56 protein-coding genes and 1 tRNA gene (2 of these 57 cut by a window edge) are annotated in these 57,671 nt (G+C 44.4%); 10 read left to right on the top strand and 47 right to left on the bottom strand.

Annotated elements, in window-relative coordinates; translation table 11 throughout:
• Positions 1–676, bottom strand: the 5' portion of a protein-coding gene (locus NFR28_RS06380; RefSeq protein WP_251178998.1) for a nuclear transport factor 2 family protein. The gene continues 104 nt to the left of window position 1, outside the view; only the first 676 of its 780 coding nucleotides appear in the window; the start codon lies at positions 674–676; its stop codon lies beyond the left edge, outside the window.
• 158 nt (positions 677–834) lie between these two features.
• Between NFR28_RS06380 and NFR28_RS06375 the strand changes: the two genes are divergently transcribed.
• Complete coding sequence (locus tag NFR28_RS06375) at positions 835–1,188, top strand: winged helix-turn-helix transcriptional regulator (RefSeq protein WP_420840405.1); 354 nt, start codon at positions 835–837, stop codon at positions 1,186–1,188.
• A gap of 410 nt (positions 1,189–1,598) precedes the next feature.
• On the opposite strand, the gene guaA is transcribed toward NFR28_RS06375, so the two are convergent.
• The 4 genes from guaA to NFR28_RS06355 all read right to left on the bottom strand — a co-directional run bounded on the left by guaA (position 1,599) and on the right by NFR28_RS06355 (position 5,325).
• Positions 1,599–2,579 (bottom strand): glutamine-hydrolyzing GMP synthase, encoded by a 981-nt coding sequence (gene guaA, locus NFR28_RS06370; protein WP_251178997.1) that lies wholly within the window; start codon positions 2,577–2,579, stop codon positions 1,599–1,601.
• Between the two features lie 89 nt (positions 2,580–2,668).
• The gene (locus tag NFR28_RS06365; protein ID WP_251178996.1) at positions 2,669–4,624 is read right to left on the bottom strand and encodes a heavy metal translocating P-type ATPase; all 1,956 of its coding nucleotides are present in this window, start codon (positions 4,622–4,624) and stop codon (positions 2,669–2,671) included.
• 53 nt (positions 4,625–4,677) lie between these two features.
• Entirely contained in the window at positions 4,678–4,899 is a 222-nt protein-coding gene (locus NFR28_RS06360) for a heavy-metal-associated domain-containing protein (RefSeq protein ID WP_251178995.1), read from the bottom strand.
• 75 nt (positions 4,900–4,974) lie between these two features.
• Entirely contained in the window at positions 4,975–5,325 is a 351-nt protein-coding gene (locus NFR28_RS06355) for an ArsR/SmtB family transcription factor (RefSeq protein ID WP_420840404.1), read from the bottom strand.
• A 188-nt stretch (positions 5,326–5,513) separates the two neighbouring features.
• Between NFR28_RS06355 and NFR28_RS06350 the strand changes: the two genes are divergently transcribed.
• The 6 genes from NFR28_RS06350 (at position 5,514) to gluQRS (ending at position 11,286) form a co-directional block, all read left to right on the top strand.
• Positions 5,514–6,299, top strand: a complete 786-nt coding sequence (locus tag NFR28_RS06350) for an ATP-binding protein (protein ID WP_251178994.1) — start codon at positions 5,514–5,516, stop codon at positions 6,297–6,299.
• Positions 6,300–6,453: 154 nt separating this feature from the next.
• Positions 6,454–6,840: a MerR family transcriptional regulator gene (locus NFR28_RS06345; RefSeq protein ID WP_251178993.1), complete on the top strand. Its 387-nt coding sequence runs from the start codon at positions 6,454–6,456 to the stop codon at positions 6,838–6,840.
• A 189-nt stretch (positions 6,841–7,029) separates the two neighbouring features.
• Positions 7,030–7,710 (top strand): DUF4013 domain-containing protein, encoded by a 681-nt coding sequence (locus NFR28_RS06340; protein WP_251178992.1) that lies wholly within the window; start codon positions 7,030–7,032, stop codon positions 7,708–7,710.
• A gap of 797 nt (positions 7,711–8,507) precedes the next feature.
• On the top strand, positions 8,508–9,086 hold the full coding sequence (locus NFR28_RS06335; protein WP_251178991.1) for a hypothetical protein: 579 nt from the start codon (positions 8,508–8,510) through the stop codon (positions 9,084–9,086).
• 296 nt (positions 9,087–9,382) lie between these two features.
• Positions 9,383–10,318 (top strand): prenyltransferase, encoded by a 936-nt coding sequence (locus tag NFR28_RS06330; protein WP_251178990.1) that lies wholly within the window; start codon positions 9,383–9,385, stop codon positions 10,316–10,318.
• 8 nt (positions 10,319–10,326) lie between these two features.
• A complete protein-coding gene (gene gluQRS, locus NFR28_RS06325; protein ID WP_251178989.1) occupies positions 10,327–11,286 on the top strand; it encodes a tRNA glutamyl-Q(34) synthetase GluQRS in 960 nt (319 codons plus the stop codon).
• 28 nt (positions 11,287–11,314) lie between these two features.
• Here the strand turns inward: gluQRS and NFR28_RS06320 are convergent, their stop codons facing one another.
• The 19 genes from NFR28_RS06320 to NFR28_RS06230 form a co-directional block, all read right to left on the bottom strand.
• The gene (locus NFR28_RS06320) at positions 11,315–12,682 is read right to left on the bottom strand and encodes a phenylacetate--CoA ligase family protein (RefSeq protein ID WP_251178988.1); all 1,368 of its coding nucleotides are present in this window, start codon (positions 12,680–12,682) and stop codon (positions 11,315–11,317) included.
• On the bottom strand, positions 12,682–13,119 hold the full coding sequence (locus NFR28_RS06315; protein ID WP_251178987.1) for an ACT domain-containing protein: 438 nt from the start codon (positions 13,117–13,119) through the stop codon (positions 12,682–12,684). Before NFR28_RS06315 ends, NFR28_RS06320 begins: the two co-directional genes overlap by 1 nt.
• Positions 13,120–13,164: 45 nt before the next feature.
• Positions 13,165–13,746 (bottom strand): indolepyruvate oxidoreductase subunit beta, encoded by a 582-nt coding sequence (locus NFR28_RS06310; protein WP_251178986.1) that lies wholly within the window; start codon positions 13,744–13,746, stop codon positions 13,165–13,167.
• Positions 13,739–15,487, bottom strand: a complete 1,749-nt coding sequence (locus NFR28_RS06305; protein WP_251178985.1) for a thiamine pyrophosphate-dependent enzyme — start codon at positions 15,485–15,487, stop codon at positions 13,739–13,741. Before NFR28_RS06305 ends, NFR28_RS06310 begins: the two co-directional genes overlap by 8 nt.
• A 35-nt stretch (positions 15,488–15,522) precedes the next feature.
• On the bottom strand, positions 15,523–15,960 hold the full coding sequence (locus NFR28_RS06300; protein ID WP_251178984.1) for an FHA domain-containing protein: 438 nt from the start codon (positions 15,958–15,960) through the stop codon (positions 15,523–15,525).
• Positions 15,961–16,021: 61 nt separating this feature from the next.
• Entirely contained in the window at positions 16,022–17,443 is a 1,422-nt protein-coding gene (locus NFR28_RS06295) for a D-alanyl-D-alanine carboxypeptidase family protein (RefSeq protein WP_251178983.1), read from the bottom strand.
• Complete coding sequence (locus NFR28_RS06290; protein WP_251178982.1) at positions 17,436–17,864, bottom strand: amino acid-binding protein; 429 nt, start codon at positions 17,862–17,864, stop codon at positions 17,436–17,438. Before NFR28_RS06290 ends, NFR28_RS06295 begins: the two co-directional genes overlap by 8 nt.
• 1 nt (position 17,865) lies before the next feature.
• Complete coding sequence (locus tag NFR28_RS06285) at positions 17,866–19,170, bottom strand: phenylacetate--CoA ligase family protein (RefSeq protein ID WP_251179091.1); 1,305 nt, start codon at positions 19,168–19,170, stop codon at positions 17,866–17,868.
• Positions 19,171–19,187: 17 nt separating this feature from the next.
• Positions 19,188–21,278: a VanW family protein gene (locus NFR28_RS06280; protein WP_251178981.1), complete on the bottom strand. Its 2,091-nt coding sequence runs from the start codon at positions 21,276–21,278 to the stop codon at positions 19,188–19,190.
• Positions 21,279–21,283: 5 nt separating this feature from the next.
• Positions 21,284–21,958, bottom strand: a complete 675-nt coding sequence (locus NFR28_RS06275) for a CDP-alcohol phosphatidyltransferase family protein (protein WP_251178980.1) — start codon at positions 21,956–21,958, stop codon at positions 21,284–21,286.
• Between the two features lie 134 nt (positions 21,959–22,092).
• Positions 22,093–22,470 (bottom strand): 4Fe-4S dicluster domain-containing protein, encoded by a 378-nt coding sequence (locus tag NFR28_RS06270; protein WP_251178979.1) that lies wholly within the window; start codon positions 22,468–22,470, stop codon positions 22,093–22,095.
• Between the two features lie 5 nt (positions 22,471–22,475).
• Positions 22,476–23,564 carry a hydrogenase large subunit gene (locus tag NFR28_RS06265; protein ID WP_251178978.1) on the bottom strand — a complete coding sequence of 363 codons (1,089 nt, stop codon included), beginning with the start codon at positions 23,562–23,564 and terminating at the stop codon, positions 22,476–22,478.
• A 1-nt stretch (position 23,565) separates the two neighbouring features.
• Positions 23,566–24,162 (bottom strand): NADH-quinone oxidoreductase subunit C, encoded by a 597-nt coding sequence (locus tag NFR28_RS06260; RefSeq protein ID WP_251178977.1) that lies wholly within the window; start codon positions 24,160–24,162, stop codon positions 23,566–23,568.
• Positions 24,163–24,166: 4 nt separating this feature from the next.
• Positions 24,167–24,610, bottom strand: coding sequence for an NADH-quinone oxidoreductase subunit B family protein (locus NFR28_RS06255; protein WP_120360444.1), 444 nt, complete (start codon positions 24,608–24,610; stop codon positions 24,167–24,169).
• Between the two features lie 12 nt (positions 24,611–24,622).
• Complete coding sequence (locus NFR28_RS06250; RefSeq protein WP_251178976.1) at positions 24,623–25,510, bottom strand: respiratory chain complex I subunit 1 family protein; 888 nt, start codon at positions 25,508–25,510, stop codon at positions 24,623–24,625.
• A gap of 16 nt (positions 25,511–25,526) precedes the next feature.
• Positions 25,527–27,464: an NADH-quinone oxidoreductase subunit 5 family protein gene (locus NFR28_RS06245; RefSeq protein WP_251178975.1), complete on the bottom strand. Its 1,938-nt coding sequence runs from the start codon at positions 27,462–27,464 to the stop codon at positions 25,527–25,529.
• Positions 27,465–27,598: 134 nt separating this feature from the next.
• A complete protein-coding gene (locus tag NFR28_RS06240; protein WP_251178974.1) occupies positions 27,599–29,092 on the bottom strand; it encodes an MATE family efflux transporter in 1,494 nt (497 codons plus the stop codon).
• 132 nt (positions 29,093–29,224) lie between these two features.
• Positions 29,225–30,460, bottom strand: a complete 1,236-nt coding sequence (locus NFR28_RS06235; RefSeq protein ID WP_251178973.1) for a baeRF8 domain-containing protein — start codon at positions 30,458–30,460, stop codon at positions 29,225–29,227.
• Between the two features lie 144 nt (positions 30,461–30,604).
• Complete coding sequence (locus NFR28_RS06230) at positions 30,605–31,114, bottom strand: low molecular weight protein-tyrosine-phosphatase (RefSeq protein ID WP_251178972.1); 510 nt, start codon at positions 31,112–31,114, stop codon at positions 30,605–30,607.
• Positions 31,115–31,381: 267 nt separating this feature from the next.
• On the opposite strand from NFR28_RS06230, the gene NFR28_RS06225 reads away from it, so the two are divergent.
• On the top strand, positions 31,382–31,798 hold the full coding sequence (locus NFR28_RS06225) for a YbaN family protein (RefSeq protein ID WP_251178971.1): 417 nt from the start codon (positions 31,382–31,384) through the stop codon (positions 31,796–31,798).
• 73 nt (positions 31,799–31,871) lie between these two features.
• Here the strand turns inward: NFR28_RS06225 and NFR28_RS06220 are convergent.
• From NFR28_RS06220 to ileS, 6 genes are all read right to left on the bottom strand, one after another.
• Positions 31,872–31,948, bottom strand: a tRNA-Pro gene (locus NFR28_RS06220).
• 70 nt (positions 31,949–32,018) lie between these two features.
• Positions 32,019–33,251 carry a bifunctional phosphopantothenoylcysteine decarboxylase/phosphopantothenate--cysteine ligase CoaBC gene (gene coaBC / locus NFR28_RS06215; RefSeq protein WP_251178970.1) on the bottom strand — a complete coding sequence of 411 codons (1,233 nt, stop codon included), beginning with the start codon at positions 33,249–33,251 and terminating at the stop codon, positions 32,019–32,021.
• A complete protein-coding gene (hemH, locus tag NFR28_RS06210; RefSeq protein ID WP_251178969.1) occupies positions 33,251–34,264 on the bottom strand; it encodes a ferrochelatase in 1,014 nt (337 codons plus the stop codon). The genes coaBC and hemH overlap by 1 nt, the downstream gene beginning before the upstream one ends.
• Positions 34,265–34,346: 82 nt before the next feature.
• A complete protein-coding gene (locus tag NFR28_RS06205) occupies positions 34,347–35,369 on the bottom strand; it encodes an RluA family pseudouridine synthase (protein ID WP_251178968.1) in 1,023 nt (340 codons plus the stop codon).
• Positions 35,369–35,926: a signal peptidase II gene (lspA, locus tag NFR28_RS06200; RefSeq protein ID WP_251178967.1), complete on the bottom strand. Its 558-nt coding sequence runs from the start codon at positions 35,924–35,926 to the stop codon at positions 35,369–35,371. Before lspA ends, NFR28_RS06205 begins: the two co-directional genes overlap by 1 nt.
• A 9-nt stretch (positions 35,927–35,935) precedes the next feature.
• Complete coding sequence (gene ileS, locus NFR28_RS06195) at positions 35,936–38,776, bottom strand: isoleucine--tRNA ligase (RefSeq protein WP_251178966.1); 2,841 nt, start codon at positions 38,774–38,776, stop codon at positions 35,936–35,938.
• Positions 38,777–39,013: 237 nt separating this feature from the next.
• Here ileS and NFR28_RS06190 point away from each other — a divergent pair, with 237 nt between their 5' ends.
• Positions 39,014–39,898 (top strand): DegV family protein, encoded by an 885-nt coding sequence (locus NFR28_RS06190; protein WP_251178965.1) that lies wholly within the window; start codon positions 39,014–39,016, stop codon positions 39,896–39,898.
• Between the two features lie 74 nt (positions 39,899–39,972).
• Here NFR28_RS06190 and dinB read toward each other — a convergent pair whose 3' ends face one another.
• The 4 genes from dinB to NFR28_RS06170 form a co-directional block, all read right to left on the bottom strand.
• Positions 39,973–41,277, bottom strand: a complete 1,305-nt coding sequence (gene dinB, locus NFR28_RS06185; RefSeq protein ID WP_251178964.1) for a DNA polymerase IV — start codon at positions 41,275–41,277, stop codon at positions 39,973–39,975.
• Positions 41,278–41,283: 6 nt separating this feature from the next.
• Positions 41,284–41,760: a dUTP diphosphatase gene (gene dut, locus NFR28_RS06180; RefSeq protein ID WP_338025908.1), complete on the bottom strand. Its 477-nt coding sequence runs from the start codon at positions 41,758–41,760 to the stop codon at positions 41,284–41,286.
• Between the two features lie 23 nt (positions 41,761–41,783).
• The gene (gene nrdR / locus NFR28_RS06175; protein ID WP_251178963.1) at positions 41,784–42,236 is read right to left on the bottom strand and encodes a transcriptional regulator NrdR; all 453 of its coding nucleotides are present in this window, start codon (positions 42,234–42,236) and stop codon (positions 41,784–41,786) included.
• Positions 42,237–42,375: 139 nt separating this feature from the next.
• On the bottom strand, positions 42,376–42,597 hold the full coding sequence (locus tag NFR28_RS06170) for a hypothetical protein (protein WP_251178962.1): 222 nt from the start codon (positions 42,595–42,597) through the stop codon (positions 42,376–42,378).
• Positions 42,598–42,710: 113 nt separating this feature from the next.
• On the opposite strand from NFR28_RS06170, the gene lexA reads away from it, so the two are divergent.
• A complete protein-coding gene (lexA, locus tag NFR28_RS06165; RefSeq protein WP_251178961.1) occupies positions 42,711–43,349 on the top strand; it encodes a transcriptional repressor LexA in 639 nt (212 codons plus the stop codon).
• A gap of 6 nt (positions 43,350–43,355) precedes the next feature.
• Here lexA and hflX read toward each other — a convergent pair whose 3' ends face one another.
• The 13 genes from hflX to NFR28_RS06100 form a co-directional block, all read right to left on the bottom strand.
• Positions 43,356–44,678 (bottom strand): GTPase HflX, encoded by a 1,323-nt coding sequence (hflX, locus tag NFR28_RS06160; RefSeq protein ID WP_251178960.1) that lies wholly within the window; start codon positions 44,676–44,678, stop codon positions 43,356–43,358.
• On the bottom strand, positions 44,669–45,679 hold the full coding sequence (gene miaA, locus NFR28_RS06155) for a tRNA (adenosine(37)-N6)-dimethylallyltransferase MiaA (protein ID WP_251178959.1): 1,011 nt from the start codon (positions 45,677–45,679) through the stop codon (positions 44,669–44,671). Before miaA ends, hflX begins: the two co-directional genes overlap by 10 nt.
• Positions 45,646–47,004, bottom strand: a complete 1,359-nt coding sequence (gene miaB / locus NFR28_RS06150) for a tRNA (N6-isopentenyl adenosine(37)-C2)-methylthiotransferase MiaB (protein WP_275556971.1) — start codon at positions 47,002–47,004, stop codon at positions 45,646–45,648. Before miaB ends, miaA begins: the two co-directional genes overlap by 34 nt.
• A 24-nt stretch (positions 47,005–47,028) precedes the next feature.
• Positions 47,029–47,367 carry a stage V sporulation protein S gene (locus NFR28_RS06145; protein WP_251178957.1) on the bottom strand — a complete coding sequence of 113 codons (339 nt, stop codon included), beginning with the start codon at positions 47,365–47,367 and terminating at the stop codon, positions 47,029–47,031.
• Positions 47,368–47,559: 192 nt separating this feature from the next.
• On the bottom strand, positions 47,560–48,690 hold the full coding sequence (locus NFR28_RS06140; protein ID WP_251178956.1) for an ATP-binding protein: 1,131 nt from the start codon (positions 48,688–48,690) through the stop codon (positions 47,560–47,562).
• A gap of 12 nt (positions 48,691–48,702) precedes the next feature.
• Entirely contained in the window at positions 48,703–50,235 is a 1,533-nt protein-coding gene (gene rny / locus NFR28_RS06135) for a ribonuclease Y (protein WP_251178955.1), read from the bottom strand.
• Positions 50,236–50,518: 283 nt separating this feature from the next.
• A complete protein-coding gene (locus NFR28_RS06130) occupies positions 50,519–51,187 on the bottom strand; it encodes a regulatory protein RecX (protein ID WP_251178954.1) in 669 nt (222 codons plus the stop codon).
• Positions 51,187–52,248 carry a recombinase RecA gene (gene recA / locus NFR28_RS06125; protein WP_251178953.1) on the bottom strand — a complete coding sequence of 354 codons (1,062 nt, stop codon included), beginning with the start codon at positions 52,246–52,248 and terminating at the stop codon, positions 51,187–51,189. The genes NFR28_RS06130 and recA overlap by 1 nt, the downstream gene beginning before the upstream one ends.
• Before the next feature lie 234 nt (positions 52,249–52,482).
• Positions 52,483–53,628 carry a CDP-diacylglycerol--glycerol-3-phosphate 3-phosphatidyltransferase gene (pgsA, locus tag NFR28_RS06120; RefSeq protein WP_251178952.1) on the bottom strand — a complete coding sequence of 382 codons (1,146 nt, stop codon included), beginning with the start codon at positions 53,626–53,628 and terminating at the stop codon, positions 52,483–52,485.
• 4 nt (positions 53,629–53,632) lie between these two features.
• Complete coding sequence (gene rimO / locus NFR28_RS06115) at positions 53,633–54,940, bottom strand: 30S ribosomal protein S12 methylthiotransferase RimO (RefSeq protein ID WP_275556969.1); 1,308 nt, start codon at positions 54,938–54,940, stop codon at positions 53,633–53,635.
• Positions 54,941–54,966: 26 nt separating this feature from the next.
• The gene (locus NFR28_RS06110) at positions 54,967–55,464 is read right to left on the bottom strand and encodes a YajQ family cyclic di-GMP-binding protein (protein ID WP_251178950.1); all 498 of its coding nucleotides are present in this window, start codon (positions 55,462–55,464) and stop codon (positions 54,967–54,969) included.
• A 26-nt stretch (positions 55,465–55,490) separates the two neighbouring features.
• Entirely contained in the window at positions 55,491–56,825 is a 1,335-nt protein-coding gene (locus NFR28_RS06105) for a helix-turn-helix domain-containing protein (RefSeq protein WP_251178949.1), read from the bottom strand.
• Positions 56,826–56,843: 18 nt separating this feature from the next.
• A protein-coding gene (locus NFR28_RS06100) for an FtsK/SpoIIIE family DNA translocase (protein ID WP_251178948.1) crosses the window boundary here: on the bottom strand, positions 56,844–57,671 show its 3' end. The gene runs 1,743 nt beyond the window's last position; 828 of the gene's 2,571 nt are visible here — the last part of the coding sequence; its start codon lies off the right edge, out of view; it ends in the stop codon at positions 56,844–56,846.

Genomic DNA, 57,671 nt, shown 5'->3' with positions numbered 1-57,671 from the left:
AGTAGCTCGTCGGCTCGCCAGCGAAGGTTCCCTCGCTCACGGCGAGTACCATGTTGCCGTCCGCGAGCACCATGTGCGTGGTGTCGTAGACCATGGCTATGCTCTGCTTGCCCAGGGCCTCCAAGGCAGCACCGAGACCGGAGAGGCCGTCTGCGATGCCGGTGTTGTGCTGCAGGTACGTGTCCCCGTCGAAATACTTCGCTGTCTTCTCGGGATGCTTGCCCTGCATGACGTCCACGAGGAAGTCCTCGACGACCGCGCGGTTGGCCTCCGTCTTATCCTTCTCGCTCGCCTCGGTCACGCCGTCGATCTGCGTGCGGCCAGCCGGGTTGGGCTCGGAAGCGAGATCCGCGAGGTTGTCCCAGTGCTCGGCGATCTTGCCGTCTTCATTGAAGCGGAAGATGTCGAAGGCGACCTGATCGCCCGCTCCAGCGAAGTTGTAGATGCTCTGCAGGAAGACCTTGTCGCCGTCATCGAAGACGCGGACGTTCTTCACCGTCGTCTTCACGGGAGCGCTCGCAAGGTACTCCACGCTTCCTACGAACGCGTCGCGCCCGGTGCCGTAGGCGAGGTTGTGCTGGATGTAGTTCTCGTCAAGAAGGCTCGCTGCGGTCTCGGTATCGCCGTTTGCGAATGTGTTGATGAGCTTCAATGCTTTCTCTGTCTGCTCTGACATATCTGTTCCTTTCGGTTCAAGCTTGCATGAGGTCCTCGACCTGAGTATCATTCTTTCCTAAAAGGTCTCTTTTTGTAAGTAGGCACTTTCTTGTACCGTAGTTACCGAAAAGTAACCATCAAGGTCAGAGGATTGCCACAAGGAAGGCGGTTACCGAAATGTCAATGAATAACACCGACGAGCTCCCGCTTTGCCCCGTCGAGACCACGCTCCATTTCATCGGGAGCAAGTGGAAAGTGCTCATCCTGCGCGATCTTCTCGCAAACGAGCCGCTAAGGTTCAAGGAGCTTCAGAAGTCCATCGGCAGCATCTCCCAGAAGATGCTCACCGAAAAGCTGCGCGAGATGGAAGCCGCAGGGCTTGTGAATCGCAAGGTATACGCCGAGGTTCCGCCTCGGGTCGAATATTCTCTGACGTCCCTTGGCAGAACGCTCGAACCGGTTCTCGAAGCGATGTGGACATGGGGCGAAAGCTATAAAGTGTCAGTCGAGGCAGATTGCGCTCAGTTCTAACTATTCCCGGCACATACACATTATTCCCGGAATGCATGGCGGTATCTATCAGGTGCCGCCATTTTTTTTGTGCGCTCAGGGCGTTCGGATAAAAGAACCATTTGGCTGATTCCCTGATATGGTCCCTGAGCTGGTAGCATCAGTGGGATTATCTTCACCAACATCGTATTAGAGCGATTTGGCCAAGAGTGATGCTGTGTTTTTGTAGTCCTGATGCTACGAGCCTGGGCATATAGCAACATCAGCATACAAAAATGACCTAGCAGTGCATCGCTAGGTCATCGACTCTCTTCAAACCAAAGTGAGAGAAATCCCGTGCGGTTTACAAAATACGTGTCACAAAAGGACACTGATTTACACAAAAGTCCAAAGGAGTAGACAAAAGAAAATAGTGCCTCTGAACTGGCGTTTTATTCCCACTCAACCGTTCCAACAGGTTTTGGTGTGAGGTCGTAGCAAACACGGCAAATACCAGGTACTTCGCTGGTAATGCGATCGGTCATGCGTTTAAGTAAATCCCAATCAAGCTCAGGCACTTCTGCGGTCATAACATCAACCGTATTAATTGCTCGGATAATTGCCGGCCACTCATAGGCGCGAACGCCATCGCGAACTCCAGTTGCGCGCATATCGGGAACTACGGCAAAATATTGCCATGCGCCAACATTTGCAGCTTCCATCTCTTCGCGAACAATTGCATCAGCTTCACGCAAAGCATTGAGACGATCGCGCGTAATGGCACCTAAGCAACGAACACCAAGACCAGGACCGGGAAAGGGTTGACGTTCGACCATGTTTTCTGGAAGACCTAACTCGCGACCAACAACACGGACTTCATCCTTGTAAAGGAGTTTTACAGGTTCCACGAGGCCGAACTGCAGATCCTCCGGCAAACCACCTACATTGTGATGCGCTTTTACTCCATCTTTTGACTCCAAGATATCCGGATAAATAGTACCTTGTGCCAAGAAATCAACTTCGTCGCCAACTTTGCGTGCTTCTTCTTCAAAAACACGAATGAATTCGCCACCAATTATCTTGCGCTTGGTTTCAGGTTCATCAACACCGTCAAGGAGATTTAAGAATCGGTCTGTTGCGTCAACATAAACAAGGTTTGCATCCATTTGGTTTTGAAATACATCAATGACCTGCTCAGATTCGCCTTTACGCATTAGACCATGATTAACATGTACGCAGACAAGATTTTTACCAATTGCCTTAATGAGAAGCGCAGCAACAACCGACGAATCTACGCCACCAGAAAGTGCGAGAAGTACCTTTTTATCACCCACTTGCTCTTTAATTGCTGATATTTGTTCTTCAATGAAAGCTTGAGCTAATTCTGGCGTGGTGATGCGTTGCATGGAATCGGGGCGTACATTTTCGTCCATTGAGGACCTCCTTGAAATGGATCGAGTCAGCTAAGTAAACAAATTATATCGTTCTGTTTGCAGAGTATTACGAAAAACAATGAATCGCATCACTCTTCTACGTCAATTATGTTCACATGATCGCGAGGAGGTACTTTCATGGCGCGCATAGCATTCAAAATTGCAAGGATTGCAACACCAACATCTGCAAAGACGGCTAACCACATATTTGCAATACCAAGAGCAGCAAGGATCAGGACAGCAAATTTAACTCCTAAGGCAAATACAATGTTTTGCCAAACAATTCTCATTGTTTTACGCGCAATGCGAATAGCACGCGCAACTCCCGTTGGGTCATCATCCATAAGGACAACATCTGCAGCTTCAATTGCAGCATCTGATCCCATGGCACCCATAGCTATACCAATATCAGAGCGTGCAAGCACTGGTGCATCGTTAATTCCATCACCAACAAAAGCCAGCTTTCCTTTACCGTGGGTATGCTCATTTGTTTCTATGAGCAATTGTTCAACACAAGCAACCTTATCCTGCGGAAGAAGCTGTGCTTTATATTCGTCTACGCCAACTTCTAATGCCACCGCTTGAGCAACGTCTTCACGGTCACCCGTAAGCATAATGGTTTTGCGAATGCCTAGCTCATGCAGCTCAGCTATAGCAATTGGTGCAATTGGCTTGACTACGTCAGCAATAATAATATGGCCGAGGTATTTCCCGTCGCATGAAACATGCAAGATGGTGCCCGCATAATCACAAGACTCGTAATCAATTGCACATTCGTTCATGAGTTTATCGTTGCCAACTAAGATTTCAGAATCATCAAGTGTTGTTTTAACACCACGTCCACTGAGTTCTTGAGGGTTCACGATACGCGAAGGATTAAGTTCGCCAGTATATGCACGTTTAATTGATAAGGCAATCGGATGATCAGAGAATGATTCTGCATGTGCTGCAATGTCAAGGATCTCGGAAGGGGAGTGCCCATCTTGGGCATGAACGTCCACAACTTCAAAAGATCCGTCTGTTAACGTGCCCGTTTTGTCAAAGGCAACTGCTTCAGTCTGGGCAAGGACTTCAAGATAGTTTGACCCCTTAATGAGTATGCCATCACGCGAGGCGCCTCCAATTCCTCCGAAGAAAGAAAGCGGAACAGAAATGACCAAAGCGCAGGGACAAGAAACCACCAGGAACACCAGTCCACGTTGAATCCAATCCGACCAACTCTGAGCATAGAGGAGGGGAGGAAGAATTGCGAGCAAGAGCGCAACGCCAACAACAAGGGGAGTGTAATACTTTGCGAAACGAGTGATGAAGTTCTCAGTTTTCGCCTTTTTATCGGCTGCGTTTTCAACAAGTTCAAGAATGCGAGAAACAGTTGATTCGCCATAAGGTTTGCTGACTTTAACAACTAATTTACCCGACAGGTTGATGCAACCAGAAATTATTTCTTGACCAGGAGCTATTGATCGAGGAACCGATTCGCCCGTTAAAGCTTTCGTATCCAGTTCAGAGGTTCCCGAAACAACAATACCATCAAGTGGTACGCGCTCTCCGGCTTTGACAATAATGGTGTCTCCGACGTGCACTTCATAAGGATCCACTTCAATCAGTTGTCCGTTGCGTTCAATATTGGCGTGATCAGGGGCAATATCCATCATGTCAGCTATAGATTTACGGCTTTTACCTACGGCGTAACTTTGGAAAAGTTCGCCGACTTGGTAGAACAGCATAACTGCCGCACCTTCTGCCATATGAGGATCAGTGTCAGGAAATAGCACCAAAGCAAATGCACCAATTGTTGCTACTGTCATCAGAAAATTCTCGTCAAAGAGTTGCCCATGCCCAATATTCTTTATGGCTTTTAGGACAACATCGTAACCACCAATAAGGTAAGGAATGAGAAAGAGAACAAATTCTAGCCAGAGAGCAGCCGTTTTGCTGCCAACCCATGATTCAAGTGGTAATAGTTCTGTAATAACAAACGCAGCTGCAAAGCAGATAAGCGCAACAATAATTCGGTTTCGCATTCGTAATTGCTTTTTGTTCATGATAAACCTCTAAGTAAAAGCCTGGTAAAGTGCTCAATTTTCAACAAACGTTGTTACGGGCGAACAATGACGCAGTCAGGTTCAATTTTGCTGATACGCGCTTGTGCTTCGTTGAGTATCATGTCGAAATCTTCATCTGCGGCATCAATTACGAGTTTTGAAGTCATGAAGCTTATGCTTGCATGCTCAATACCGTCAATTTCATTGAGAGCATTTTCCATTTTCGCAGCGCAATTGGCACAATCGAGATCTTTAAGCTTAAATGTCTTACGCATAATGTTGTTCTCCTTACAAAGGTAATTTATGTTTTGCACGCTATGAAACGTGGCAAGTATTCTTACATCATTAATTTATTCGCAAATGTGTGTCATTCCTTGTGCAAGCATGGTGTAAACATGATCATCGGAAAGAGAGTAAATGACATTTTTTCCTTCGCGTTGAAACTTCACCAATCGAGCTTGCTTTAATGTTCTGAGCTGGTGAGAAACGGCGCTTTGTGTTGCACCAATAAGATCAGCAATATCTTGAACGCGAAGATCTTTATCCATAAGTGCATAGAGAATTTTGATACGTGTGGTATCTCCGAAGACTTTAAAAAGATCTGCAAGCTCGTAAAGCAATTCCTCATCGGGCATTTGATCAATGCTTTGAGCATCGTTCTCTTCAGGAGCTACATCTATGAGTTCATATTCTGCAACCATTATATTTTCCTAACACGACTAATATATAAACATATGAACAACTGTTCATAAGTATAAAGAGTTTTGTATTGGAGTCAAGAGAGATGCGATTGGAATAATTATGAAAGGAGTAAAAACTCTGCAACAAATCAATTAAGCATAGACTGGAGCCATTACACTAATTCATATGCTGTTGAAAGCGAGGAAACATGATTCGTCGTGTGATTGAAATTGATCAAGAAACTTGTATTGGTTGCGAATTGTGCGTTACCGCATGTCATGAAGGCGCAATTGGCTTAGTCAACGGTAAAGCTCAATTGCTGCGTGATGATTATTGTGATGGTCTTGGAGACTGCTTACCAGCCTGTCCGGTAGACGCTATCACGTTTGTAGAGCGTGAGGCCGCTGCTTATGATGAATTAGCGGTTAAAAAGCACCTCGAGCAAAGTGGTGTCTTGCCTCTACAGGCTACTATTAATGCGCTAACGGGAGAAATGGCTGCTGAAATAACCAAATTTGATACTTCTTCAGATCAATTATCGCGGTTTTTCCCTGATAAATCGATGAAAAAGGAGTCCTCAAACCCTACAGCAAAATTGCCAATTATAGGTGATACAGGAACTCTAAAGCCTGCATCACAACTCAAACAATGGCCAGTTCAAATCAAACTTGCTCCGACTAAAGCAGCCTATTTCGATGGAGCGCATCTCTTAATTGCAGCTGATTGTACGGCGTTCGCGTATGCAAGCTTTCATGCTGATTTTATGCAAGATGCAATAACGCTTATTGGCTGTCCGAAGCTTGATGGTGTGAACTATGCGGAAAAGCTCTCTGAAATACTTGCAAATAATGACATAGCTTCGATAACTGTTGTACGCATGGAGGTTCCGTGTTGTAGAGGTATAGAAATAGCTACGAAAGAGGCCATAAAGCTTGCTGGTAAATCAATTGATTGCAAGGAATTCATTGTAAGCATTCAAGGTCAATTGCTTTAAAGTCTACCTTGTTGCTTTGTTACACAAACGTTCATGGACTTATTAGTATTAGCGTTAGAGTTACTCTAACGCTGTTGAAAGAATGGTTTTCTGAGTGTAATCGAATATGTTAGAGTTACTCTAATGCAAAACGAATACCACAAAGGACATGAACATGAGTGATCCATCTGATTTTGCTCCAAACAATGAAACCAATGAATTTGGAACAAAAGAGGTTTCGGAACTGAGCGGTATATCCGCATTCACTATTCGCTATTACGATAAATGCGGATTCTTTCCAAACCTCAAACGCGACAAAAATGGCATCCGTTCATTTTCTCAAGCCGACATCCAACAGTTGTATTTGGTTGACGCGCTACGCAAAAGCGGTCTCTCAATTGAAGGTATTCAATATTTTGTAAAGTTGCAGCGACGTGGAAAATCCACACGAGCTGAACGTGAAGAAATTTTACGACAACAAGAAACTGGCTTGGAATATCAGCTTGAAGAAATGAAAGAGTGTCTTAAGCGATTGCGAAATGCGCATGGTGATCTCAAATAAGAGACTATGAGCCCTTGAGGCATGATATAGTTTGATGAAACTTATAAAAAGTGACTATTTCCTTGAGTAAGTAGTCGTCGGAAACCAAAATGGGGCCTTAGAACGCATCTGAGAGCCTCGTTTGTATAATCCCAGGTCAGAGGCGGTATATTTTGCCTCAAACCTAAATATATTGCGAAAGCGGGCACTATGAGTGATTTTAACGATAATAAGAGCGGCCAAAGGCAGCAATCTGATCCCCAAAAACCGTTGGATCACACACAGCAGGAACAAGACTCTTCAGTACCAGTGTCAGGAGAACAGCCTGTAGTTCCTGTGCCTCCTACGGATGCTGAAAATAATGAGCCCAATCCACCTTCGCAGTGGCAAAATCAGATTCCGCCGCAATGGCCAACCGGACCCCAGAATCAAAATGGTCCTCAAGCACCTCATGTTTACTATGCTCCAACAAATGACCCGCATGGACAATATTCACCAAATAAGCGAGCGCCGCAAAAGATTCTTGATCCTGAACAATATGAACTTCGCCGTGCAAGAAACTATATTTTGATTGCTAATATTTGCGGTCCAGTTTCACTGTTTGTAGGCGGCATGCTGTTAGCTATCATTGGCCTCGTATTTGCTATTCTTGGTTTTAGAAAACTCTCGAGTTTGATTAAATCAAATTCCTCGGTATCTCAGATTGCGAAAATCATTATACGAACAGCGCAAATTTCCATCGTCATCTGTGCCGTTGCATTTATTCTGAATGCTGTAACAGCTTATATCATGTTTCCTCAAATACTTAATATGGTTCAATCGGGTGATTATGCAAGCTTAAACGCGCCATCAGGCAATATGCCGTCCGGCACGTCGTCAACATGGGGCTAGTCTGCAAACTTTAACAGTAACTGATTACCAGTATTGATGCATATCTGAAAGCAAATTAAAGATTTTCCGAAGGTAGATTAAGCATGCAATCGATAAAACCAAGATTGCAATTGGAATCAGATATGACACAAGCAAGCTTATCAGTATAGGAAGAACCATATCAGGGCCTGATGGCGGAGTAGTCGTATAGAGTTGTGTGAGCAATTCTTGCATAAGCAAACTCCTCATAAGTATTCCAAGACTGAAACAATAATAGTTTAATTCAATTGAACACCGAAACCTTACTCCCCTTAAACAAATACCTTTTATTGATAATATATGTTATGTAAAGTTAGGAATTGAAACTAAAAGTGCTTTTAGGCTGCACAACCATTTCTACTCTCTCCTTTTTGCAGCTGTCAAATTTATAAATAAACTCTTGGTTTGTTATACGAGATTACTTGATTTACCAGATCTGGAGGATCATGCTGCGATTAGCTGTTCTTCGTGCCACAAATTCCACAGTCAAAGCGAAGTGAACGAAACCGCTCCAAAGGTATGCAGAAACTGTCATCATGCGGATATTTATGAATGCAATACCTGCCATCAAGTGTAAGAAATCATAGAGCGTGTGAGCATATCGGTTGAAGTGTTCCCTCCCTTGCAATCGATGGATCAAATGGGTACCGTTAGAGTAACTCTAACGGTACCCATTCAGGTGTTTTTAAGTTCGCTGAGCGTACAGAAACTTTGAATATTTCCATCTCGGAGTATAATTTCACTGTTTGTTTTACTTGGACCCTAAAGGAGGGACGAACATGCAGAGGATCTCACAGGGATCAAAGAAGTTGCTGGCTCTTGTGCTTGCAGCTACCATGCTTTGCTTTGGCGCGCTTGTTTTGAGCAGCTGCGGCAAAAGCGACGAAGAAGTAGTTCGCGAAGGCGTTGCACGCGAACTCGACTTAGTTAAAAACAAAGACCCGGAGTTCATGGAGTCAATTACTGATGCTGCACTCGCAAGCGAGATGGACGCTTATGGAATTGATGCAAATGAATTCATGGTGAGCTATCTTGAGGGCTTCGATTACACCATCAATGACGTAACAGTTGACGGCGACACCGCTACGGCAAATGTTACGATCACCTGCAAAACGCTGACCGACATCTACAATGAGGTCATGACGAATGCAGAGGAAACTGCCAACAATACCGACACCTCTTCTATGTCTGAAGATGAAGCTAATCAGCTTGTTGGCCAGATCATGATGGAAGCTGTTGGTCAAGTTCAGGCAACCACTCAAGAGCCCATTGATCTTACCTTTACGCTGAACGGCAACACTTGGGAGCCCACTGCTGCTGCTGAGACCGCACTGCAGAACGCTCTCTTTGGTGCCTAAGCCGTTACTTGAGTAACAAAAGGCTCACTTCTCGTACACTCATTATCCACTATTGAGCTGAACGAAACATGTGAGCCTTTTTGCTTGCTATGATGTTATTACATTGTTCCATGTTATAAGGAGGGAAGCATGGGCTATGTAATCTCCCTGGCATGCTTTGCTGGAGTGTTAATGTGTGTTTCGCTCATAACGCAACTAGCATAAACAGGGTTTTATCACGGGAGTTGGTATACTTTACCAGCTCCCTTTTTTGCGAATTCAACGTGAGCGCTGCGAAAGGAATATCAACACGCACCATGAGTAACAAGAATTCAAATTATGCAAAAATGACACCCAAATTTGCGCTCCAGCTTGCTGCGCCACATACATGGCCAGCGGCTATTATGCCCTGCTTGATTGCCTGCGCCTGCGCAAGTGTTTCGACAGGAGTGCTCTCGGCATCACTCAGCTTGGCACTTTTAGCAATTTGTATTCTTATGCAATCATCAGTTAATACTTTTAATGACTACTATGACTATGTTAAGGGAGCCGATTCTACTGACGATAATGTCGAAGAAAGCGATGCCACCCTCATATACGCCAATATCAACCCAAAAGCTGCACGAAACCTGGCTTGGTGTTTTCTTGTCTGTGCATTTTTGCTTGGCATTTATGTCATTGTGAAAGCCGGCTGGATTCCTTTATTGCTTGGTCTGATAGGAGCAATTATTGTTGTTTTGTACTCAGCTGGTAAAACACCTATCTCCTACTTGCCAATCGGGGAACTCATCAGCGGTTTTGTCATGGGTGGTCTTATACCTTTGGCGTCCTATCAGGCTCTTACAGGCTCATTAAACTTTTGGATGCTGGTGATAGCCCTTCCAACTATTATTGGCGTTGCGCTCATAATGTTTACCAACAATACGTGTGATATTGAAAAAGATGAAACTGTTTCGCGCAAAACTCTTCCTGTAGTTTTAGGCCGCGAACGCACAGTTCTCCTCTATCGTTTCCTTATTGCGCTTTGGATTGTTGCAATTATCGGTGTTGTTGCGGTGTGGTTTACTTCAGGTATTGTTGTTTGCGTCTTTATGCTTCTTGCCTCAATTGCTCCACTTAAAGCCATTTTTAATAATCCACTCTTACCCCAGACAAGAATTGTTGCAATGTCTCAAATTGGGAGTCTCAATGTCATACTTGGTACGTTTTATGCTGCAGCAATATTTGCTGGAGTTCCCTATCTGATCTGGTAGTACCCTCTATGACAACCACGACACAACCGCTTACGGGACGCTTTGCCCCCTCTCCCACTGGAAGAATGCACGCTGGCAATATCTATGCTTCGCTCATAACTTGGCTCTTAGCGAAATCGTCAGGCGGTCAAATAGTACTCAGAATTGAAGATTTAGATAAACAACGCTCTAAACCTTATTTTGCTGAACAGATTATGCGCGATTATGAACAGCTTGGTCTAACCTGGGATAAAGGGCCGTTTTATCAGCATGAGCGTGATGAGACATATGCCAAGGCATATGACCTTCTTGCCCAACAGGGCCTCGTTTACCCTTGCTTCTGTTCGCGGGCTGATCTTCATGCGCAAAGCGCTCCACATACGGGTGAAGCATATGTTTATGCCAAAACGTGCAGAAATTTCACAAAGGATGAGGTAATCAATCACACAAAACGACTTGCTGCCCAAGGACGTCAACCCTCCTATCGGTTGATTGTTCCTTCTCAAGTTGTAGAAATTCCCGATCTTGTTCAAGGTCGTTATTGCGAAAACCTTGCCTTAGATTGCGGTGACTTCGTCATTAAGCGCTCAGATTGCTCCTATGCATATCATCTAGCCGTAGTTGTGGATGATGCTGCGCAAGGAATAACCCTGGTAAGTCGAGGTGTCGATCTTTTGTCTTCTACGCCGCAGCAAATCTATCTTCAAGGGCTCCTAGGGCTTAATACGCCCGAATATGCTCATCTGCCCCTATTAGTGGACAAAACAGGAAGACGCCTCTCTAAACGCAATCAGGACGCTTCTATGGAGTATCTCATGGAAAGATATCACTCTCCTGCTGGCATTATCGGCGCTTTAGCAGTTGCAGGCGGGTTACTTGAATCATTTGAGCCTATCACACCCCAAGAGTTGCTTGCGTGCCATAGCTTCAACAGCATTCTTGAAGCATGCAAAGGCTCCCAAGCAATCACTTGGGAGCCTGACAAGTAAACGTTAGAGTTACTCTAACGTAGAAGTTTTACTTACGACGATTATCTTCGACGTGCTTCGCTTTACCAAGGGCACGCTCAATTCCGCCTGGTTCGACAAGCTTCACCTCTACCCCAACAAGCAAGACGCTCTTCAACTTATCAGCAATCATCCGCTTAAATGCATTCATTTCCTCAAAGGAGTCACTGAATGCCTCGGGTTTAAGCTCAACATGGACTACCATACGGTCAAGCCCTGTCTCGTTATCAATAACCAGACGATAATGCGGAGAAACGCCTTCGATGCCGCCTAAGACATCTTCCACTTGTGATGGGAAGACATTTGTTCCTCGAATGATAAGCATGTCGTCACTGCGAGAACGTACCTTCTGCATGCGTGCTGTGGTGCGTCCACAAGCACATGGACTAACTGTAACGCGTGTAAGGTCATGCGTGCGATAACGAAGTACCGGAAAAGCTTGCTTGCCAAGAGGTGTTAAAACAAGCTCCCCTTCTTCTCCCTCTTCAACAGGTTCACCTGTTTGCGGATTGATAACCTCCCAGAAAAAGTGATCTTCTGCAATGTGCTGCATATCGCGTGAAGCTAAACACTCACCAGAAACTCCTGGCCCCATAACCTCGGTCAGTCCGTAGTTATCTGTGCAAATGATATGCATACGAGACTCAATCTCTTGTTTAAGATGAGGCGGACATGGCTCGCCACCAAATAGTCCAACACGAAGCGAGGAGTGCTCCCAATCAAAACCAAGCTGCTCTCCAACTTCGCACATATGCATAGCATAAGAAGGTGTAGCAATCAGTACAGTTGTGCCGTAGTCCTCAATCATTTGAAGATGACGCTCAGTGTTTCCCGCACCTGCTGGAATCATCATGCAACCAAGACGTTGCAGGCCATAATGTAGACCAAAACCTCCCGTGAACATGCCATACCCAAAGCCCATTTGTGCTCGGTCCGATGAAACAACGCCAGCCATTTGAACGAGACGCATAATGCAATCAGCCCACATGTCCATATCGCTTTTGTTGTAACCAACCACAATTGGTTTGCCTGTTGTGCCAGATGAAGCATGAAGCTCCACTACTTCATCAAGAGGTACAGCAAATAAGCCATAGGGAAACGTATCTCGAAGCACCGATTTGTCAGTAAAAGGAAGTTTCCGAATATCGTCAAGCGTTTTAATGTCGGAAGGGCTTACGCCCATTTCATCCATCTTTTTTTGATACCACGGAACACGCTCGTAGGTGTATTTGACTTGCTCTATTAGTTTCGCCAGCTGAATAGCGCGTATCTGCTCACGAGAAGCGCATTCAATTCGCGGGTTATGAATTGGAAATTTATCGAACTCACCAAGATCTAGTGCCCTCAGGGCTTCTTGTTTCGTCAAAACCTCAGCCATTATTTATCCTCTTCAACCAAAATAGGAAAAACAAGTTCTTCTTGATTCACCATGACGATAGGCTCGTTTGCCAACAACGCTTCTGCATGCGCAATGTCGTCAACATTGAGTGCAATATATGTTGAAATGAGCGAATAGCTGTAGATGACGTTTATCTGGCACGCGGCAAACACGCTCATGACACGTGCAAGTTCACCAGGTTTATCATCAAGACGAACGCACAAGATATCAGTCATCTTTGCAGCTGCTCCGCGTTCCTGGAGTACTTCAAGTGCAGCTTCGGGCTTATCAACAATAAAACGAACGATGCCGTAATCGCCAGTATCAGAAGCGCTGAAACCACGAACGTTAATATGTGCCTGCTCAAAAGCAGTGAGCACCCGGCCCATATGACCCGGCCTACTTTCCATAAAAACACTAATTTGCTTTACACTCATAGTAGTTCCTCTCAGCGTCTTGATAGCATTAGGTGCGTTTATACCCTATTGAGCTGCGTGCGTATAACCTTCGCGAAATGCTGCCAGGTTCTTTTCTACAGTTTTGGGTGGAACGCGTTTCGAGATAATCTTTTCCCATGCGTCCACCCCAAAATCTAATTGAGTTGCCAGCGCACCAAGCAAAACTACGTTGACTGACTTAGGACTGCCCAAATCTGCAGCAATCTGTGCCGCAGGGATAACCATAGCGTGTGCTTTTTGGAGTTGCTCATAAGGGTTTTCAGGCATAGTTGCTTTGCCGATTAGTACAGGAAGTGGCTGGATTGTCTCATCGGCAACTAACAAAAAACCATCTTCACGCACGAAGGGCAGGTTGCGAAGCGCTTCGGTAGTCTCAAATGAAACAACGCAGTCAGCGCATCCCTTGTCACAAACCATGGAATCAACGCCATCAGTACCAAAACGAACCACGGTAGTGACTGATCCGCCGCGCTGTGACATACCATGTATTTCAGAAACTTTTACGTCGTAACCTGATTCTAGGGCTGTATGCGCAAGAAGATCGGCTGCCAAAATAGTGCCTTGTCCACCAACTCCGCACAGCAACACCGTCGTTACATTACTCATTCAAACCACCTTCTTCGCAGGTTACGATGGCACCAAAAGCACAATACTGCGCACATTGGCCACACCCGATACATTGATAGGGATCTATGAGCGCTTGATCGGTATCTGGTCTTTTTGAAATTGCCGGACATCCGAGCGTTGAACAAACACCGCAGCTGGTGCAAGACTCGCTCACCACATATGCTGGTTTACGAATACGATCAATCAAAACGCATGGGCTCTTGAAAACAATTACGGAAAGCTCAGTATTTGACGTTGCTTCCTTGAGGGCCTTGCGAACTGCTTTTGCATCATTTGGATCAACAAGGCGTACATCTTTTACACCGAGTGCTCGTACGACCGCCTCTATGTCTAGCTCACGTGAAGGACGATTTTGTAGCGTTTGACCATTAAAGGGGTTGCCTTGACGCCCCGTCATTGCGGTCGTTCGATTGTCAAGGATACAAATAGTGCCGCCGCCATTGTTGTATACGGTCGAAATAAGCGAAGAGAGACCCGAATGAGCAAAAGTAGAGTCTCCAATAACCCCAACAACCGGACGGTGGTCTGTATGCGAAAGTGCCAACTCAAAACCATGTGACATAGAAACTGATGCGCCCATATCAACACAAGTATCCATAGCCTGCAGTGGTGGAAGTGCACCAAGGGTGTAACATCCAATATCGCCAGTAATTATTGCCTTCAGGCGTGAGAGTTCCTTAAAAAAAAGACGATGGGGGCAGCCTGCACAAAGAGCAGGCGGACGTGGCGGAATATTTTGTGGCGCTTCGGCATGTGTAGGCTCGCCTAATCCAAAAGCTTTCCGAATAAGACCAGGGGAAAGCTCGCCATCACGCGGAAGTGGATATTCAAAAGCGCTCACTTCTACGCCGCATGCACGAACGCTCTCAGTTAAATATTCAGATCCTTCTTCAATGACATAGAGAGATTCTACGCCCTCGGCAAAGGTTTTTAGAGCATTTTGCGGAAGCGGCCATGTTACCCCAAGTTTGAAGACAGAGGCTTCTGGTAGAGCTTCAATAACATGCTCAAATACAGCACCTGCACATACAACACCGACCTGTTTGGAGCGCCATATTATCTTGTTATACGAGCATGTTTCAACCCAGCTTCTCAATGTGTCAATGCGTTCAAGCTGCACTTTACGACGCGGTTTAGCGAATGCGGGCATCATGACCCATTTAGCTGCATTGCTTTCATAAGGTTTTATTTCATGCTCTTGGCGAACACCAGTTTCAACAGGAGTTTTTGTATGAGAAATTCGTACGGTTGAGTGGATAAAGACCGGAACATCAAATTCTTCTGAGAGGTCAAAAGCATCTCGCGTATAGTCAAGTGCTTCCTGCGAATTCGCGGGATCCAACATAGGAATACAAGCAGCTCGAGCATACCAATGAGAATCTTGCTCATTTTGAGATGAATACATTCCAGGATCATCGGCAGCAAGAACAACCAAACCGCCACCAACACCAGTATATGCCGCAGTAAAAAGTGGGTCTGCTGCCACATTTACGCCAACATGTTTCATGGTAGTTAGCACTCGCGCACCAGCGGCTGAAGCACCAACCCCTACTTCTACAGCAACCTTCTCGTTGACAGCCCACTCGGCATAAACGCCTTCTTTTTTTGAAAAGACCTCAAGTGTTTCTGTTGAGGGTGTACCAGGATAAGCAACGCCAATGTGAGCTCCTGCTTCCCATGCCCCTTGCGCTATAGCTTCATTTCCAGAAAGTAGTTCCATATGTCACAATCCTTAAAGAAGTACGTGCTTACTGCCTAGTCCTCTTGATAAATCAAGCAAAACGAACCGATTTGAATAATGTCGCCTGGTGCAAGTAAATGAGAAACAACACTTTTGTTGTTGACCCATACACCGTTAAACGAATTGTCATCGGTAATAATATAGCCACCATGACCAGGAGATACGCTGGCATGCTCACGCGATACAGTCATATCATTGAGAAAGAGTGAGCACTGTGGACTTCTACCAATCGTAATAGTTTCTTGCGTAAGTGGAATGGTAATCCCCGTCTGAGGTCCGCGAACTACCTGCAGTGTTGCGCTTGCATGCGAATTTGCGGGAATCTCGAAAGATTCGTCTAAAGAGATAGGCTTGAATTGCTGCGTTGCGCCCAAGAATTTAAAACCACAGCAAGAACAACTGCTAGCTTGATCGTCAACAGGGCTGTTGCAAACTGGACAAAGCTTCGACATATCTATTCCCTCCATGCTTGGTCTTGATTCAGTGCTTACAAAGTAATCAGTATGAAGCGCTCTACTCAGTGGTTTGCGTTTGCGAGCGATCTACTAAAAAAGGTGTTTCATTAATCACAACCGATTGAGCTACTTGCGGTTGACCAGAAAAGCCTCTAAAGAGCCTATCCCACCAAATGCCAATACCTTCAAAGAAGCTTGGTGCAGGCTGATCTTGGCAAGCAACAAGGTCCATTTGAGCAATAGTTTGATTCCGTTGCTTAAAAGTAATGGTACCAACCACATCGCCAACATGAATGTCACCAGTCAACTCATTAAACTCTACAACTTGACTGACGTTGCCGTTGAGGTCAAACACTTCTACCGCAGCAGCTGGATCAGCAAGTGTAGCAGGAACAGTTTTGTCAATCCAACTCTCACAAGCAACTTCTGCAACAAGGGGAACTGACTGCCCGTTCATGGTCACATTTTGATCGCTATGCGCCAAAGGATAATCTACCAAATGATCGTACACCCAATCAGTCAAGGTTGTAGCGTCAACAAAACGCTGCTCTTCAGATGATGAGTCTAAAACTATTGCATACAGCTCAAAACCGTCCTTGTTGGTAGCGCCTGCAAACGAGGCACCCGCAAGTTCGGTAAATCCAGTTTTAACACCAATGGCATAGTCACTATAGTTAATAAATTGATCAGTAGCCTGCAAGAAAACGTCGGTTGGCTGACCATCACGCGACACAGTAATAGTAGTGTCACCAAGCGCTACATCCTCACGAAACAGATCATTTTTCATGGCATATTGAATAAGTTTGGCAATATCTGAAGCAGTTGAATGAAGGTTTCCAGCATGCTCATCAAAATCTAGACCATGGGGATTCTCATAAACCGAATCGGTGCATCCAATCTCTTGTGCCTTAGAATTCATGGCTTCAACAAATGCGCTTTCAGGGTCAGCGTTAGTGCTTTGACCAGCATTTATTAATGCTTGCCCAACTGTCTCTGCAATGGCCACAGCAGCATCATTTCCCGAAGGAACCAGTAAAGCTTTAAGTGCGGTAGCCATATCCATAGTATCGCCCTCTTGCAGGCCAGCACTTGATTCGCCAACATATGCCGCAGCCGAAGATACGCTTACGGGTGTGTCAAGGCTTACAAGACCTTCGTTGATAGCATCAAGTGCAACTACAGCAGTCATCACTTTAGTAATTGATGCAATTTGCGCCGCCGTAAAAGCATTACGCTCAAAATAGATAGTTCCTTGCGCGTCCATAACCATGGCAAAATTTGCATCGATGCTGGGACATTGTGCTACAGCAAGACCACGTGCATCAACTGTTTCACCATAGATAACGTCAGCTTTGCGAACATCAGCAAAAGCATCAGTTGTAGAAACAAATGAAGTTGCGCAAAGCAAAACGAGCGCAAGCGCGCACGCCAAAACGCGTACGCGCAAGCTCGGTAAGTATTGTGATGTTACTTTAGTCAATGGTATAGATATCCTCCGGAGCTACGATCTCAAATCCCGCTTGTTCAAGGCGGGCTTCAACCGTGCCATCGTCGCTTACTTTAAAGATGTCAACAGCCGATTCGTTGCTTAAGGTAATACAGTAACCATACTCAACATTGACATCAATCTCATCTAAGAATTCTAGCATTTGCGCAAGTCCACCCGGAACATTTGGTACGCGAACACCTAGGACAGGAGACACTGCTGCACGCCAGCCTTGCTCACGCAAAACTTCTGCACACTTCTCAGGATTGTCACAGAGCATACGAGCTACACCAAAATCTGCAGTATCCGCGACAACGAGCGTGTGCATATTTGAACCTGCATCAGAAATTGCACGACATGCCGCAGCAAGACGACCTTTTTCATTCTCTAAAAAGACGGTTAGTTGCGCTAGCATATTATTTCCCTTCTCGCAGATCAATAATGCGTTTTGCTTTGCCTTCACTACGTTCGATAGTCTTTGGTTCTACCAGCTTAATGTCAACAGAAACTTGTAGATTACTCTTCAATTCTGCACCAAGACGCGCCTTAAGCTCCTCAAGTTTGCGAATCTCGTCAATGGGGAATTCCGGCACCGTTTCAACTTGAAGCTCTACATGATCAAGCGGACCTTTAGTGGTTAGAACGATTTGGTACTGCGTTGCAATCTCAGGGAACTCAGTAATGACTTGCTCAATTTGAGATGGGAATACATTAACACCTCGAATAATAAGCATGTCGTCGGTGCGACCGCGCAAATAATCAATCTTGCGATGCGTGCGACCACAAGCACAAGGCTCCTCGATAATACGAGTAACATCTCGTGTGCGATAGCGAACTAGTGGCGTTGCTTGACGCGTAAGAGTGGTAATGACGAGCTCTCCCCACTCTCCTACCTCTACAGGCTCAAGTGTTTCAGGATTGATGATCTCGCAATAGAATTGGTCTTCAGCAATATGAATGCCGCCCTTTTCCGCACACTCCATTGCAACACCCGGACCCATAACTTCTGAGAGTCCATACACATCACAATATTGCACACCTAGTTTTTCAGCAATCTCATCTTTCATGTTCTGCGAAGCGGGTTCAGCGCCGCAGATAACTGCTGAGATTTGAAATTCTGTTGCAGGGTCATAACCCATCTCAATTGCAGTATCTGCAATAAGAAGTGCATATGAGGGTGTACATGCCAAAATGTCAGTTTTAAGATCTTTCATCATCTGGATTTGACGTTTGGTGTTTCCTGATGAAGTTGGAATAACGGTACAGCCGATAGATTCACCACCAGCATGAGCACCTAAACCACCGGTAAACAAACCATAGCCATATGATACTTGCAGGGTTGAATCAGCAGAACCACCTACCATACCGATGCCACGCGCAAAACAATCGCCCCAATTCTTAAGGTCTTCTGCGGTATGGCCGACAACGGTTGCTTGTCCAGTTGTGCCAGATGATGCATGGATTCGAGCAACATCCTTATTAGGAACGGCAAATAGGTTTGTTGGGTACGCATCACGCATATCCTGTTTTGTTAGAAAGGGAAACTTTGATAAGTCATCAAGCGATTCAAGGTCATCTGGAGTTACACCTGCTTCAGCAAATGTTTGCTGATAGTGTTCAACATTTTCAAATGCATGACGAAAGCTGTTCTTCATACGCTCAAGTTGTAAATCGCGCAACTCATCACGTGGCATAGTTTCAATTTCTGGTTGGAAATACACAATTGCCTCTCTCTCCATCAGCTTTTCTTATCAATTTCCTCAGAGTCTTCGTCCTGATCTTTTGGCCCCTCAACAATTACCTCGGTTACTGGCTCATATATAGAAACAAATAAATCTTTGCGAATGAGCGATCCTTTTTCATCCATCACTGAACGGGTCACAGAAATTTTACTACCGTCAACACCACGCGTTTTTGTATAACTGGTATTCGGTGCAAGAGTCTCGTCCAGTTCAGTTCGCGTTGAATATTCTTTGCCTTCTTCCCATTCACTCGTCTCAGAAGTGACGCTATAGCCTGGGTCAACTCCATATAACGTAGCGGTAAGAGCACCACTGTCACAGGTTACCGTCAAAAGAACTTCACTTTGCGAATCGTTAGTCCATATCAAATCTAGGTCAGGCCAACTAACTGCAGCATCTCGACCGGCTGGATAACTGGCCATGTAAAGGCTATGGTTATAACGACGATCAACTGGAAAACCTGACTCAAATACCGCATTAAAGATCGTAGTTGCAACTTGGCAAATGCCGCCTCCAAATTCTGATGCATATTCTCCATCTACAATGGCTCCAGCATCCAGAAATCCAGCCGCCTCATTACACTCGCCTGCCGTACCATTAAAGGACCAGCTTGCTTGAGAAGGAATGACAGAGTTATTTAAAAGCGACGAAACCAGTTCGATATTATGATTACGATTTTCTGTACCAACTCCTGTTGTATAGGCAGTAGTAAACCGCGAAATGACACATATGAGTCCATGATCTATTGCCTCATCAAGCGTGAGAGTTGTAAGAGAATCTTCAAACGGAAGCTCTACAACCACTGCTGAGTCTTCATAATCAGATAAGCCGAAGGCTTTACCTTGAGTACCGAATAACGCATCATCTAAAGATGATACCGCTTCTGAGGTAAGCGGAAGCGAAGCAGCGTTATCAGTTTCAACGCTTACTGTATGAGTGTTGGTGTTGATGAAGTGAACGGCCGAAGGCTTTTCATAACCAAATTGATGAGCTTGAGCGATAATTGCATCATGTGCTTTATCAACATTGATATTTGGTTGAAGCACCCATCCATTTTCGGCCTCATCAGCATGTGTGCTAATCCATGAACCAACCTCGTCTGCACTGAAAGAAACATCTACACCATTACTGGTAAACACCACTCCGTTACGGAGTGCATGTGTAACCTCATCTGCCACAGTTGATGCCTGCTCATAGGTAATATGAAAAGGTGCATCTTCAAGTTGAGCAACAAGGTCAATTGAGTCAATTTGTGTGCCCTGTAGGCTTGTATTGATCTCGCGCTTAAGACTATCTTTTTTGACAAGATAACCATCTTGCCCTTCATACGGATATGCCACACCACCTTCAACAGTAATATCGCTTTCAACAGTTTGTGTTCCCAGTGCTGCATTAATTGAAATGAGGAATTCATCGAAAGCACTTTCATCATAGTTAAAACGCGGTTCTATAACATAGCCATTTTGAGCGGCATCAATTCTTGTAGCTATTCCACCACAAGAGCGTCCAATAGAAAGAGCTTCTTGCGCAAGCGATGCGGTATCTAAAGATATTCCCAAATCCTGAGTGGTGGTTTGCCAAAATTGACGAGAATTCTGATCTTCTTCAACACTTATTTGCTCAGCCAAAAGAGCTTCTTGGTAGGCATCCTCAGGGCTTGCTTGCATACGAGCCTCTTCGCTTGCAAAGACAACTATAGGCACTTCATTAGTATTGCTTGAATATCTTTCAGCAAGCAACTCTTCAATTTCAGCTTCTGTTTTGCCTCCAACCGAAACATCACCAATATAAACACCGGGATAAGCACGGTTTGCATTTTGTGAATAATCTACACCGAAAGCTATCCCTACACCTAAAAGCACCAAAGCAGCTGCAACAAGAGCAACTTTGACACGCTTGCGAGAGGTTTGTGCAAGATTGTGAGCAGCGCTTTTGTTTTTGGGTGAACATGTTTTGCGTGATTTTATAGAAGGTTTCTGCGCGGTGTTCTTTTGAGAAACGACCTTCTTTTGCGCAGGTTTTTTTGAAACTGACTTAACAGCCTTTTTCTTTACTGATGGTTTTGGTTGCGTTCGCTTAGTAGGCATAGATGTCATTCGCCCTTATCTGATGAGGTGCTTGAGCGTCCTTTTGCCTTTAACACTTTGAGCTGTTTATAAGCTGAAACGCAGTAATATATAGTAGTAATAATAGCTAAAACTAAGCCAACATAAACAAACCAAATTCCCCACGAGCAGCTTTGCGCATTAAACCCTGGAAGCCACGATACATCAGTTAGACCCAGTCCTGGCAGCAGAGGCATATTGAGTAAAAGTCCAGCGAAACCAATAAACAAGAATGTCGTTGCAAATTTACCTGGATAAATTACAGGAACGCGAATATGGTAGCGTTTAATAAGAATTGCGCCGCCAATTAATAAGAAAGCGTCGCGAGCTACCACCAAAATAATAATCCACAACGGGATTCGCTCCATAAGAAAGACGCCAAGCACTCCAGAAACCATCAAAATGCGGTCAATAGCGGGATCAAGCAATTGACCAAGTCTTGAGACGGTATGCGTGCGTCGCGCAATCTGTCCATCCAAAAAATCCGTTGCAGCTGCAAATGCAAACACTAAGGTAGCAGCAATGTTTTGATCGTTGAAAAGGAGTACAAAAAAGACCGGAACCAAACAAAGACGCAAAAACGAAATAACATTGGCCACTGTAAAGACCCTATTAGTTACGTTTTCAGTACGAGATTGCGTTGTCTGATGGTGTGAGGCCATATTCGTTCCTTGGTACTTAAGCGAGAGAAATAAGAGAGCCGCTTGCATAAATGCTCGCGGCTCTTATGTAGTTTCAAATGCACAAGACGCTTGCGTGCCTTGCCATTCTATCAGTTTTATTTGCTTAAAATTCCTTATGCGTCAGTCTTAATTACTTCTTCAGATTTTTGCTGCTCGGGAATCTCAAACACCTCTTCATGCTTTTTCGTTGAACACGATGCATAAGCAGGATCCATTGAAAGACAGCTCTTTGGACACTCGCGAACACAACTTCCGCATTGTACACAGCGAAATCTATCAATAGACCAAGTGCGCTCTTGCTTGCTTACATTGATTGCACTACAAGGGCATCGTTTCTGGCAAATGCCGCACAAAATGCACTTGGTTACATCAATGCAAACATGACCTTTAAGACCGGCTGGAGGTGTTTTAGTTTGAACAGGATATTGCACGGTCTCAGGCTCTTTAAAGAGGCCAGAAATCGTCATTTTTCCTAGTTTGAATGCTCCCATACCCCCTACCTTTCCGTACAGCTAATACACGGGTCAATAGTCAAAATAATCATATTGACATCAGCAAGATCGCAACCTTCAAGCGCTTTAACCATGCCTGCAAGGTTTTGTGAAGTTGGTGTGCGCATGCGCATACGTTCAAGGTTCTTTGAACCATTTCCACGTGCATAGTAATAGCATTCGCCACGAGGCTGCTCTACAACACACGCTGCCTCTGCACCTTCGGCAGGGTTGCCTTTTACTGGTACAGAGATATCACCAGCTGGGATACGAGCAATCATCTCTTCGATAATATCAATTGATTGCAAAACCTCTAATGCGCGAACTTTCATACGAGCATAGCAATCGCCTTGCGTATCAACAATTGGCTGGAAATCTGAGAGCGTACCATATGCTCCAATTCCTAAGCTCCGTACGTCATAGGCAACGTTTGAAGCGCGTGCAAAAGGGCCAACCATGCTTAAATTGGTTGCATCTTCAAAGCTTAAATAACCGACACCAACAGTACGGTTCATAACCGAGCTATCCTTGAGAAATGCATCCATGAGCTGTCGATAATCTGACTTGATACCTTCTAAAACACGGATGATTTCTGCTAATTGTGCTGCATCAATATCGCGAACAACACCGCCGACTTTCACAACAGAAAAGATGACGCGACCGCCCGTAGTCTTTTCGAAAATATCAAGCACACGTTCACGCAGACGCCAACAATGCATGAACAAGCTCTCATATCCAAAGGCATCTGCTGCGAGGCCGAGCCATAAAATATGCGAGTGGATACGCGACAGTTCGTGCCAAATTACACGAAGATACTGACCACGCTCCGGCACCTCAACGCCCATTAAGCGCTCAACAGTCTCAGCATAGCCATAAGAATGACCAAAGGCACAAATGCCGCAAATACGCTCAGCTACATAAATAAATTGATTGTAGTCGCGTGTTTCAACGAGCTTCTCTAAGCCACGATGAACAAATCCAATTTGCGGAATGGCCTCAATAACCTTCTCGTCTTCAACAACAAGATCAAGATGAAGCGGTTCGGGTAATACTGGATGCTGCGGACCGAAAGGAATGATTGTTGCTTTTCCCATACTAGGCTCCTTCCCCATCACGTGCAGCTTCTTTTTTTGCTTTTGTTGCCATTGCAGCGCGAACCTTAGCAGCTTTTTCAGGATCCATACCTGCAAGCTTTGCCTCAAGATCGTCGTCTGCAGTATGCGCGCTTGTTACAGCTTGAGGTTTGCCCTGCTCAGGTGTAGCCCCCTCTTTTGATGCTTTTTCTTTTGCTGCTTTCGCTTCAGCAATTTTGCGTGCTTTTTCACGAGCAGCTTTTTGTTCAGGCGAAATGACGGTCATTGGCTCTTTTTGAGCTAGTGCGTAGAAATTACCACCGAAATCAATAGCAATTCCTTCAATATTGACGCCAAAAAGATCATGCACTTCGTTTTCAAACACAAAAGCGGCTAAGAAATTATTGGTAATGCTCGGAACTACTTGATCTTTGGTAACACCTTTTATTTCAGAATTTACCAGTAGGCCATCTTTCATAAAAGAATAAATAAGATCAATGCCCATATCAGTATTAACGGCTAGCAACTGCACAAAACGCCAACCATCAGCTTTTCGCTGATTGCTTAGCTCTGGTAATTCCTGAAGCGCAAGAGTGGTGAACTCAGTGGCGAACCCCATAGCGTTACGCTCCTTTCTTCTGCGCTTTGAGCGCTTTTGATTTTTCATCCAAGATAGCTAAGCCTTGCACAACTGCATCAATAATGGCTTCAGGACGAACAGCACAACCTGGAGCATAGACATCTACAGGAATAGCTTTATCTACACCACCAATAACGTTATAGCAATCATGGAAAATACCAGCTGAACAAGCACAAATACCGCAGGCAATAACAACTTTAGGTTCAACCATCTGATTGTAAATCTCTTGCACAACAGAAATGTTTTGCTCGTTAATTGAGCCGGTTACCAAAAAGATATCAGCATGTTTGGGGTTTCCGGTATTAATGATACCGAAACGCTCAACATCATATCCAGGACAAAGTGCAGCCAATACTTCAATATCGCATCCGTTGCAACTTGATCCATCGTAATGAATCACCCAGGGAGATTTTGTCGCATAACTCATTGTGCACCTCCTTTACAGGTATGCCAAAAAGGCAATATTAATGCCACCAGCAACAAGAGCCACAACCCACGCAGAGGTAAGCATGGTTTGCCACTTTACGCGAGCGAAGTTGTTATCAATCCAGATTTCGAAGAAATAGACTACGGCAACAACAACTAACGCCAAAATAATGGATGCCGGATTTCCCCAAATAAAGAAGAGCGCCACCCATAGCATAAACAGAATGTTCTCACACCAATGCATAACTTCAACAAGAGCAAGTGTCTTGCCACTCATTTCAGTGGTAACACCCTTCACGATTTCTTGATGCGCATGATGCGAATACGACAAGTCAAAGGGAGACTTGCGCAGTTTGATAGTCAAAACGAACAAGAAACCTAAAAAGACAAGCCAAATATTGGTAATGACGGGCATTTCAAGATGGGTTACGACGCGTACATCAAAACTACCAAGTCCCAAAATAGCCTGCACTGACATGAAAAAAGCAACTGCCATAAAGAGCACCATGGGTTCATATGACATAACCTGCATCGTTTCACGCGAAGCACCAATCTGCGCATAAGGAGAGGCCGTGCAATATGCAGCAAGAATGAAGAATAAGGCACCAAGCGTCAGTACAAAAATGCACATAAGCAAATTGCCACCCGAAACAAAGATACCACCCGCGATAAGCGTAAAGACAAGAGCGCAGATGACATACACTCGTTCCGAACCGTTAATGGCCACATCATCTTTTTCAATAAGCTTTCGCACATCATAGTAAGGCTGAAGGATTGGTGGTCCAACACGACCTTGCATGCGTGCTGAAATCTTGCGGTCAAGACCCGCTAATAAGCAACCCAAAACCGGTGCTAAAAGAGCAAAGATGAGGGTGCCAATAAGAACTGCAAGAATCGACATAGTTCATACACCCTTTCTAAAAGACTACTGCCGAGCCAAAGGCGCTAATAATGATGGCCGCAACAATAATGATGCCGCAAACCCATTCACCGACAGGGCGAATACGCGCCTCGCCAAAAATGCCTTCAAGATACCAGTTGCGAAGCGTAGCTTCAGTAGTACCAGAAAGCGAGTTCTTGAATACACGTTGCTCATTGTCGGCACTATAGCCAGCAAGATACACTTGAGCTTTTTTAGACTTACTGGCTTTACCGACACCGGCGAACAAGACCACAATCACCACGATTGCAAGCAAAGCTGCAAGGATCTGGTTTTCAAACTGGATATCTACTCCACCCATGCCATATACGCTATAAACATAAGGGCTTACAACTGCTTGAGAGATAAGCGGTAAGCAGGCACAAGACAGAATTGCCAATACAACCATGAGCAAAAGCGAACCCCACTCAGATTTGTGAACAGAAAGCTCAACGTTGTCAGGCTCTGCAGCAATGGCGGAGAGTTTGCCCAGCCATTTTCCCCAGAAAAAGAAGGTTGCAGCAGATCCAAAGGCAAGCATCATAATGAGTGCAACTTGACGCATCTCAACAAATGATACGAGTGTTGCCCACTTCGCAATAAGCATTCCAAATGGCGCAATAAACATCACCATAATGCCAAGCATCATAAAGCGAGCTAGCTTGGGCATACGTTGGAAGAGCTGATCCATGTCTTCAATATTGCGAGAACCAATGTGATGTTCTGCTGTGCCCACACACAAGAAGAGCAGAGACTTTGCAATAGCATGGAACAAAATGAGGAAGCAAGCTGCCCATACAGCCTCTGGAGTACCAACACCCGCACAAGCAACAATCAAACCAAGGTTTGCAATTGTTGAGTAAGCCAGCACGCGTTTCGCATTGCTTTGCGAAATTGCCATGAAAGAGCACAAAACGAAAGTAATACCGCCAACCAAAACAACCATTACCGAAGGAATAGTTGACAAGAAGAAGATAGGCGCAAGTTTGATAAGCAAAAAGACGCCCGCTTTAACCATGGTTGATGAATGAAGCAATGCACTGGTAGGTGTAGGAGCAACCATTGCACCCAAAAGCCATGTATGAAATGGCATTTGAGCAGCTTTAGTAATACCAGCAAGAGCAAGTGCGCATGCTGGTAATGCAACCATCTCAGGATACAAAATGCCAATCTGGAGAAACTCCAACAATGACAAGGTACCCATCTGAATTGCCATAACATAAAGCGCCACCAAAAAGCCAATTCCACCAATGAGATTCATGACGATCTGACGAAATGCGTTATTAAGAGCTTCTTCGGTACGCGTATAGCCAATAAGCAAAAACGAGCATACTGTTGTAACTTCCCAACCAGTAAACATCCACATCATGTTATTGCTGAAGATAATGACAAACATGGCTGAGAGGAAGACAAACATCAATGCGAAGAATGTTGGTCTGCGATCAGGAGCGTCTTCAGGCTCATGAGCTTGAAAATCTTCCATGTAGCCTAACGCATATACACAAATACCTGAACCAACAATGCCAATGATGAACGCCATCAGCAAAGACAAAGAGTCAAGATAGAGACATTCGGTTACTTCCACACTATGAGCAAATACCAACTCAAAGATAAGGGAACCTACTACTTGGACGGCAGCTAAGACACATGCAAGCATGTTTTTATACTTTATGCCGAACCAAAGAATGACTGCAGCAATTGCAACACCAAGCACCATGCAAATAATGTCCACCACCAACGGAGAGGTCATTGGAATTGAATCCCAATGATCAACGCCGAGGTTTGCGGCAACCAATACTAGTGATGCAAGACCAATGACAATTGCCGAAGCAACCACGATCACGTTTCTCGCCTGATTGTTGCGAATTACAAGCAATACTGCAGCAACAACGAGCGGGAAAAGGATCAGGAACCAAAGCATGCCAAGCGTAGCCACGCGCTTTCCTCCTTGCCTTTTGACGTCCCATTAATAAGAAAATGGCAAAAGCCATTAGCTGAACTCTACCAACATAAGGTCTCATAACAGAGCAAACGACGCAGATCAGGAGCTATTGTTCGGTAAAGGGAAAGTTATGCAGCAGCACTTATACGCCTTAATCGGCGCAGTTCCACGAGCAAAAACACACTAACTATCAGCACTGATGTGATATCGGATATAGATGCTGCAAACCAAACACTCTCAAGCGGAGAGAGTGGCGTAAAGAGCGGCAAGATTTGCGGACAAAAAATAAGGAGTGGAATGAGGAAGAGAATTTGTCTCGTGAGAGTCAAGATAGTTGCCTTAAACGCTTGGCCTGTGGCATTGAAGTAATTCGAGCCAATGCTTTGGATGGAGAGAATCGGGACAAAGATTAAGAACAGAACAAGAGCCCAAGCTGCTTCTTTTCGATATTGCACCGGGAGAGAGAATAGGTTTGCATACATATCTGGAGCAAGTAATACGCTCAACCAAATAGGAACAGTAATTGCGGCAGCTAAAAGCATCGCCTGCCACACAACACGTTTCATACGATCGAATTTTTTCGCTCCGTAGTTGTATCCAATAATTGGTTGAGCTCCTGAAGCGATACCCACCATCGGCATAAAAGTAAACATTCCTACCGCTGAAAGTACACGCATAATAGCTAGCGCGCCATCTATGCCTACCGGATCAGCTGCTCCATAGGTTACTAACAAGTTGTTCTCAAGCGCGGAAGACACTGCAAAACCCAATTCCATAATGGCAGGAGCAATACCCATAACACAGATACGTCCCGCCAACGGTGCACGTAAATGAAGAGTTTCTTTGCGCAGTGGCATGGGAGACTTTTTCTTGAGGAAGAATTGCATTACAAAGATGGACGACAATATCCACGAGCAGACAGTAGCTAGACCTGCACCTGCCATTTGAGCATCAAGTACAACAATAAATAGATAACCAAAGACAACATTAGCAGCTGTTCCAATAAGCATCGACCCTAGTGCACGATTAGGATAACCAGCCGTTCTAATGAAGTTATTCATGCCAAACGCAATGAATTGAAACGGACATCCCGCAATCAAGATTGTAGTAAATGAGCGCGCAAGCGGAAGAACTTCTCCTTCTGCGCCAGACAAAACTAAAACAGGAGACAGAAGTGTTGCACCAATAATCCATACAACAACCGATACAAGCATCAGAAGTATAAAGCTTGCTCCTAAAACACGACGTGCTTCTTCTTGCTTGCCCTCCCCTAGTCTGATGGCCATCAGTGCATTTCCACCAACGCCAATAAGCATTGCAAGCGCTGTCATGGCAGTCATGAGCGGATTTGCTACCGTAGTTGCCGCTAATCCATCGGCTCCCACAGCATGACCAACATAAACTGCATCAATAACGTTGTAGAGCATCTGAACAACAACGCCAACAACGGCGGGTATAGAAAACTCGAGGAGCAATTTAAAAGTGCTCCCTTGCCCCATGCGATCTACTTTTTCCTCAGCTCTTTTACGAATTTCATCAGCTTCGCGAGCTTCAGAGCCTTCCAAGTAAGCATCGTCTATGGCTTCGATTATCTCTTGTGATTGTTGGTCTGCTTTATTCATAAGCCATAGTATAACAAAGCGACCCGGCGGCGTTTGTTCAGCTCACCGGGTCGCGAAGTATGGACGCTTTGCGCGAAGTATATAAGTTACCGTATACCCGTTAGGAGGTTCGCACAAAGATCCTTATCGTGGTTAATAGCGATAGATTGCAGCAACTGCACAGCCATCAGGCATCTGCTCTTCAGGCAATACTATGATCTGTGCACCTTGAAGGAGTGCCGCTTGACCAAGCTCATCAACAAGATCAGGACTTGCAGGGTCAAATTCTTTGTCATCCTGAGGATCAGTTGCGCTATCAAGTGTCACCGTACCAGTTGCTCCATCAAAGGATCCAGGCAATACCTTTCCCTTTTGCATAAAGAGCGTTCCAACTTTTTTATCGAAAAGCGCTTGACCAATCTGAACAGGATCGCTGCTTCCTTTACCCTGTGAAGCTTCGTATGAATACTGTTCAAGAAGCTTTTTGATGTCCTGCTCTCGATAGTCTTCCATCAAGCCCACGGCATCTTTTAAAAGTTCAGGATAGCTTAGTGAACCCGGATCTTTTTCGATACCTTTGTCTAAAACATCGTGAATAGTGCAAATGCGACGGAATTCTGTTTGATGTTCTGGAAGGCATACAAGAATTACTGGTGTTGGGTCATGTTTTTTGAAGGTGTCGTTAACCGCTTTATTAACATAACGGAAGAATTTTTCGCCCTCTTCTTTTTTAACGTCATTGCGAGATAACCACCCATGATATGGGCTCTTATGGCCTTCAAGCGTCTCATAATCAAGTGCGCCTTCATGCCCATCATAGTCTTCAAACAATTCCGAAAACTCATCATGAACCGATTGAGGCATAGGCATACGACGCAGTGAAGATTGGTCGCCCTCAACAAACCCAAAGCGGTCATTTGAAAGCATCAGCAGGTAATAGCGCATACCATGCTCAAACGCACGGAACAACGGTTTCATGAAGAACTGGTCAGATACTGTCACAAAGCCTTTGTTCGGGATATCAATATCAAGTTGATATACAAAAACTGCGGTGTTACTGATCAAGAAGGCAATTGCTGATTTTGAGTTTTGCCATACAAACCAATCAGGATGAGCTTCAATAAAACGCATACGTTTTTCAATGCCTTCATACTGGCTTTTGTCAGAACACATACGTTCAAGGTTTTCCTGCGCTTCTTTAATGAGATCCTTCAGTTCAATACGATCCCAATCATTTCGACCGCCTTCACGATCTTCATGCTGAACCGGCAGATACAGCGAAACATAGGGTGGTTGAGCTGACTGATAAGGAGCATCAGTTAAATCATTTACAACATGGATGCTCTCAAAAATGGCGGCATCTTCTTTAGATAATGCGCGTTGACTCATAATAATTACCTCCTTAACGTGTGTACTTTCGTACATCCCCAGCATAAGTCTGAAAATGGAGGTAAAACACGCATGAGCATGCAGTGTCAGTGTTTCGTTGCCACTTTGCAAAGCAAGAGTTAGCTAACCACTAATCTATGAGCTCTAATCTTGAGGAATCAATCCTTGCAAAAGAGCAAAGAGCGCTTTGCAGCCAGCGTATATATCATTGAAGGTGGTTTCAAAATCTCCGGTGTACCACGGATCAGCCACATCAGTGTTACTACCAGTAAAGAGCATGAGTTTATGAACTGAGGCTTTCGTATCCGCTGGAAGTATCTTTGCAATATTTCGCATATTGGCATCATCCATGGCTACAATGAGATCCCATGAGAGACCATCTTGAGGACGAAGGCGACGCGCACGATGGTCACCACAGGCAATGTGATGCTGCTCAAGTACTCGCCTTGTACCCGGATGTACGCCATTACCAATTTCCTCACAACTGGTTGCGGCAGAATCAATGAAAAAATGCTCATCCTGTTTTTGTTGATGCACAAGATGCTTGAGAATGTATTCCGCCATAGGCGAGCGACAGATATTACCATGACACACAAAGAGGATACGAAAAGGTGAATTGGTATTCGTGTTCTGATTGTGATCATATTGGTACATATGCGCCTTCCCTCAAACTACGAATATAGCGTTCGCTTCTATGTTAACGGTACCATTAAAACCTTACAAAAGCGCATACCATTTACGGTCTTGTAACTTTTCTCTATGAAACATCACAACATATCAGATTAACCCAGTTCAGCATAAATTCTGTAATTCGTGAGAATAAAATACCGTATAACGTTTTAAGGCGCTAAATATTGTCGCATCCCGTATACTTTCGTGCTCAAGGGATCAGATGCACATTGTCGAAGAGAAAGTTGACTTATGCGCATAATATTTGCAATTCTCGGTTTATTCTTTTTTGGTCTTGGTGCGCTTGGTGCAGTACTACCCGTATTGCCAACGACACCTTTTTTGCTTCTTGCATCTTTTTTCTTTTTAAGAAGTTCAAAGCGACTTAATGATTGGTTTCTTCAAACCAAGCTTTACAAACGCTATCTTGCAAACTTTGTAGAAAACCGCGAAATGACATTGCGCACTAAACTACTCTGCTGCTCTCCCGGAGTAATTATTATGTCGGTGCTTGCGTTTATGCTGCCAATGATATGGGCAAAAGTCGCGCTTATTGCATTAGTAATATTCGAGCTTTGGTATTTTAAGACGCGCATCAAAACAATTCCCACTGATGTTGCCCGCGCACAAGGCGAAGCCCGCTTAAAGCAGAACGATCCTATCTCTTAATTCACAAGTGTGGAAGAGTTACAGAGAAGTAAAAAGAGGTCTGCACGTATTCATGCAGACCTCTTAAATTTCCTGGTCGGGTGGACAGGATTTGAACCTGCGACCCCTTGACCCCCAGTCAAGTGCGCTACCAAACTGCGCCACCACCCGATGCGTTTAAGCGGATTGCTTAAAACAGCACGGAATATATTAGCGGTAACACAAGCTCAATGCAAGCACGTTATGACAAAAATTCAAGCGACTTTGTTAAAATCGCATCCGCAAGATTAGCTTTACTCATCCGAGGAAGTGCTTCAATTTCTTCCTTATCCACAAACCACACTTCGTTATCATCCGTACCAAACGCCATACCTTCGCCCACTTGATTCGCTATGATCATATTCGCATGCTTTGAGATTAATTTCTTTTGCGCGTTTTCAAGAACTTGATCTGTTTCAGCAGCAAATCCGATAACTACGCGATTATCCTTCTTGGCGCCTAGCATCTCAAGAATGTCAGGATTTTCTACAAGTTCAATACCAGAAAGTCGCTCGTCATCACTACCCTTTTTGAGTTTATGATCCGCCGCTTGCGCTGGCTTCATATCTGCCACCGCAGCTGCAAAAATTCCGATGTCAGCATTTTCAAATGCTTCTTGCGCGGCAACAAGCATTTCGTCAGCAGTTTGTACATACACCATTGAAACCCCTTCAGGCGCCTGGAGTGAAACTGGTCCCGAAATAAGCGTTACATCAGCCCCTCGTGCTACTGCAGCACGTGCAATGGCATATCCTGTCTTGCCCGAAGAACGATTCGTGATGTAACGAACTGGATCAATTGGCTCAATAGTGGGCCCTGCGGTAATCATAATATGCTTTCCAGCAAGATCTCTCTTCACACCAAGCTGAGAAAGTGTTGCTGAAACAATATCATCTACATCTGCCAAACGCCCTTTACCTGTGTCTCCACAAGCTAGGTATCCGGTGCCCGCTTCAACAAAATGTACACCGCGTATTTCTAGCTTACCAATGTTGTATCTTGTTGCCGGATTTTCATACATATGTACATTCATAGCGGGCGCTATAATGAGCGGCGCTGTTGTGGCAAGGACCGTCGTTGAAAGCAAGTCATCTGCAATGCCATTTGCAACTTTTGCAAGCATATTTGCTGTACAAGGAGCCAAAAGCATTACGTCAGCTTCCTGAGCAAGTGAAATATGGTGGATAGGATCTGCGGGATCGTCAAACAAACCAACAGCGACAGGTTCATGCGTAAGGGCACGAAATGTTGTTGGGTCAACAAAGTGTGTTGCATGTTCGGTCATGACAACCTTAACCCGAACCCCTGCCTTTTGAAGTGCGCGAACAATCTCAGCTGATTTATAAGCAGCTATACAACCGGTGATACCCAAAACGACAGTCTTAGAGGGAACGGGGTTTTGGGTGTTGTTAAGGCTTGTAACAGCAGTATCCATTATTCCTCCGAAAGGTACGGTGCAAGTACCTGTGATAGCACCTGCACATGGGCCTTGCTTCTATCTAAGCAGGGTACATAATGAAAGCTATCTTCATCAATTGTTCTACCTGCTTGCAACATGTCATTGAAATACTGAGGTTTTAACTCATAGTCAATATCATAAAGCGTCTCAAGACAATCTACGGCAAAATTAGGACACACCATAAAGAGTCGAGCATTATCGTGTTCAGCAAGTCTTTTAAGAACGTCTTTGGTATAAGGTGAAACCCAGGTGCGAGATTTGTCGAATCTACATTGATATCCTATTGTCCACCTAACGCGATCAAGACCAAGCTCGTTTGCAATCAGAAGACTACTTGCTCCCGTTTGCAACTCATAAGTATCCCCTTTTTCGATATCAACAAGTGGTATTGAGTGATACGAAAAAAGAAGTTTATCGTTTGAATCCACCTCAAAACCAGCACGCTTAATGGAAGCTGCTATTGCGCGAATATAAACTGGGTTGTCGTGGTAATTATCTATAACTACACAAGGAATATCCCATTGAAGCTTCTCCAAAGCTTGATCAACATGATCGCGAACCGAACCTGTTGTAGATAATGCACTTTGCGGGTACAGCGGCAAAACGACAATTTTTTCGCATCCTGCGTCTCGTAAATATGCAAACTCATCAACAACAAATGGTTTTGAATAGTTCATAGCTACGCGAACAATAACAGGACGGCCTTCTTCATCATAATTTGATTGCAAACCACGCATCAATTTTTGATGCGCAATAGTAAAAGGGGAACCTTCATCCGTCCAAATTTTGGCATATTTCTTTGCAGAAGCTCGCCCGCGTTTAGGCAAAATAAAGAGATGTAATATGAACCACCACGCTAGCTTGGGCATGGGGCAAATTCGAGGATCAGACAAAAACCGAGCAAGGTATTTCCGCACGGCACGAGGTTTGGGAGCGTCTGGAGTACCCGTATTGACTAATAAAACGCCTACCATCTTTGTCTTTGACACAATCAATTCGCCTTCCCTTGGTTGCATTGGACCTAAGATAAGCTACGCTCCCTCATCCCTATGTCTTAAGTCCAACTTCAGATCATTGGTTTGACCTGATAGTAGCAAATATTTCATCTCCTGCTGGAGTTCTTCCTATACTTCGCGGCGCAAGCTCTTTAAGAATATGGGCTAAATCTTGCGGTAAATCGTCAACGAAATGAAGCTCTTCACCTGTTAGCGGATGGTCAAAAGTTAGCATAAATGAATGCAGAAACTGACGATCAAGACCAAGCTGGGCCGATACAGAACGCGGCATAGATGCAGTGTAGACCTGCTCCCCCACCAAAGGATGCTTCGTAAATTCCATGTGGACTCGTATCTGATGCGTGCGTCCGGTAAAGAGCTTGCAATCAATAAGGGTATACCCATCATCATGTGGGCCCGCATCAAAGCGTTCAAGTACTTTGAAAGTGGTAATTGCATCACGCGAAGAAGGACACTCTCTTACCGCCATCCGCTTACGATCTTTTTCGGATCGCGCAAGAGGGGCATCAATCATGCCAGTATCTTGGGTGATTATGCCATGAACCAGCGCCAAGTAACGTCTATCAACCAACCGGTCTTTAATTGCCTCCATAAGCACAAGACCAGCAGTATCAGATTTCGCAGCAAGCATTAAACCGGTAGTATCTTGGTCTAGCCTATGAACAATACCGAGGCGATCGTCTTCACCTTGCACATTACAGAGATGGTCAGCTCCACAATGATAAATGAGAGCATTAACGAGTGTTCCGCTTTCATGATCTGCGCTGGGATGGCAAACCAAACCTTTTTGCTTAGAAAGAACGATCAAGTCGTCATCTTCATAGCGAATATCAAGGGGGATATGCTCACCAAGCAATGTGGCTATCTGTTGGGTATCGGGTAGTTCATAGACAATAAGATCACCCGATGAAACCTGATGCTTTTTTGGCTTGACCTGACCATTTACAAATACGCAGCCTTCGTAAATGGCTTTTGCGCTTGCCGATCGTGAAGGATAGCAACCTCGCTCAGCCAAAAGAGCATCCAAGCGCATAGACTCATCAAATTCGGTTGCGGTATAACTCAGCAAGCGCGACATTAGCGCTCCTGAGAAAGATGATCTTCGCGGTTTTCGTCAGCAGGTGCTTCCAAGTTTTGTGAATCTTTGCCAAAGGATACAAAAAGGCCAACAAGAAAGATGACGAAACCACAAGTTACACCTATATCGGCAATGTTAAAAACAGGGAAATTTATGAAAGTTGTTTCAATAAAATCAATCACATAGCCTTGAAAAAAGCGATCTATAGCATTTCCTAAACCGCCAGAAACCACCAGGCCAATACCGATAACTTGAAACCAATTGATATAGCGAATATTCGCAAAAAGATAAATGGTAAGAGCTGCGCAAACCACAAGCGACATAATGCCAAGAGCAATGGTTGAATCGCCAAAAAGACCCCATGCCATACCAGTATTATGGACAAGCCTAAACCTAAAGATCCCCGCAAAAGGCCCAGCTATGACTGAGCCTAGCTCGAATGAGTTGAAGTAGGCTTTGGTTATAAGATCAAATACGAGCCACGCAAGAACAATCGCGCTAAATACTATGCCAATTTTTTTGCGGTTGTTAAAACGCGGCTCGTGAGATGATTGCATTACGATCGGTTACTCCTCTGTTGCTTGATATCCAATTTCGTCGAGAACCAATGCGCACCGTTCGCAAACATCAGGATGTTGAGCTTGCGTACCAAGTTTGCGATAGTTCCAACAACGAGGGCATTTTTCGCCATGAGCATGCTCTACCGTGCAAGCAACCTCTTCTCCATCTTGTATCTGAACCTCAGAGACAATGAAGAGATCCTCAAGCAACGATGAATCCATAGCTGACAATAAAGCTTGAGTTGCTTCTGGAGCAGAAATAATAACGCAAGCCTCTTGACTCTTATTAATGAATTTAGCAGCACGCGCTTCCTCGAGTGCTTTCATGACAACTTCGCGAACCTCCAAAATGGCGGCAAAATTATCAACGACGCATTGCACATCACAAGGAGGAGCAGGAACAAAGTCGGAAACTTGAGGCCATCCTGCAAGCTGAACATTCTCTACACGATCCTGCTCTTTCATACCAGCCGGATAGTATTCCCAAACTTCATCGGTCGTAAATGACAGGATTGGCGCCATAATGCGGACGAGAACTTCCAAAATGTTTGCAAGCACGGTTTGTGCGGCGCGGCGACGCGATGAGTTGGGCGCTTCTGAATAAAGACGGTCTTTAATAACATCCATATAAAGCGACGAAAGCTCATTAACGAAGTCATACACCATACGATAGACCACATTGAACTTGCATGCATCATATGCCTCTTCAACGCCTTTGAGGAGTAGCACCGTTTTTGCCATCATGTACTGATCAAGCGGCTCCAGATCATCCCATGATGTAATTGCTTTGTCGTAACTAAAGTCTGCAAGACTACCGAGCAAGAAACGGAAGTTGTTTCTAAAACGTCTATAGGTATCTGACACCTGATCAAAGATAGTGAATGCTACGGCAACATCTTGTGAGTAATCGACACTTGAAACCCAAAGGCGCAAAACATCAGCACCATATTTGTTGATAACCTCTTCGGGATCAATGCCGTTACCGAGCGACTTAGACATCTTTCGGCCAGCTTCATCAACGGTGAATCCGCAGTGCATAACTGATCGGTAAGGTGGCTGTCCATAAGCACCCATAGAGGTCAGCAATGATGACTGGAACCACCCGCGATGCTGATCAGAACCCTCAAGATACATGTCAGCAGGGAAATGCAGCCCTTCAGCATCACGATGAATTAAAACGCTTGTGTGCGAAACACCGCTCTCCCACCAAACGTCCAAGATATCCTTTTCAGGAACAAGTTCAGTGCAGCCACAAACCTCACACTTGATGCCTCGAGGGAGATAATCGGCAGGTTTCTCAACAAACCATGCATCAGCACCCTTTTCATAGAAAAGCGAGATTACCGCATCAAACGTCTCTTCAGTAGCAACAGTATTGCCGCATTTTGCGCAAGTAAATACCGGGATCGGAACACCCCAGCTTCGTTGGCGAGAAATACACCAGTCAGGACGATCCGCCACCATAGAACCAATGCGGTTTTTCGCCCAAGCAGGATACCAAACAACATCCTGATCAATTGCACGCAACGAATTTTCGCGCAATGAGTTTTTATCCATAGCAACAAACCATTGATTAGTTGCTCTAAAAATCACAGGATTATGGCATCGCCAGCAATGAGGATAGCTATGGAGAATTTCTTTTTCCGCCACAAGCGTGCCTTGCTCACGAAGCCACTCAATAATTACAGGATTTGCCTCTTCGACATCAAGTCCAGCAAACGGACCAGCTTCATCAGTTAATACACCATTGTCATCAACGGGCATCAGGAGTGGCACATCAAATTCAAGCGCCACCAGATAGTCATCTTGACCATGTCCAGGCGCGGTATGGACAGCACCGGTACCAGAATCTAGGGTAACGTGGTCACCAAAAATTACAGTACCTTTAAGATCTTGGCGAATAGGACAGGTGTAAGCAAGCCCCGCCAATTCGCGTCCTTTTAAGGTTACAGGCTCTCCGTCTTCACCTACAACCATTTGATAATCTTGCCAGCCAGCCTGCTCAGCAACGGACTCAATGAGATCTTTAGCGAAAATCATGTTATAGCCATCAGCAACCACCATGGCATAATCAGCATCCGGAGCAAGAGAAATAGCAGTATTTGCCGGAAGGGTCCAAGGCGTTGTTGTCCAGATAACCATATAAGCTGTGCCAGTTGCACCTGCCGCTTCAAAGATGCCGGGCATAGTATCTAACTTGAAACGCACGAAGATTGAAGGCGACGTTTCATCTGAGTACTCAATTTCTGCTTCAGCCAGTGCGGTGTGACAATGCTTGCACCAATGGATAGGTTTGCGACCACGATATACCGATCCATCGAGATACATCTTTTTGAAAATCTCAACATTACCAGCTTCGTAATTTGGGAGGTAAGTTAAATAGGGATTGTCCCAATCTGCGTTTACTCCAAGACGCTTGAAGCCATCTCGCTGAATGTCTACATATTTCTCAGCCCACTCTCGGCAAAGGCGACGCAATGTTGGCTGATCAATGCTTGCCATCTTGTCTGGTCCAAGCGTAACTTCAACCATATGCTCGATAGGCTGCCCGTGACAATCCCATCCAGGAACATAGGGCGTAAAGAAGCCACGTTGCGCATGAGATTTATTGACAAAGTCTTTGAGGATTTTATTGAATGAGTGTCCGATGTGAATTGGGCCGTTTGCGTATGGAGGACCATCATGAAGCACAAAAGGCTTACCATCTCGATTCTTTTCAAGAACCTGATCGTAAATTCGCTCTTCTTCCCACTTTTGCAAACGCTTCGGTTCGTTCTCAGGCAAATTTCCTCTCATAGGGAAATCTGTTTGGGGCAATATCATGGTGTCTTTATAGCTTTTTGCCACGACGCTACTACCTTCCCACTCTATAAACGTGCGCACCTTTTGCGCATAGTTAACGTGTAACTTACCTAGTATATAAGAACCTTCAAATTCTTACAGCGAACTTAGCCAATTTTCGGAGTGAGGACGAATTTGACACATTAGTATAAAGCGTATTTGCTGTGTATCACGAGGAAATCATCAGCTATACTTTTCCTCAGGAAAACGAGCAGAATTTTCCATTTTTTGAAAGGAAACTCCGTGGCTATTGATTTTGAAATTGTAACCGACTCTTGTTGCAACCTTACCGACGCAATGATTGATGAGTTTAATTTGCACATCTTACCGCTAACGTTTATGGCAGAAGGAGAAGATGAGATCTTTCAAAGTTATTTAAAAGGAGAAAAGTCTGATCTCAAACGCTTCTATACCATGATGCGTGATGGGAAGGTATTTCGTACTTCTCTTCCCAACATGCACGATTCAGAGAAATTGCTTCGTTCACTATTGGAACAAGGCAAAGATATTCTCTACGTTGGTTTTTCTTCAGGTTTATCTGGCACTTTTGAGGCGGTTAATCTTATTTGTGAACGTTTGTCGGCCGAGTTCCCTGATCGAACAATACTCACTGTTGACACACTTGCAGCATCTGGTGGTCAAGGTCTGCTTATCTATCACGCTTACAAAAAAGCAGAAGCTGGGGAAACAATCAAACAAGTTCATGAGTGGCTTGAACAGAACAAACTTAACTTAGCTCATTGGTTTACCGTAGACGATCTAATGTTTCTATATCGTGGCGGTCGCGTTTCACGTACAAGTGCTTGGGCTGGCACAATGCTTAACATTAAACCTGTTATGCACGTTGATAACGAGGGTCACCTTATTCCCCTTGAAAAAGTACGCGGACGTAAAAAATCACTGAATGCTTTGGTTGACCACATGGAAAAGAGCGCTTTGGCACCTATTGATGAGCAAATGGTGTTTATTACACATGGTGATTGCTATGAAGATGCCGAATATGTTGCCAATCTCATTAAAGAGCGCTTTGGCGTAAAAGAAGTAGTGATCAACTATGTTGATCCTGTTATTGGAGCACACTCAGGACCTGGTACTATGGCTCTCTTCTTTTTAGCCGACAAGCGTTAAGGTAAATCTGATCTAAGAGTTCCTCTTTAATAACTATTATCTTGAGAGCCTTTGCTTACCTAGCAAGGGTTCTCTTATTTATAATCAGCAACATTTTTTGAAGATGATCCAGTGGTATTTTGATAGGAACGTATCTCACTTCCGAATTGCACGGATGTGTCGCCGAATCGGTCTCTTATTGAATCTGTAGCATCAAGCAATTTCTTACGCTTTGTTGGTTCAGCTATAAGAGGCTCAAAGTCTTCATGGTTATTAGTTTGATTGTCTTCAATCTCAAACAAAGATAGTTGCTCAGTAGATTCAGGGGGTTCATCAAACCCGGTCATTGCAACCCCAACAAGTCGAACAGGCATACCTTCATGCCAAATATCACGAAGCATTTTATATAGCTTTGGAATAAACTCTAAGTCATCATTACTGGGCGCGGCAAGCGTAGTTTGGATTGAACGAACTGTTCTATCTCCATAACGAATACGAAGTGCGAGAGTTGATCCTTTTAAATTCTTCTTGCGAAGCCTCCTGCCAACCTTTGATGCCATGGTGGCAATAGCTGCCTCAACTTCATGCGCTTTTGTGAGGTCTTTAGCAAAAGAAGTTTCGTTTGAAACTGATTTGATGCTTTCATCGGTTACGATGCCTGAATCATCGCCACCATTTGCGCGAATGTGCATAACACTACCCGCTTTACCAAACATACGCTCAATTTCATGGCGAGGTGTTTGTGCAAGCTGACCGAGTGTGGTTATGCCCACTTTTTTGAGCTTTGTTTCAGCAGAAGGCCCTATACCACTCAAAGCACGCACCGGCAAAGGAGATAGAAAGTCATTTTCTGTCCCAGGATATACGATGGTCAATCCGCGTGGTTTATCCATCTCAGAGGCAATTTTTGCAATCGTTTTTGATGATCCAATACCAATAGAGCATGTCACACCAAGGTCCTCTACTCGTTGCTGAATCCTCATAGCAATTTGAATAGGATGTTCTGTATTAACTTTTGTTGGAGTGACATCCAGAAATGCTTCATCAATACTTACTTGTTGTACATAAGGTGTCTCGTCACTTAGTATCTTTATTATCTGGTTTGACATCTCACGGTATCGATCAAAATGTCCATGAGTCCAGATTGCTTGTGGACACAATCGTTTTGCCTGAGACGAAGGCATTGCACTATGAACTCCAAATACACGAGCTTCGTATGAAGCAGTGGACACAACACCACGCTTGTCGGGATCTCCACCTACGATAACTGGTTTACCCCTCCAATCAGGATGATCTCTTTGTTCCACCGAAGCAAAGAAAGCATCCAAATCAACGAGAAGTATGGCTTTCCCAGTCCAAGGAATAGCATGAAATGCACTTTGTGAAGACGATTTGTTCATACTCTACTATCTAGTGCTATGCGTAGCTATTCCACTACTTCCAAAACCACCTGTTCCCCGTACAGAATCTTCCAAATAATCTACGGGACTATAGCTAATGCGGGGAGTTTGCATGATTGCAAGTTGAGCAATACGATCACCAGGATTGATAGTAAATGCATTGTTTGGGTCCAAGTTAATAAGCGATACACATATCTCGCCGCGATAATTACTGTCAATTAATCCAGGTGCATTAAGGACAGTCACACCATGTTTGCTTGCAAGACCGCTTCGCGGTAGGACAAAACCACCATAACCAGCTGGAATAGCAAGCGAAAAGCCACATGGAATAAGCGCACGCTCAAACGGCTTCAAGGTATATGTGACAGTTGAGCATATATCAGTTGCAGCATCACCTTCATATGCATACCTTGGCATTGACACCTGATCATTTAGAAGCTTTATGGGTACAATTACTGATCCTTGGTTTTGCAACATATTCATAGTGAGCTTTCATAATATAAGCGCTAAATATTGCGCATCGCTTCAAGCGCATTTGAGAATTCTTCAATATTTTGAAAATCTTTATACACGCTTGCAAAACGGACATAAGCAACATCATCAAGATGAGCTAAGCGAATTAATGCCATATCCCCAAGCTCTTTTGAGCCTATTTCATTTCTCATAGTATTACGCAACTCAGCCTCAATGCTATCAATGAGAGCCGCTAGTTGATCTGGATTAACTGGTCTTTTTGCGCAAGCAATCAATAAGCCACGTAAAAGTTTCTGGCGATCATAAACCTCAGATGACCCATCGGTTTTAATAACAATAAGAGGAGTATCGCCTAGGCGCTCATAAGTAGTAAAGCGTCTTCCGCACTCTAAACATTCTCGACGTCTTCTAATGGCTGTATCTTCTTCAGCTGGACGCGAATCAACAACTTTTGATTCAGGGTTTCCGCAAGATGGGCAACGCATGGCACTCCTTAGTATTGGTTAGCGTACAGACTAGCATATATGTATGCTTTTATGATTATTAGTACAACTAAAAGAACTAATATTAGTAGTCAGTAGCAACACAAAACGGAGTAAAAAATCAAATTAGTAAGACACTTCCTTATGCGATAAATGCCGCACCAAATAAGACAGCCATGCTTAAAATGCTGAGTATAATTGCACCTCGTTTATCAATATGGTTAAACCCATATCCTTCAGTAGTTCCGTAACGCAAAGCTTGATACATCTCTGAATCATAAACACACTCACTTAACGACATATACCGCGAGTGTACGCAAGATCCATACAAAGTATCTAAATGAGCTGCTGTACTTTTCTTCATTTTTCTCACCTTCTCTGCTTGCGCCGAACTTATGTTCGTATATAATAAAGCGAACAAAAGTTCATGTCAATGATTTTTCATACATTTGTTCGCTATTTGGAAAGGACAATCCTATGTCCGCAAAAGTCACTAAGCGTCAACAAGCAGTACTAAACTGCATTGAAGATTGCATCCGAGAAAAAGGATATGGTCCAACCGTCCGTGAAGTTTGCTCGGCACTTGGCCTCTCATCCCCTTCTACTGTGCATGTACATCTCAATGCACTTGAAAGTAAAGGACTCATAAAACGAGATCCGCTTAAATCACGCTCTATTGTCTTGACATATCCTCTTGATGAGGAAGAAGCTCAAGAAGAGGTGTCTGTTCCTTCATTTAGTAAGATTATTGATGTTCCTCTTATTGGAGATGTAGCTGCCGGTACCCCTATACTTGCTGAGGAAAATGTTCGCGACACCATCTCGTTACCAGTAGACATCGTTGGTGATAGTGCTTCTTTTATGCTTTCAGTTCACGGCGAGAGCATGATTGAAGCAGGTATTAATGATGGTGATTATGTTGTAGTGAAATCACAACCAGTTGCCAACAATGGTGACATTGTAGTGGCTATGATTGATGACGGTGCAACGGTGAAACGTTTCTATAAAGAACAGAATTACATCAGACTTCAGCCTGAAAACTCAAGTATGGAACCCATAATCACTACTGATTGTACTATTGCAGGAAAGGTTGTTGCGGTATTCAGGCGCCTCTAATAGCGTTTAAGCATTGTCTTGACCAACGCAATACTCTTCAAAAAGATTCAAATAAACGGAACCCACAAAAACGGTAAGGTGGGTTCCGTCTTCTTTATGCGTCTCGCTTACAATTCGACAACGCTCATGTGCCAACGAAACCAAATCGCCTCTGTTATAGGGTAAAACCACTTCAAGCTTCTTATCTTGAGCAGCAGCCACTTGGGCAATGTAGGAAATCAGTTCTTCGGTGCCAAATCCTGTTTGAGCAGATACGAAAAGCGCATGCGGATAACGCGACTTAAGACCTATCAAGGTATCGTCTTCAAGAAGATCGCATTTATTAAAGAGCAATACGCGCGATATATCCTGCGCCCCAATCTGTTCAAAAACCTCTTCAACCGCTTGAATCTGCTCAATAAACTCACCTGATGAAGCATCTACAACCTGCAATATGAGATTAGCTCCTACAATCTCATCGAGCGTAGATTTAAAAGCTTCAATAAGGGTTGTCGGAAGTTTCTGAATAAATCCAACGGTATCGGTAAGCGTGATCTCCCTACCCTCGGGTAAGACATATCGTCGCGTTGTAGAATCAAGCGTAGCAAACAATTTGTCATACGCTAAAACATCAGCTTCGGTTAAGTAATTAAGTAAACTTGATTTACCTGCATTTGTATAACCCGCAAGAGCTACTTTAAATATGCCACTATCATATCTACTTTCGCGTTGAACCGACCTTACTTCAGCTAAATGTGCTAACTCTCGCTTGATAGAAGTAATCCGCTTGCGAACCATGCGACGGTCAACTTCAAGCTGACTTTCGCCTTCGCCAAAACGCGAACCAACACCGCCACCCATACGGTTCGATGCAAGATGTGCCCACATACCTCGCAAACGCGGCAAAAGGTATTGGTTTTGCGCAAGGCGAACCTGCAAACGACCTTCTTTTGTAGTAGCGTGCAGGGCAAAAATATCCAATATAAGCGCGGTTCTATCAATGATCTTAACCGGTTTTCCTACAACCTTTTCCAAATTCGCCTGTTGGGATGGGGTAAGTTCGTCATCGAAGATCACAACATCCGCACTTAAGCTGCGCGCTAAATCGGCAATTTCTTCCGCTTTCCCAGTGCCAACAAAAGTACGAGGATGAGGCGCTTCTAGCTTTTGCGAAGTTGATGCTACTACTTCAGCTCCCGCTGTTTGCGCCAAACGAGACAACTCTTCTAGCGAAGATTGAACATCCCATTTTGCACCAGGTCGTTCTACACCTACAACAATTGCGCGCTCCTTTGGTGCGGCAGTCACACAAAAAGAGTTTCTTTTAGAATCGGATCCATCTATTGACATGGCGTATCCTTGTCGTCTTTAGTTCCCAATCCCGAAGGTGTACTATGCGAAAGTATGTCCAACGACTGTGCGGTTAATTTTTTAAGATCAAACTTATCAGCATTGATCCAATGTATTCGTTTATCTTTACGAAACCATGTCCTTTGACGCTTAGCGTATCTATGCGTTGTAACCTTGATTAAATTAACCGCCTCATCAAGTGAAATCTCGCCATCAAGGTAACGCACTATTTCTTTGTATCCAATTGCTTGAGGTGCGGTAATGCCTTCACGAAGCCCTTTATTTAACAGATTCTGCACTTCATCCACTAAACCTTGAGAAAGCATCTGATCAACACGCTCATCAATTCTTTTGCGAAGTATGTCAGGATCAACCAAAAGCCCAATGAAATAAGCTGGAATTGCTTGAGGCAAGGTTTGAAGTTTACGCCGCTGATCAGCATAGCTCACGCCATCAGCATAAAGTTCGAATGCGCGCGAAATGCGCTTAGTGTCAGCAGGCGCAATTAAAGCAGCACTTTCACTGTCAATTTGGTTTAATTGATCCCAAAGAGCCTGAGAGCCGTAAGTTTTTGCATAAGCAAGACATGCTTCTCTAATTGGATTATCAACTTGCTCACCCTCGGGGAAATGATAATCATCAATTGCTGAACGAACATAAAAACCAGTTCCACCAGCCAGAACGACGCGCTTTCCCCTTGAATCAATATCTTCAAACGTCTGACGCGCGAAACTTTGAAACAATGCAGCAGAGTATGGCTCACCTGGCTCAATCAAGTCAAAACCATGGTGAGGAACAAGTCTATCTTGAGGAAGTAGCTTACCAGTACCAATATCCATACCAGTATATATTTGCATTGAGTCAGCGCTTACTACTTCACCCTGCAGTTGCAGGGCAAGTTCTTGAGCAAGTGCCGTTTTTCCCGAGGCAGTAGGACCTACTACACAAATGACTGGATGGCGAAGTGTCAAAGACTCACCACCTGGCCGCTGAGATACCATGTCTTTGCTTTATCAATATGCACCTTAAGAATTGTTCCTACTATATCCTCAATTGCAATGCCTTCCGGAAGCGGTGCGTGTACTGTTACGTTTTTAGGACTCTTTGCACAGATGAGATTTGCATCTCGCTTGGAAGCACCCTCCACAAGTACATCTATTGTCTTACCAAGATCTTTTTGGTTTTCTCTATAAGCTTGCTCTTGAACAAGCTCTACAAGCCTATCAAAGCGATCCTGGATAACTTCACGCGGAGTATCATCAACCATTGCAGCTGCAGGCGTACCTTCGCGTTTTGAATAGATAAAGGTGAACACCTGGGTATATCCAACCTCTTTTACCAGGTTGTAGGTATCCATGAAATCTTCTTCAGTTTCTCCAGGAAAACCAACAATAATGTCTGTTGATAAGGCAATTTCTGGGTTGATCTGACGAAGCTTTTTTACCAGCCCTAAATAGTGCTCTTTTGTGTATCTTCTATTCATGGCGTCCAATATACGATTTGAGCCAGACTGAACAGGAAGATGAAGCGCTGGCATGAGCGATGGTAACGTACCAAAGAGTGAGATAACTTCATCAGTGAGATCTTTTGGATGGCTAGTCGCGAAACGAAGTCGCTCAATACCGGTATCGTTTACAGAACGCAAAATGTCTGCAAAACGCGGTTCTCCATACAAGTCTCTTCCATATGAATTTACGTTTTGACCAAGTAGAGTAATTTCCTTTACCCCAGCATCAACGTATCGCTGAGCCTCTTGTTTGATGTCTTCAATAGTACGGGATTTTTCGCGACCGCGAACATAAGGAACAATACAGTAGGTACAAAAGTTATTACATCCAATAGTGATAGGCAACCAAGCTGCCCATTCGTGCTCGCGCGAAGTTGGAAGATCCGTCGGAAAAGACAACGAAGCCTCTTTAACTTCTACATGATGGCCGCCCTCTTCAAGCGTGTCTGTTATGAGTTGCGGAAGAGACGCAAGGTTATGCGTGCCAAAAACAATATCAAGGTGTGGAAGTGTCTCAATAAGCTTGTCGCCATCGCGTTGTCCAATGCAACCACCAACAGCAATAACACGCTTATTGAGAGGCGTTCCGTCTCTAAGCGGTATGTTTTTCATAGAAGCCACTTGACCATACAATCTCGTATCAGCAGCTTCTCGAACACAGCACGTCATAAAGACAACAACGTCTGCTTCCTCAATACTTTCAACCGCATAGGCTCCAAGTGCCTCAAGCATACCAGCAATACGCTCTGAGTCATGCTTATTCATTTGGCAGCCAAAAGTGTGAATGCAATAAGTAAGGTTATTAAGAGTATGTGTCATGATCTATTCGCTCGTATAAGTTTTTTATTGATTAGGCGAAGAATAATCAAGCGTGGTTCGATCTATGCCGTGCATATAGTGAGGCTCAACGGCAAAACGAATAGCAGTTCTGAATTCGCCATCAATAACAATATCAGCAAAAGAAGGAATACAGGCGACCTCAATACCAATTGGCGACAAAAAACCACGGGATATTGCAACTGCTTTTACCGCTTGATTAACTGCTCCGGCACCAACAGCTTGGATCTCAACACAGACACCATCTTTTATCATGCCTGCAATTGCACCAGCTACAGACGCAGGTGATGACTTAGATGATACCTTTAGGCATCCAACTGACGAATTTTGCTCGGAATCAAGCATATAAATCCTTCTTCGTTTCTAGTACTGGCTACGTTTCACAAATGTCAATTTGTGGGATTTTATGCAAATGCATTCGTAATTTTATAGGTTAACGCATCTTGACGCAACTCATATATAACACTAATGCGCTATTTAACCAGGTAATGACTATATTCCTGATACCAAAAGCTTAGAAAAAAGCAGCTGGATACTTTATCGAAGTTTTTCTATGGGAAGAGATATATGAAGCGTGTCTTTACGAATAGTGACTTTACAATCTACATCTTTCTCTAAATAATAATCGCGTGCTACCTCTTGAAAAGCCTCAAGTATTCTCTGTTTAAAGGCATCCATGTCGTCAGCAGCAATACGCAATCCACGCTCATCACGGTTAAGAGATGCATTTATATGATGCTCTTGAGTACGAGAGCTCGATGACAAAGATGAAGACGCATCCTGCAGCGCATCAATGGCATCTTCTCTCACGATATGAATTCGCTCCAATAGCGAGACTAAAGGAGTAATTTCGCCATCCAATATACGTCGAGCTGATCGAGACGACATCATGAGTCCCAGTGTTGAAGCTATTGATGCAAAATTCTCGGGATCAGAAGCAAGAGCAAGCCTATCGCAAATATCTAGTTCTGAAATACCAGAACTTAACACTCTTTCACGAGGAGATACTTTATCTAAACCTCGTTTATACAGAGTTGCCGCTATCTCAATGGGAGATCCAACATAAACATGGCACATTTTGCGTGACTCAAGAGCAAACTCACATGATGTTCTCATGATATTGCGAGGACCACGAACGCTTACTACACCAGTTTCACTTTTCAAAAACAGAGGAAATGTGGACTGATCAACCTTTTCAGAGAGCGAGGATAGATCGGTTTCGATATATAATGCACTACCCTTTTTTGGTTCAGCGCAGACAACATGAGCCTGTTTCGCATTTACCGCTATCGAATAAAGCGCCATTCCTCGTCCATGAACACCCCATTTATCCATATGAAAGGTGTCAAGCTTAGAAGTAACACGAGGCTCAAAAACACGTTCATGCATGGTTTCTGGAATTCCATCACCATCATCAAGCATAGTAATACGTCTTGTTTGTCCCTCGCGCGATACAGCTACATAAATGTTTTGAGCGGACGCATCACGGGCATTACGAAGCATCTCAATAACGATATCTTCAGTTGAACGAATATCTTGGGCGGCTTGCCTGCGTTCTGCCTCAGAAGATCGCAATCGTACAAAGCCATCTCCTAGGTCAGCTTCAACCCGGAGATGGCTTTGAGCACCAATATCTTCTAAGAAACGCTCAAGTTTCTCATCAGCCATATCTATTGGCCTTTACTTTGCAATACCCACAGCGCGGCTTTCGCGAATGACTACAACCTTCACTTGACCGGGATACTGCAATTCATTTTCTATACGTTGCGCAATGTCATGTGCTAGTACAGTTGTGGTTGCTTCATCAACCTGATCAGGCTCTACCATAACACGTACTTCGCGTCCTGCTTGAATTGCATAGGTGCGTTCAACACCCTTATATGAGTTGGCAATCTCTTCAAGTTTTTCTAGACGCTTGATATATGCATCAAGGGTTTCTTTGCGTGCGCCCGGACGAGCTGCCGAAATAGCATCTGCAGCTTGTACAAGCACCGCTAAGACACTTGATGGTTCCACATCGTTATGATGCGCTTCGATAGCATGTACGATATCTTGCTTTTCACCAAAACGTCGTGCCAAATCGGCACCAATTACTGCATGGCTTCCTTCAACCTCATGGTCTACGGCTTTACCTAAGTCGTGTAGCAACCCGGCACGTTTTGCTGGAACCGGATCTAGTCCAAGTTCAGATGCCATAACGCCGGCAAGATATGCAACTTCAAGAGAATGGTTTAAAACATTTTGACCATAAGATGTGCGGTAGCGCAATCTACCCAACGTACGAACAAGCTCAGGATGTAAATCATGAATACCAGTATCAAAGGTTGCCTGCTCACCTGCTTCTTGAACACGCTGATTTACAAACGCCTCTGCTTTGCTGAACATCTCCTCAATACGTGCGGGATGAATTCGACCATCTGCTACGAGGTTTTCCATAGTTACACGGCCAATTTCACGGCGTACGGGATCAAAGCAAGAGATAGTCACACACTCGGGCGTGTCATCAATAATGAGATTTGTGCCGGTGAGTTGCTCAAAAGAGCGAATATTACGCCCTTCCCTACCAATGATTCTACCCTTGAGGTCATCGGAAGGGATATGAATAGTAGATACCGTTGTTTCTGCAGTGTGATCTGCTGCAACACGCTGAATAGCAAGACTTAAGATTGAACGGGCACGTTTATCGGCTTCAAGCTTCGCACGATTCTCGGCATCACGAATGATTGCTGCAGATTCATGTGCAACTTCATCTTTCAGCGTATCAAGTAATTCTGCTTTAGCCTCTTCAGGAGTTAATCCAGCAACACGCTCAAGACGCACATTGACTTCTTGTTCACACTCAGCAAGATTCCGTTCACGTCTATCAAGTTGTCCTTGCATTGAGGAAATCTGATGCTCACGCGCATCAAGAGATTCAACGCGCCTATCAAGCGATTCTTCGCGCTGCAAAACACGATTCTCAGCAGCACGAACCTCACGTAGACGCTCTTTATTTTCAGCTTCCGCCTCTTGTTTCATTTTTAGGACTTCATCTTTTGCTTCAACGACCGCTTCACGGCGCATCGTTTCAGCTTGACGCTTGGCATCTGCCACCAAATTTTCTGCTTCTTCTGCAGCACGTTTGGATGATGCATTTACCACAAAACGAGTAATGATGAAGCCGAGGGCGACACCCACAATAGCTCCAACTACGAGCCAAATAACTTCAGGCATGGGAGTCCTCCTTTCGGTTTCTTTTGAAATATGTATACATCAATATAAGTAAACCCGGCAATAACCGGGCATGAGCAAACGCACGCAAGCGAGCCTTTATATAAAGATGTATATCTAAAAGCACCTACAGGTGCGTAAACTCAAGCTCTTAACATGATAAAGGTTGTAGTGAAATGACGAAACCCCTCGCGGCAAATTATCGGAAAAAGGCACGAGTGCAATCTATATAAATGGGCTTTACTTACGTTAACCCTTGAGAAGTTTATGCCCTACACTTAATTAATCAGCTCTCATGATCTTTCGCATATTTCCGTGCAACATCAGCAGCTACCGATACGGAAAATCCCTTTTGAATGAGTTTGCGATAAGCACTATTTCGAATATTTTTCGAATGTGGCGGTCGTTTTAAAAGCACGTCATATGCTCGTTCTCTTTCATCATACTCATCATGGTATTCTTCATACTCTTGCAAAGTTTCAACAGTATCCGGATCAACGCCAATATCCTCAAGCTCTCTTCGGATACTCTCAAGACCCTTATGCTGGTTAAGTCGAGATGACACAAGCATTTCGGCATAGCGACGATCATCAACGATACCGTAATCTATAGCGCGGCTTAGCGCACATTGCACAGTATCTTCTTCAAAACCATCACGAATCAAACGCTTACGCAAAAGCGCTGAAGCCTGCTCAGAATGATTAGCTAGTCGCACAATCTTTTGAAATGCCGCACGAGCACTCTTATTGTCTTTGTCCTCATCTTGCTTGCAACTAACATGCAAATCTTCTTTGCAGGTAGTGCAATTATTCTCACGCTGTCGCTGATACAAAGAGCTTGATGTTCTCGTCTGAGCAGGCGTAGATGACGTAGTATCAAACGAAACATCAGAAGCGCTCTCAATTTCTGCAATCCGCTTTCTGAGCGCTTCTAATGTTGGATTATTGAGCGACATTATTTCTTCTTCGGCTTAGCAACAGGATTGATTTGGTCAGCCTGCTCCGATGTACGAGTAATTACGGGAATCTCAAAAGCCTCCCGAACCTTAATCTCAATTTCATCACGTAAATCTGGGTTTTGCCTTAGTGTTTCTTTTGCAGCTTCGCGACCTTGACCAAGGCGCTCTTCACCATAGGTATACCAAGCACCACTTTTCTTAGCAACTCCAGCCTCAACGGCCATATCAATAATGCAACCTTCACGCGAAATACCTTCACCGTACATCAAGTCAAATTCTGCTTGCTTGAAAGGAGGAGCCACTTTGTTTTTAACAACCTTAGCACGTACACGGTTGCCTACTTGCTCTCCGTCCTTTTTGATAGCATCACAGCGGCGAATATCAATGCGTACACTTGCAAAGAACTTTAACGCGCGTCCACCCGTTGTAGTCTCTGGAGAACCAAACATTACACCAATTTTTTCGCGCAACTGGTTAATGAAAATACAAGTGGTATTTGATTTTGCAAGAGAGCCCGCAAGCTTGCGAAGCGCCTGTGACATCAAGCGCGCTTGTAAACCTACTGTTGTCTCTCCAATTTCACCTTCAATCTCAGCGCGTGGGACCAATGCGGCAACAGAGTCAACTACGACACAATCAATGGCACCACTGCGAACAAGCATGTCACAAATCTCTAAGCCTTGCTCCCCGGTGTCGGGTTGAGAAATGAGTACTTCATCAATATCTACTCCCAAGCGTGCAGCGTAAACTGGGTCGAGCGCATGCTCAGCATCAATAAATGCCACTACGCCGCCCATCGCTTGCGCCTCAGCAATGATTTGCAAAGCGAGTGTTGTTTTACCACTTGATTCTGGGCCGTATATTTCAACAATGCGTCCACGCGGAACGCCGCCAATTCCTAAAGCCGCGTCAAGAGGTAAGGCTCCTGTTGGAATTGCGTCTATATTTAAGCTTTGTCCAGCTTCACCAAATTTCATAATGGTGCCAGCGCCAAAACGCTTATCAATTTCATTTAAGGTGAGTTTAAGTGTCTCGTTTTTTTCGTTACTCATTACCATTCCTCTGAACGCGGATCACGTAATTCACAATCATGACAAGTTAGTATTATACGAACATTCGTTTGTGTGTCAAGCAATGTTATGATTGTTTGTATGGCTTATGCTACAGAACAATAGTGCATGAAATTACATGCAAACTTAAATTCTCTGTCACACATATTCGCAGTGAGCTTACGCAGTTTATATACGGATACAAAGTGCCTAGGTCGCAATAAGATGCAGCCTATAGACAGATTATCTTTTGTTCGTAATCTCATTATAAAGTCGCTCAAGCGCCTTTATAACAGTTTGTGTACGAACAGCCTCTCTATTGCCTTCAAAATGATCAACCCAGACATCAGCGCATTGCCCATTGCGTACTAATGCCATACAAACGGTTCCGACAGGATTATGAGGTTCTTCGCCACCAGGCCCTGCAATACCGGTTACCGCTACAGCAAGATCGCAATCAAGTTTTTGACAAGCACCCTTTGCCATTTCCTGAGCTGTTTGCGTGCTTACCACGCCGAAGGCATCAAGAGTATCTGAAGTAACATCCAAGCATGCCTCTTTGATTGAAGTTGCATAGCTGACAATTCCGCCTTTAACCACCGTAGAACTGCCTGCAATTTCTGTAAGCGTTGCACAAATTAAACCACCCGTAAGAGACTCAGCAGTCCCCAAACTTAATTGAGCCTCTTTTGCTGCATCTAAAACCTTCTCGGCAAGCTGCAAGCATGTCGTCTCTTCATCTTGCCGAGTTTGCTTACTGAGTCCAAGAAGATGTCTTGCTTTTACAATGTAGTCCATCATTGAGACAACTGTCAGCACAAGTGCGATAAGCATAACTAGCCAACTGACCAGCCACAATAAGTCATTAAAGGCGCTGCCTATACTTCCTACCATATGCGAATCTTTTATAGTAAAAAGCACAATAGCAATCATCTGAAAGACCGTCTTAAACTTCCCATACCAAGAAGCCGCAATAACAACACCTTCCGAAGCAGCCATCATGCGAACGCCTGAGACAATAAACTCTCGTGCCAAAATGATAAGAACAACCCAACTTGGCAAAGTTCCCAATTCCACCAGCGCCAAAAGTGCTGCAGTCACCAAAATCTTGTCTGCAAGAGGATCCATGAATTTGCCGAAATTAGTAACTTCATCACGACTGCGAGCAAGATACCCATCCAACCAGTCAGTACATGAGATCAGTACAAATATACCTGCTGCTATAAGACTCTTCTCATTATTGGCAATCTCGGGCAAATTGAACCATTCAGGCCACGGAGAAATGAGCGCAACTACAAAAACAGGAACCAAACAAATTCTGATCAGTGTCACAATATTCGCTGGCGTCCATAATTTTGATGTCATATGCGGGTCATGCTTTTGGGTCACGGCGCTATGCCCCTTCCATTTCATAAAGCAGAGTATCTTCTATAGTGACTGGGATTATTTCGCCAGGAATACCATTATCAACATATGTTACGCCATCAACTTCAGGCGCCTGACACTGAGCACGACCGTATAATTGACCGTCTTCCTCTGAGCCTTCAATGAGTACTTCAAATGTCTTCCCAATACGCTCAGCTACTTTGAGCGCACAAACATTGTCTGCTATATCGCGAAGTGTCTGGGCACGGTAGTTCTTCTCATCTTCTTCAATTTGATCAGGAAGATTGTAAGCCTTAGTTCCTTCTTCACGAGAATACGCAAAGACACCTACGTAATCAAAGTATCCTTCTTCAACAAAGCTGCAAAGATTCTCAAATTGTTCTTCCGTTTCACCAGGAAAACCGGCAATAAGCGTTGTTCGAAGAACAACATTGCTCACACGCTCTTTGATGTGGTTGATAAGTTCAATAAATTCTTCGTAAGATCCTCGACGATTCATTGCTTTTAGCAATGCAGGTTCAACATGCTGCAAGGGAATATCAAAATAGCTGCAGACATTACTATGTTGCTCTACTACCTCAAGCAGCTCATCAGTTATGCCTTCTGGCTGTATATACATGACGCGAAACCAGGTATGAGGAAAAGCTTTCGCCAGTTTATTAACAAGCCACGCGAGACTAAGTGGTTGCTCAAAATCACTCCCCCATCTCCCAGTATCTTGAGCAATGAGAACTATTTCTTTTACTCCCTGTTTAACAAGCTGCGATACTTCTTTTGAAATTGCTTCGTAAGTAAAGCTATGGTAGCGTCCGCGAATGAAAGGAATGGTGCAATAAGAACAAAACCTGTCACAACCATCAGAGATCTTTACATAAGCAAATACGCCAGGCGACATAAGTGCAAACTCATCTTGAGGCATTTCTTCTTTGGTAGTAAGAGGAACTCCTAATGCGTGCGCTACCACCTCTGCAATGTCATCTTCTTTAGAACAAGGTACAAAGGCGCATGCTTCAGTAAGTTCTTGAGCTAAATCATCACCATAGCGTGCAGGCATACAACCAGTCACAATAAGCGGAGCACCCGCATTGACGTTTTCATATCCCGCCGCCTCAAAGATAGCTTCAAGGCTCTCCTCGGTAGCACTTTGTATAAATGAACAAGTGTTAATAATTATTGCGTCAGCATTTTCCGGGTCATCCGTCAATGAAAAACCGCACGCACGCAGTCGTTGCTGCATATGTGCGGTATCCACTTCATTCTTTGCACAACCCAACGTTATGCACGCAATATGCGCGTCTGAAATGTGAGAAATCATAGAGATGTCAAAAGCTTTCCTTGAGGTTAGCGATAGTTAACATACTGCAAAGGTTGACCGTAATCTTGTCCCTTTAAGAATGCAATAACTTCTTGCAACGTGTCACGTGATGCAGAGCTTACACGAAGTTTGTCACCCTCAATTTGAACCTTTACCTTAAGCTTGGTTGCCTTAATATCTTTATTGATCTTGCTTGCGGTTTCTTTGTCAATGCCCTCAACAATAGTAGCAACTTGACGAACACTTTGTCCGGTTGCTGCTTGCGGATCCCCCCATTTCACAGCGGTTAAATCTATACCACGTTTAATGAGTTTTGAACCCATAACATCTATTACTTGACGGGCAACAAACTCAGCAGGAGCTGCAACAGTAATTGTGCCTTTAGCTTTATCAAGCGTAATCTCAGCACCTGAATCCTTCAGGTCATAACGCTGGGAAAGTTCCTTCTTTGCTTGCTGATAGGCGTTATCAACCTCTTGCATATCAACGCTCGACACTACATCGAAACTTGATTCTTTTGCCACGATATTATCCTTTCACAAAATAGATATTAGGCTTGCGCCACAGTATCTTGATATCCATTTACTTGCGAGGCGTCGCCATAACCAGACGCTGCATTCAGATCACCTGTACCCATGTCGTTTGAAACAGGGTTAGCTGTGTTGTCCCCGCCTGATGCCTGTGCACCAGCTGCATCAGAAACGCTGTTAGCTTGAGGCGCTACAGTACCGTCTCCTGAAGGAGCGGGGTTATTGTTATTCTGTGTACTATTTTGAGTATTATTCCCTGCGTTGGCGCCATTGGCTCCTGTGTTGTTCGTCGTATTCTGCGTAGCATCTTTAGGACGCTCCACGTTGGGATGTTCTTGATACCAAGACTCAAGATATGCATCAAAATCCACAATACACTCAGGAATACCATTAGCATCAACACTATCAAAAGATAGTGGTTTATCATCCATGGTTACCGTCACACCATCGGTTACATAAGTGGCTAAAGACCAAGTTCCATTTACATCAACACTTTGCTCAGATGGACCAGATAGCATTTCTTCAGTAATTTCACCATTATTAGTAATTACTACATAAGCATCTACACCACTAGCAACTGAATAGGTTACCTTTACTGAGGTTGGCGCGACCTCAGTAGGTGTTACTGGTGTCTGAGTATCTTCCGTTCCTTCACCACCGCCAGTTGTATCATCAATTCCTACAACGGGAACCTTTGGAGCATCAGCATCATCTGATCCATGGTTTCCAAATACCAAGAACAAAACAATGATAAGCAAGAGCGCTATAACACCGCATGCTATAAAAATCGGCAATTTAGATTGCAACATGCTTTGAACTTTAGGACCTGCGTAGAAATTGGTATATTGCGATGTTGGTAGCGCGGTATGTCTACTCTGATGAGTGCGTTCGCTGGAATAAAGCCTTCCTTGATAACCGCTTCTATCATAATCTTTATCATAATCGCGACGATCGTCATACATCATGCGTCCGAAAGCATTTTGACGAGGTGCACGCTCGGTTTGTTCTGTCTGAGCTTGCTCTCTTTTGCGCGAAAGGCGCGATGTCCGAGAAGCAGCTCCCATATCAAACTGCGCAGTAGCACGAGATTGATTGCGGGCACGCCCTACTTGAAAAGCATAAGCCTCATCAAGGTACATGCGCGTAAGTTCCGTGGGGTTTAAGCCAACTAAACGCGCATAAGCGTTAACCATATTTCGCGTGTATCCGCGCGGAGGCATACGTGAGAAATCATTCTCCTCAATGGCCAACAAAATATCAGGGCGAATACGAAGGCGACGTGCCGCTTCAGACAAGTCGTAACCCTTTCGCTCACGTGCATCCCGCAATATCATCCCAAAGCTCATTTGAGGCATGTTATATCCTTTCGAGTACTACTCGTCATTCATCTCGAATGCCTTGAGCGTCTCAAGTTCCATAGCATCAACCAAAACATCACGTGGCTTAGACCCATTAGGCGGCCCCACGATACCTTTAGCTTCAAGCATATCCATTATACGCCCTGCTCGCGCATAGCCGACACTTAAACGACGCTGAATTGCCGAAGTGGAACCTAAACCAGATGAAACGACTATATCGGCAGCTTCCCAAATCAACGGATCGTCATTTCCACCATGACCGCCACTACCATCTGGAGCTGAGGCGCCAAGGGTTATCATGTTGGTTTGAAGAATCTCCGAATGATATTCAGGCTCGCCTTGTGCCTTCCAGAAATTCACTACAGACGCAATTTCTTCATCGCTGACAAACGGACCTTGGGTGCGAACTGGTTTCGCATACTCAGGCTTAGAGAATAACAAGTCACCCTTGCCACAGAGATCTTCAGCGCCTGTCGTGTCCAAAATAACTCGCGAATCAATACCACTTGCCACCGTAAGTCCAATTCTGCAGGTGATATTAGCTTTAATGAGACCAGTCACAACATTCGTTGAAGGTCGCTGGGTGGCAATGATGAGATGAATACCAGCAGCACGAGCGAGCTGCGCAATTCGACTAATTGAGAATTCTACTTCTTTGCCAACATTCATCATGAGGTCAGCTAACTCATCAATGACAATCACAATATACGGAAGCGGGTCTCCGTAAGGATTTTCAGCCACTTGTTCACTTGTCTCAAACGGCACTGTCTGAGCCCCATCAGAGGCTTCAGCATTATCTTCACTTTGCGTTTGTTGCTGCGCTTCTTGCTGAGCAAGCGCCTC

The organism is Adlercreutzia agrestimuris, from assembly GCF_943193125.1.
In the GTDB taxonomy this organism is placed as follows: Bacteria; Actinomycetota; Coriobacteriia; order Coriobacteriales; family Eggerthellaceae; genus Xiamenia; species Xiamenia agrestimuris.
The sequence above is the reverse complement of the archived record's forward strand: the minus strand, read 5'-3'. Positions and strand labels throughout refer to the sequence as shown.

Excerpts from the sequence above, each read along its gene's own strand:
- NFR28_RS06375 (WP_420840405.1), top strand. The coding sequence starts at position 835 with ATGTCAATGAATAACACCGACGAGCTCCCGCTTTGCCCCGTCGAGACC.
- guaA (WP_251178997.1), bottom strand. The coding sequence starts at position 2,579 with ATGGACGAAAATGTACGCCCCGATTCCATGCAACGCATCACCACGCCA.
- NFR28_RS06365 (WP_251178996.1), bottom strand. The coding sequence starts at position 4,624 with ATGAACAAAAAGCAATTACGAATGCGAAACCGAATTATTGTTGCGCTT.
- NFR28_RS06360 (WP_251178995.1), bottom strand. The coding sequence starts at position 4,899 with ATGCGTAAGACATTTAAGCTTAAAGATCTCGATTGTGCCAATTGCGCT.
- NFR28_RS06355 (WP_420840404.1), bottom strand. The coding sequence starts at position 5,325 with ATGGTTGCAGAATATGAACTCATAGATGTAGCTCCTGAAGAGAACGAT.
- NFR28_RS06350 (WP_251178994.1), top strand. The coding sequence starts at position 5,514 with ATGATTCGTCGTGTGATTGAAATTGATCAAGAAACTTGTATTGGTTGC.
- NFR28_RS06345 (WP_251178993.1), top strand. The coding sequence starts at position 6,454 with ATGAGTGATCCATCTGATTTTGCTCCAAACAATGAAACCAATGAATTT.
- NFR28_RS06340 (WP_251178992.1), top strand. The coding sequence starts at position 7,030 with ATGAGTGATTTTAACGATAATAAGAGCGGCCAAAGGCAGCAATCTGAT.
- NFR28_RS06335 (WP_251178991.1), top strand. The coding sequence starts at position 8,508 with ATGCAGAGGATCTCACAGGGATCAAAGAAGTTGCTGGCTCTTGTGCTT.
- NFR28_RS06330 (WP_251178990.1), top strand. The coding sequence starts at position 9,383 with ATGAGTAACAAGAATTCAAATTATGCAAAAATGACACCCAAATTTGCG.
- gluQRS (WP_251178989.1), top strand. The coding sequence starts at position 10,327 with ATGACAACCACGACACAACCGCTTACGGGACGCTTTGCCCCCTCTCCC.
- NFR28_RS06320 (WP_251178988.1), bottom strand. The coding sequence starts at position 12,682 with ATGGCTGAGGTTTTGACGAAACAAGAAGCCCTGAGGGCACTAGATCTT.
- NFR28_RS06315 (WP_251178987.1), bottom strand. The coding sequence starts at position 13,119 with ATGAGTGTAAAGCAAATTAGTGTTTTTATGGAAAGTAGGCCGGGTCAT.
- NFR28_RS06310 (WP_251178986.1), bottom strand. The coding sequence starts at position 13,746 with ATGAGTAATGTAACGACGGTGTTGCTGTGCGGAGTTGGTGGACAAGGC.
- NFR28_RS06305 (WP_251178985.1), bottom strand. The coding sequence starts at position 15,487 with ATGGAACTACTTTCTGGAAATGAAGCTATAGCGCAAGGGGCATGGGAA.
- NFR28_RS06300 (WP_251178984.1), bottom strand. The coding sequence starts at position 15,960 with ATGTCGAAGCTTTGTCCAGTTTGCAACAGCCCTGTTGACGATCAAGCT.
- NFR28_RS06290 (WP_251178982.1), bottom strand. The coding sequence starts at position 17,864 with ATGCTAGCGCAACTAACCGTCTTTTTAGAGAATGAAAAAGGTCGTCTT.
- NFR28_RS06280 (WP_251178981.1), bottom strand. The coding sequence starts at position 21,278 with ATGCCTACTAAGCGAACGCAACCAAAACCATCAGTAAAGAAAAAGGCT.
- NFR28_RS06275 (WP_251178980.1), bottom strand. The coding sequence starts at position 21,958 with ATGGCCTCACACCATCAGACAACGCAATCTCGTACTGAAAACGTAACT.
- NFR28_RS06270 (WP_251178979.1), bottom strand. The coding sequence starts at position 22,470 with ATGGGAGCATTCAAACTAGGAAAAATGACGATTTCTGGCCTCTTTAAA.
- NFR28_RS06265 (WP_251178978.1), bottom strand. The coding sequence starts at position 23,564 with ATGGGAAAAGCAACAATCATTCCTTTCGGTCCGCAGCATCCAGTATTA.
- NFR28_RS06260 (WP_251178977.1), bottom strand. The coding sequence starts at position 24,162 with ATGGGGTTCGCCACTGAGTTCACCACTCTTGCGCTTCAGGAATTACCA.
- NFR28_RS06255 (WP_120360444.1), bottom strand. The coding sequence starts at position 24,610 with ATGAGTTATGCGACAAAATCTCCCTGGGTGATTCATTACGATGGATCA.
- NFR28_RS06250 (WP_251178976.1), bottom strand. The coding sequence starts at position 25,510 with ATGTCGATTCTTGCAGTTCTTATTGGCACCCTCATCTTTGCTCTTTTA.
- NFR28_RS06240 (WP_251178974.1), bottom strand. The coding sequence starts at position 29,092 with ATGAATAAAGCAGACCAACAATCACAAGAGATAATCGAAGCCATAGAC.
- NFR28_RS06235 (WP_251178973.1), bottom strand. The coding sequence starts at position 30,460 with ATGAGTCAACGCGCATTATCTAAAGAAGATGCCGCCATTTTTGAGAGC.
- NFR28_RS06230 (WP_251178972.1), bottom strand. The coding sequence starts at position 31,114 with ATGTACCAATATGATCACAATCAGAACACGAATACCAATTCACCTTTT.
- NFR28_RS06225 (WP_251178971.1), top strand. The coding sequence starts at position 31,382 with ATGCGCATAATATTTGCAATTCTCGGTTTATTCTTTTTTGGTCTTGGT.
- coaBC (WP_251178970.1), bottom strand. The coding sequence starts at position 33,251 with ATGGATACTGCTGTTACAAGCCTTAACAACACCCAAAACCCCGTTCCC.
- NFR28_RS06205 (WP_251178968.1), bottom strand. The coding sequence starts at position 35,369 with ATGTCGCGCTTGCTGAGTTATACCGCAACCGAATTTGATGAGTCTATG.
- lspA (WP_251178967.1), bottom strand. The coding sequence starts at position 35,926 with ATGCAATCATCTCACGAGCCGCGTTTTAACAACCGCAAAAAAATTGGC.
- dinB (WP_251178964.1), bottom strand. The coding sequence starts at position 41,277 with ATGAACAAATCGTCTTCACAAAGTGCATTTCATGCTATTCCTTGGACT.
- dut (WP_338025908.1), bottom strand. The coding sequence starts at position 41,760 with ATGAATATGTTGCAAAACCAAGGATCAGTAATTGTACCCATAAAGCTT.
- nrdR (WP_251178963.1), bottom strand. The coding sequence starts at position 42,236 with ATGCGTTGCCCATCTTGCGGAAACCCTGAATCAAAAGTTGTTGATTCG.
- NFR28_RS06170 (WP_251178962.1), bottom strand. The coding sequence starts at position 42,597 with ATGAAGAAAAGTACAGCAGCTCATTTAGATACTTTGTATGGATCTTGC.
- lexA (WP_251178961.1), top strand. The coding sequence starts at position 42,711 with ATGTCCGCAAAAGTCACTAAGCGTCAACAAGCAGTACTAAACTGCATT.
- hflX (WP_251178960.1), bottom strand. The coding sequence starts at position 44,678 with ATGTCAATAGATGGATCCGATTCTAAAAGAAACTCTTTTTGTGTGACT.
- miaA (WP_251178959.1), bottom strand. The coding sequence starts at position 45,679 with ATGGTATCTCAGCGGCCAGGTGGTGAGTCTTTGACACTTCGCCATCCA.
- miaB (WP_275556971.1), bottom strand. The coding sequence starts at position 47,004 with ATGACACATACTCTTAATAACCTTACTTATTGCATTCACACTTTTGGC.
- NFR28_RS06145 (WP_251178957.1), bottom strand. The coding sequence starts at position 47,367 with ATGCTTGATTCCGAGCAAAATTCGTCAGTTGGATGCCTAAAGGTATCA.
- NFR28_RS06140 (WP_251178956.1), bottom strand. The coding sequence starts at position 48,690 with ATGGCTGATGAGAAACTTGAGCGTTTCTTAGAAGATATTGGTGCTCAA.
- rny (WP_251178955.1), bottom strand. The coding sequence starts at position 50,235 with ATGCCTGAAGTTATTTGGCTCGTAGTTGGAGCTATTGTGGGTGTCGCC.
- NFR28_RS06130 (WP_251178954.1), bottom strand. The coding sequence starts at position 51,187 with ATGTCGCTCAATAATCCAACATTAGAAGCGCTCAGAAAGCGGATTGCA.
- recA (WP_251178953.1), bottom strand. The coding sequence starts at position 52,248 with ATGGTAATGAGTAACGAAAAAAACGAGACACTTAAACTCACCTTAAAT.
- rimO (WP_275556969.1), bottom strand. The coding sequence starts at position 54,940 with ATGATTTCTCACATTTCAGACGCGCATATTGCGTGCATAACGTTGGGT.
- NFR28_RS06105 (WP_251178949.1), bottom strand. The coding sequence starts at position 56,825 with ATGCCTCAAATGAGCTTTGGGATGATATTGCGGGATGCACGTGAGCGA.